The sequence below is a fragment of the Pseudomonas paraversuta genome (genome assembly GCF_904063065.1).
GTDB lineage: Bacteria > Pseudomonadota > Gammaproteobacteria > Pseudomonadales > Pseudomonadaceae > Aquipseudomonas > Aquipseudomonas paraversuta.
In genome coordinates this window covers 286,850-344,520 of the sequence record NZ_CAJFCL010000003.1, presented here as the reverse complement: position 1 = coordinate 344,520, position 57,671 = coordinate 286,850, and the positions used below count along the sequence as shown (strand labels likewise).

The 57,671-nt window shown below is 55.9% G+C and carries 48 protein-coding genes (2 of these 48 running past the window's edge); 10 read left to right on the top strand and 38 right to left on the bottom strand.

Going from position 1 to position 57,671, the window contains the following annotated elements:
• The 24 genes from JQ845_RS07605 to mtnA all read right to left on the bottom strand — a co-directional run.
• A protein-coding gene (locus tag JQ845_RS07605; RefSeq protein ID WP_010656174.1) for a sugar transferase crosses the window boundary here: on the bottom strand, window positions 1–303 show its 5' portion. Its footprint begins 291 nt before the window's first position; 303 of the gene's 594 nt are visible here — the first part of the coding sequence; the start codon lies at window positions 301–303; its stop codon lies off the left edge, out of view.
• Between the two features lie 51 nt (window positions 304–354).
• On the bottom strand, window positions 355–1,587 hold the full coding sequence (locus tag JQ845_RS07600; RefSeq protein WP_003447125.1) for a glycosyltransferase family 4 protein: 1,233 nt from the start codon (window positions 1,585–1,587) through the stop codon (window positions 355–357).
• Window positions 1,588–1,591: 4 nt separating this feature from the next.
• Window positions 1,592–2,722, bottom strand: a complete 1,131-nt coding sequence (gene wecB, locus JQ845_RS07595) for a non-hydrolyzing UDP-N-acetylglucosamine 2-epimerase (RefSeq protein ID WP_010656175.1) — start codon at window positions 2,720–2,722, stop codon at window positions 1,592–1,594.
• A 22-nt stretch (window positions 2,723–2,744) separates the two neighbouring features.
• A complete protein-coding gene (gene wbjC, locus JQ845_RS07590) occupies window positions 2,745–3,863 on the bottom strand; it encodes a UDP-2-acetamido-2,6-beta-L-arabino-hexul-4-ose reductase (RefSeq protein ID WP_010656176.1) in 1,119 nt (372 codons plus the stop codon).
• 2 nt (window positions 3,864–3,865) lie between these two features.
• A complete protein-coding gene (locus JQ845_RS07585) occupies window positions 3,866–4,900 on the bottom strand; it encodes a polysaccharide biosynthesis protein (RefSeq protein ID WP_003447122.1) in 1,035 nt (344 codons plus the stop codon).
• Window positions 4,901–4,948: 48 nt separating this feature from the next.
• A complete protein-coding gene (locus tag JQ845_RS07580; RefSeq protein ID WP_003447121.1) occupies window positions 4,949–6,085 on the bottom strand; it encodes a glycosyltransferase in 1,137 nt (378 codons plus the stop codon).
• A 13-nt stretch (window positions 6,086–6,098) separates the two neighbouring features.
• Window positions 6,099–6,803 (bottom strand): NAD-dependent epimerase/dehydratase family protein, encoded by a 705-nt coding sequence (locus JQ845_RS07575; protein ID WP_010656177.1) that lies wholly within the window; start codon window positions 6,801–6,803, stop codon window positions 6,099–6,101.
• A gap of 70 nt (window positions 6,804–6,873) precedes the next feature.
• Complete coding sequence (locus tag JQ845_RS07570; protein ID WP_003447119.1) at window positions 6,874–7,842, bottom strand: glycosyltransferase; 969 nt, start codon at window positions 7,840–7,842, stop codon at window positions 6,874–6,876.
• On the bottom strand, window positions 7,839–9,080 hold the full coding sequence (locus JQ845_RS07565) for a hypothetical protein (RefSeq protein WP_191985168.1): 1,242 nt from the start codon (window positions 9,078–9,080) through the stop codon (window positions 7,839–7,841). Before JQ845_RS07565 ends, JQ845_RS07570 begins: the two co-directional genes overlap by 4 nt.
• A 36-nt stretch (window positions 9,081–9,116) precedes the next feature.
• Window positions 9,117–10,619 (bottom strand): oligosaccharide flippase family protein, encoded by a 1,503-nt coding sequence (locus JQ845_RS07560; RefSeq protein WP_236010194.1) that lies wholly within the window; start codon window positions 10,617–10,619, stop codon window positions 9,117–9,119.
• A 66-nt stretch (window positions 10,620–10,685) separates the two neighbouring features.
• Window positions 10,686–11,411 (bottom strand): transposase, encoded by a 726-nt coding sequence (locus tag JQ845_RS07555; protein WP_160627122.1) that lies wholly within the window; start codon window positions 11,409–11,411, stop codon window positions 10,686–10,688.
• A gap of 334 nt (window positions 11,412–11,745) precedes the next feature.
• Entirely contained in the window at window positions 11,746–12,855 is a 1,110-nt protein-coding gene (locus JQ845_RS07550) for a DegT/DnrJ/EryC1/StrS family aminotransferase (protein WP_003447115.1), read from the bottom strand.
• A 388-nt stretch (window positions 12,856–13,243) separates the two neighbouring features.
• Window positions 13,244–14,521, bottom strand: a complete 1,278-nt coding sequence (locus JQ845_RS07545) for a Wzz/FepE/Etk N-terminal domain-containing protein (RefSeq protein ID WP_203008825.1) — start codon at window positions 14,519–14,521, stop codon at window positions 13,244–13,246.
• A 311-nt stretch (window positions 14,522–14,832) separates the two neighbouring features.
• Window positions 14,833–15,084: a LapA family protein gene (locus JQ845_RS07540; RefSeq protein ID WP_003447111.1), complete on the bottom strand. Its 252-nt coding sequence runs from the start codon at window positions 15,082–15,084 to the stop codon at window positions 14,833–14,835.
• A gap of 24 nt (window positions 15,085–15,108) precedes the next feature.
• The gene (gene ihfB / locus JQ845_RS07535) at window positions 15,109–15,405 is read right to left on the bottom strand and encodes an integration host factor subunit beta (RefSeq protein WP_003447108.1); all 297 of its coding nucleotides are present in this window, start codon (window positions 15,403–15,405) and stop codon (window positions 15,109–15,111) included.
• 24 nt (window positions 15,406–15,429) lie between these two features.
• Window positions 15,430–15,636: a hypothetical protein gene (locus JQ845_RS07530; RefSeq protein WP_161718393.1), complete on the bottom strand. Its 207-nt coding sequence runs from the start codon at window positions 15,634–15,636 to the stop codon at window positions 15,430–15,432.
• Between the two features lie 177 nt (window positions 15,637–15,813).
• Window positions 15,814–17,508 (bottom strand): 30S ribosomal protein S1, encoded by a 1,695-nt coding sequence (gene rpsA, locus JQ845_RS07525; RefSeq protein ID WP_003447106.1) that lies wholly within the window; start codon window positions 17,506–17,508, stop codon window positions 15,814–15,816.
• 122 nt (window positions 17,509–17,630) lie between these two features.
• Entirely contained in the window at window positions 17,631–18,314 is a 684-nt protein-coding gene (gene cmk / locus JQ845_RS07520) for a (d)CMP kinase (protein WP_003447104.1), read from the bottom strand.
• Window positions 18,314–20,545 (bottom strand): bifunctional prephenate dehydrogenase/3-phosphoshikimate 1-carboxyvinyltransferase, encoded by a 2,232-nt coding sequence (locus JQ845_RS07515; protein WP_127195906.1) that lies wholly within the window; start codon window positions 20,543–20,545, stop codon window positions 18,314–18,316. The genes cmk and JQ845_RS07515 overlap by 1 nt, the downstream gene beginning before the upstream one ends.
• Before the next feature lie 4 nt (window positions 20,546–20,549).
• Window positions 20,550–21,662 carry a histidinol-phosphate transaminase gene (gene hisC, locus JQ845_RS07510; protein ID WP_161718391.1) on the bottom strand — a complete coding sequence of 371 codons (1,113 nt, stop codon included), beginning with the start codon at window positions 21,660–21,662 and terminating at the stop codon, window positions 20,550–20,552.
• 11 nt (window positions 21,663–21,673) lie between these two features.
• Window positions 21,674–22,768: a prephenate dehydratase gene (pheA, locus tag JQ845_RS07505; protein WP_003447098.1), complete on the bottom strand. Its 1,095-nt coding sequence runs from the start codon at window positions 22,766–22,768 to the stop codon at window positions 21,674–21,676.
• Window positions 22,768–23,853, bottom strand: coding sequence for a 3-phosphoserine/phosphohydroxythreonine transaminase (serC, locus tag JQ845_RS07500; RefSeq protein ID WP_003447088.1), 1,086 nt, complete (start codon window positions 23,851–23,853; stop codon window positions 22,768–22,770). The genes pheA and serC overlap by 1 nt, the downstream gene beginning before the upstream one ends.
• 169 nt (window positions 23,854–24,022) lie before the next feature.
• Window positions 24,023–26,686 (bottom strand): DNA gyrase subunit A, encoded by a 2,664-nt coding sequence (gene gyrA / locus JQ845_RS07495; protein ID WP_003447086.1) that lies wholly within the window; start codon window positions 26,684–26,686, stop codon window positions 24,023–24,025.
• 402 nt (window positions 26,687–27,088) lie between these two features.
• Window positions 27,089–28,165: an S-methyl-5-thioribose-1-phosphate isomerase gene (gene mtnA, locus JQ845_RS07490; RefSeq protein ID WP_010656184.1), complete on the bottom strand. Its 1,077-nt coding sequence runs from the start codon at window positions 28,163–28,165 to the stop codon at window positions 27,089–27,091.
• A 108-nt stretch (window positions 28,166–28,273) separates the two neighbouring features.
• On the opposite strand from mtnA, the gene JQ845_RS07485 reads away from it, so the two are divergent.
• From JQ845_RS07485 to JQ845_RS07470, 4 genes are all read left to right on the top strand, one after another.
• Window positions 28,274–29,605: a TRZ/ATZ family hydrolase gene (locus tag JQ845_RS07485; RefSeq protein WP_203008824.1), complete on the top strand. Its 1,332-nt coding sequence runs from the start codon at window positions 28,274–28,276 to the stop codon at window positions 29,603–29,605.
• 64 nt (window positions 29,606–29,669) lie between these two features.
• Window positions 29,670–30,368, top strand: coding sequence for a bifunctional 2-polyprenyl-6-hydroxyphenol methylase/3-demethylubiquinol 3-O-methyltransferase UbiG (ubiG, locus tag JQ845_RS07480; protein ID WP_003447081.1), 699 nt, complete (start codon window positions 29,670–29,672; stop codon window positions 30,366–30,368).
• A gap of 3 nt (window positions 30,369–30,371) precedes the next feature.
• Window positions 30,372–31,043 carry an N-acetylmuramic acid 6-phosphate phosphatase MupP gene (mupP, locus tag JQ845_RS07475; protein WP_161718385.1) on the top strand — a complete coding sequence of 224 codons (672 nt, stop codon included), beginning with the start codon at window positions 30,372–30,374 and terminating at the stop codon, window positions 31,041–31,043.
• A gap of 42 nt (window positions 31,044–31,085) precedes the next feature.
• Window positions 31,086–31,826: a YciK family oxidoreductase gene (locus JQ845_RS07470; RefSeq protein ID WP_003447076.1), complete on the top strand. Its 741-nt coding sequence runs from the start codon at window positions 31,086–31,088 to the stop codon at window positions 31,824–31,826.
• A gap of 86 nt (window positions 31,827–31,912) precedes the next feature.
• Here the strand turns inward: JQ845_RS07470 and JQ845_RS07465 are convergent, their stop codons facing one another.
• The 7 genes from JQ845_RS07465 to JQ845_RS07435 all read right to left on the bottom strand — a co-directional run bounded on the left by JQ845_RS07465 (window position 31,913) and on the right by JQ845_RS07435 (window position 39,658).
• Complete coding sequence (locus JQ845_RS07465) at window positions 31,913–32,698, bottom strand: TenA family transcriptional regulator (protein ID WP_003447075.1); 786 nt, start codon at window positions 32,696–32,698, stop codon at window positions 31,913–31,915.
• Window positions 32,699–32,743: 45 nt separating this feature from the next.
• Window positions 32,744–35,203, bottom strand: a complete 2,460-nt coding sequence (locus JQ845_RS07460) for an EAL domain-containing protein (protein ID WP_003447073.1) — start codon at window positions 35,201–35,203, stop codon at window positions 32,744–32,746.
• 133 nt (window positions 35,204–35,336) lie between these two features.
• On the bottom strand, window positions 35,337–37,154 hold the full coding sequence (locus tag JQ845_RS07455; RefSeq protein WP_203008823.1) for an ABC transporter ATP-binding protein: 1,818 nt from the start codon (window positions 37,152–37,154) through the stop codon (window positions 35,337–35,339).
• Complete coding sequence (locus tag JQ845_RS07450) at window positions 37,147–37,782, bottom strand: DsbA family protein (RefSeq protein ID WP_003447069.1); 636 nt, start codon at window positions 37,780–37,782, stop codon at window positions 37,147–37,149. Before JQ845_RS07450 ends, JQ845_RS07455 begins: the two co-directional genes overlap by 8 nt.
• A gap of 1 nt (window position 37,783) precedes the next feature.
• Window positions 37,784–38,722, bottom strand: coding sequence for an oxygen-dependent tRNA uridine(34) hydroxylase TrhO (gene trhO / locus JQ845_RS07445; RefSeq protein WP_203008822.1), 939 nt, complete (start codon window positions 38,720–38,722; stop codon window positions 37,784–37,786).
• A gap of 112 nt (window positions 38,723–38,834) precedes the next feature.
• A complete protein-coding gene (locus JQ845_RS07440; protein ID WP_003447065.1) occupies window positions 38,835–39,131 on the bottom strand; it encodes a BolA family protein in 297 nt (98 codons plus the stop codon).
• Window positions 39,132–39,142: 11 nt separating this feature from the next.
• Complete coding sequence (locus tag JQ845_RS07435) at window positions 39,143–39,658, bottom strand: DUF2059 domain-containing protein (RefSeq protein WP_003447063.1); 516 nt, start codon at window positions 39,656–39,658, stop codon at window positions 39,143–39,145.
• 194 nt (window positions 39,659–39,852) lie between these two features.
• Here JQ845_RS07435 and JQ845_RS07430 point away from each other — a divergent pair, with 194 nt between their 5' ends.
• Entirely contained in the window at window positions 39,853–41,244 is a 1,392-nt protein-coding gene (locus JQ845_RS07430; protein ID WP_003447061.1) for a class II fumarate hydratase, read from the top strand.
• A gap of 96 nt (window positions 41,245–41,340) precedes the next feature.
• Here the strand turns inward: JQ845_RS07430 and pap are convergent, their stop codons facing one another.
• Complete coding sequence (gene pap / locus JQ845_RS07425; protein ID WP_003447059.1) at window positions 41,341–42,855, bottom strand: polyphosphate:AMP phosphotransferase; 1,515 nt, start codon at window positions 42,853–42,855, stop codon at window positions 41,341–41,343.
• Window positions 42,856–42,994: 139 nt separating this feature from the next.
• On the opposite strand from pap, the gene mnmC reads away from it, so the two are divergent.
• The 5 genes from mnmC (at window position 42,995) to JQ845_RS07400 (ending at window position 51,554) form a co-directional block, all read left to right on the top strand.
• Window positions 42,995–44,971 carry a bifunctional tRNA (5-methylaminomethyl-2-thiouridine)(34)-methyltransferase MnmC2/FAD-dependent 5-carboxymethylaminomethyl-2-thiouridine(34) oxidoreductase MnmC1 gene (gene mnmC / locus JQ845_RS07420; protein WP_203008821.1) on the top strand — a complete coding sequence of 659 codons (1,977 nt, stop codon included), beginning with the start codon at window positions 42,995–42,997 and terminating at the stop codon, window positions 44,969–44,971.
• A gap of 279 nt (window positions 44,972–45,250) precedes the next feature.
• On the top strand, window positions 45,251–46,033 hold the full coding sequence (locus JQ845_RS07415; protein ID WP_203008820.1) for a response regulator transcription factor: 783 nt from the start codon (window positions 45,251–45,253) through the stop codon (window positions 46,031–46,033).
• 738 nt (window positions 46,034–46,771) lie between these two features.
• Window positions 46,772–48,544 carry an N-acetylglutaminylglutamine amidotransferase gene (locus JQ845_RS07410; RefSeq protein WP_003447052.1) on the top strand — a complete coding sequence of 591 codons (1,773 nt, stop codon included), beginning with the start codon at window positions 46,772–46,774 and terminating at the stop codon, window positions 48,542–48,544.
• 3 nt (window positions 48,545–48,547) lie between these two features.
• Window positions 48,548–50,293 (top strand): N-acetylglutaminylglutamine synthetase, encoded by a 1,746-nt coding sequence (ngg, locus tag JQ845_RS07405; RefSeq protein WP_003447050.1) that lies wholly within the window; start codon window positions 48,548–48,550, stop codon window positions 50,291–50,293.
• A 73-nt stretch (window positions 50,294–50,366) separates the two neighbouring features.
• The gene (locus JQ845_RS07400) at window positions 50,367–51,554 is read left to right on the top strand and encodes an osmoprotectant NAGGN system M42 family peptidase (RefSeq protein ID WP_003447048.1); all 1,188 of its coding nucleotides are present in this window, start codon (window positions 50,367–50,369) and stop codon (window positions 51,552–51,554) included.
• Window positions 51,555–51,761: 207 nt separating this feature from the next.
• Here the strand turns inward: JQ845_RS07400 and cysG are convergent, their stop codons facing one another.
• The 6 genes in view from cysG to JQ845_RS07370 are tightly spaced (at most 51 nt apart) and all read right to left on the bottom strand, a layout consistent with a single transcriptional unit that may run on beyond the window.
• Entirely contained in the window at window positions 51,762–53,156 is a 1,395-nt protein-coding gene (gene cysG / locus JQ845_RS07395; RefSeq protein WP_003447046.1) for a siroheme synthase CysG, read from the bottom strand.
• A complete protein-coding gene (gene serS, locus JQ845_RS07390) occupies window positions 53,157–54,437 on the bottom strand; it encodes a serine--tRNA ligase (protein ID WP_003447044.1) in 1,281 nt (426 codons plus the stop codon).
• A gap of 16 nt (window positions 54,438–54,453) precedes the next feature.
• Window positions 54,454–54,828: a fluoride efflux transporter CrcB gene (crcB, locus tag JQ845_RS07385; protein ID WP_003447042.1), complete on the bottom strand. Its 375-nt coding sequence runs from the start codon at window positions 54,826–54,828 to the stop codon at window positions 54,454–54,456.
• Window positions 54,825–56,150, bottom strand: coding sequence for a replication-associated recombination protein A (locus JQ845_RS07380; protein WP_203008819.1), 1,326 nt, complete (start codon window positions 56,148–56,150; stop codon window positions 54,825–54,827). Before JQ845_RS07380 ends, crcB begins: the two co-directional genes overlap by 4 nt.
• Before the next feature lie 30 nt (window positions 56,151–56,180).
• Window positions 56,181–56,804 (bottom strand): outer membrane lipoprotein chaperone LolA, encoded by a 624-nt coding sequence (gene lolA / locus JQ845_RS07375; protein ID WP_203008818.1) that lies wholly within the window; start codon window positions 56,802–56,804, stop codon window positions 56,181–56,183.
• Between the two features lie 51 nt (window positions 56,805–56,855).
• Window positions 56,856–57,671, bottom strand: partial view of a DNA translocase FtsK gene (locus tag JQ845_RS07370; protein ID WP_177412945.1) — the end only. Its footprint extends 1,632 nt past the window's final position; the window shows 816 of its 2,448 coding nt (coding positions 1,633–2,448); its start codon lies beyond the right edge, outside the window — the gene reads right to left on this strand; its stop codon occupies window positions 56,856–56,858.

Genomic DNA, 57,671 nt, shown 5'->3' with positions numbered 1-57,671 from the left:
CTCGCCTTTTAAAACATTCCACAAGCCTGGAAGCTCATCCAGACTGCTGGAACGCAGGAACGAGCCAAATGCTGTCATGCGTTCAGAGTCAGGGAGTGGGTTGCCATGCGCGTCGCACGCGTCTTTCATGGTGCGGAACTTGATCATCTCAAAGGGTTTGCCATGTAACCCCGGACGTACCTGACGAAAAAGTACAGGTGTGCCCAGCTTCCGACGGACTTGCCAGGCGACAACAGCAATGACGGGCGAAAGCAATAACAGCCCGAAAAACGACGCAACTACATCAAATAACCGCTTAAGCATCTGGCAATCCCGCACTCTGTCCTGATATTGACACTTTAACTTCCAAGGCTGTCACTGACCACGCTTCCCGGCCAGTCGCTTGAAGATCACTGCAAAACTTTCGACACCCTTGCGCAAGGACAAATTGGCGCGATAGAAATCACGCCCGTTCTCGGACATCGCAGCGCGCTCGGCGGGTGTGGCGTTCATGAGTTTATCAACCGCATCAACCAATGAATCAGGATCTTGTGATTGTGCAATATGGCCACATCCGCTTTGGTTGACCAGGTCCGCCGCATCACCATCCACACCCATCAGCAACGGCTTGCCCACTGCCATGTACGCCTGCGTCTTGGAGGGAATGGTGATAGTAAACAATGGGTCTTTTTTAAGGTGGACCAGCAACGCATCCGCGCTGCTCAGGTAGTTGCCGACCTGCGCCATGGAAACCGCCGGCAGGAACACCACATTATTCAACCCCTCATCGCTCACCCTTTGCTCCAGGCGCTTGACTTCGACACCGCCACCCAGAAATACGAAAACCATGGCCTTGTCGCGCAACTGCAAAATTTTGGCCGCATCGAGCACCGAATCGAGTGCCTGGGCTTTCCCCATATTCCCGGCAAAAAGCACACGAAAGCGCGATGCGTCGGGAAAACCGTCCGGAACCTGGTGGGTGCTTGCCGTAATCTGATCTTCGGCGCACCAGTTATAAATAACCTCGATTTTCTTTTCGGGCACATCACGCTCGATCAGCAGACGCTTGAAGCCCGGCGACAGAACCACGACTTGATCAACATGGCGATAGACCCAATCACATACTTTTGAAACGACATTCAATGCCTTTTCGTTTGAAAACATCCCCGTTGCCCGCAACGTATCAGGCCACATGTCCTGAATGTCATAGACCACTGGCACACGGCGAAAAAACCTGATGAACACGGCGGCAATACCCACCGTCAACGGCGGATGATAGGCGTAGATCACATCCGGCCGTTTTGCACCAAACAAACCGTAGAATAAACTTGTGGCCGCAAAGCTTATATAGTTCGCGACCCTGCCCAAACCACTTTGACCATGACTTGGGTATAAAGGCAGCCGTGTAACCTTGACTCCATCAATTACTTCTTTCTGAATCAAGCGCATCTTGAAGCCAGGATAAATCTTGCCGCCTGGGTAGTTGGGAAATCCGGTAACCACCTCGACGTCAAATCCCTGCTTCACCAGCTCTCGTGCAAAAACCAATCCCTTGAATGTGGGTTCTGGATCGAACCACTGAGTCAAAAGCAAAACACGGACTGCCATTTAATTAATACCTTTTCCAGACTACACGCATCACATAATCACGATAGCTGTGAATGATTCGAACCACTTTAGCGGCAACGTTTGGCATGCTGTAATCTGCGACAAGACGCAACGTACGGTCAGTCCCGCGCTCCTGGCTGTCGAGCAACTGCAGGCCCTGCATTACACGCTCCACTTCCAGGCCAACCATCATCACCGCCGCCTCTTCCATACCCTCTGGACGCTCATGGGCTTCGCGCAGGTTCAGGGCCGGGAAGTTGAGAATCGACGATTCTTCATTGATGGTACCGCTGTCAGACAGTGCTGCCTTGGACTCCAGTTGCAGCTTGTTGTAATCCTTGAAGCCCAAGGGCTTGAGCAAACGCACATTTTCATGAAATGTGATGCCCAGCGCGTCAACGCGTTTTTGCGTGCGAGGGTGGGTTGAAACGATTACCGGGTACCCGAAATGTGCGGCGACCTCGTTCAACACATCCACCAGCTTCAGGAAGTTCTTATCGGAATCGATATTCTCTTCACGGTGTGCGCTGACCACAAAAAACTTGCCGGCTTCAAGACCCAGGCGCTCAAGTACATCAGACGCTTCAATACCCGGGCGATAGTATTGAAGTACTTCAAACATCGGGCTACCGGTCTTGATGACCATGTCTGGCGGCAAACCTTCACGCAACAGGTAATCACGCGCAATGGTGCTATACGTCAGGTTGATATCCGCGGTGTGGTCAACAATGCGGCGGTTGATCTCTTCCGGAACGCGCATATCAAAACAACGATTACCGGCTTCCATATGGAACGTAGGAATCTTGCGACGTTTGGCAGGAATAACAGCCATGCAGCTGTTAGTGTCCCCAAGCACCAAGAGTGCCTCAGGGCTCACTTCTGCCAGTACCCGATCGACTGCAATGATCACATTACCGATCGTTTCCGCACCGCTGGCACCTGCTGCATTGAGGAAGAAATCCGGTTTACGAATACCAAGATCATCAAAAAAAATCTGATTGAGTTCGTAGTCATAGTTCTGGCCCGTGTGGACCAGAATATGCTCACAATGCTCGTCCAAGGCCGCCATCACGCGCGACAGACGGATAATCTCCGGTCGAGTACCTACAACAGTTACAACTTTCATCTGCTTCATGTTCATTCTCCGCCTCTTCCCCTCAAGCCTGCGTACCGACCGCCAAGGCGTAAGTATCAGGATGCTCCCGGTCAAAAATTTCATTTGCCCAAAGCATGACTATCATTTCGCCTTCACCCACATTCGTGATGTCGTGCGTCCATCCAGGTACCGTTTCAACAATGACCGGTTTCACGCCATCGGTGAACAGCTCATAAAACTCGCCGGAAACGATATGCCTGAATCTGAAGCAGGCTTCACCACGGATGACCAGGAACTTTTCAGTCTTGGAATGGTGATAGTGCCCGCCCCGCGTGACACCCGGATGGGCGGTAAAAAATGAAAACTGCCCGGCATCAGGGGTTTTGAGCATTTCCACAAACTCACCACGAGGATCACCATATTTAGGCACCTCATAGGTAAAGCTTTCCGGAGGCAGGTAGCTGAGGTAGGTAGAGTACAGAGCACGAGTCAGGCCCGTTCCCACACGCTCGGTGATCAAAGTGCCACGACTGTCGCGGAAAGCTTGCAACTGCTGCGAAAGTTCTCCGACCGTAATCTGATACTGCGGCACCACTTCGTTGAATGGCGCCGGCACGACCAGCCCGTCCATCACCGAAATAAAGCTCCTGATTACATCATCGATATAGACAAGCGTAATACTTGCGCCGGGATCGTTGATCTGTACAGGCAGCCCACGGGCGATGTTATGGCAAAAAGTGGCGACCGCAGAGTTATAGTTCGGACGCGCCCATTTACCAAAGACATTAGGCAAACGGAACAGGTACACAGGCGAGCCGTGCTCGGCAGCGAGCTTGTTCAATGCCTCTTCGGCAGCACGCTTGCTTGAACCATAGGCATTATCCTGGGCTGCCTGGATCGACGAGGTATAGATCAGAGGGATCTTGCGGCCACTGGCGGCAATCGCCTCTGCCAACTCACGGGTCAGATCAGCATTCCCGGTTTTGAATTCTTCTGGATCCTGCGGACGGTTCACACCTGCCAGGTGAAATACAAAATCAACCTGTGCTACCAGTGGAGCCAGCTCCTGGGGGTCATTTTCCCGGGAAAAACGAAAAACCTCGACGTCCTGGCGTTCGCCTAAATGGACGGTCAAATTTTTACCGACGAACCCGTTCGCACCTGTGATAAGAACTTTCATGATCACTCCTCGGGCGTAGCATGCTCGCCGCGCTGGATGGCGCGCATGAAGTCAAGCTTCAACAGCAACTTCTGCATACCCTCAATATCCAGGCGCTGGGTATTGTGCGAGTTATAGTCTTCGGTGCGGGAGATCTTTTCTTCGCCCTCTTCAACAAACTTGCTGTAGTTGAGATCACGCAGGTCTGGCGGTACACGGAAGTAATCACCGCGATCTTCGGCGCAGGCCATTTCTTCGCGACTCAACAGCGCTTCGTACAACTTTTCGCCGTGACGAGTACCGATGATCTGCACCGGATGGTCTGGCTTGCCCAGAAGATCCGTCAATGCATGGGCGAGTGTCTCAACCGTCGCAGCGGGTGCTTTTTGCACGAACAGATCACCGTTGTTGCCATGCTCAAAGGCATAGAGAACCAGATCCACGGCGTCAGCAAGCGTCATCATGAAGCGTGTCATGTTCGGATCGGTAATCGACAGAGACTTACCGGCACGGATCTGCTCGATAAACAACGGAATAACCGAGCCACGGGACGCCATCACGTTACCGTAGCGTGTCCCGCAGATGACGGTTTTTTTCTCATCGACGTTCCGCGACTTGGCAACCATCACCTTTTCCATCATTGCCTTGGAAATACCCATGGCATTGATCGGGTAAACCGCTTTGTCGGTGCTAAGGCACACGACCCGGCTGACCTGGTTCTGGATAGCAGCTTCAAGAACGTTATCGGTGCCGATAACGTTGGTTTTGACAGCTTCCATCGGGTGAAACTCACAGGATGGAACCTGCTTGAGAGCGGCGGCATGATAAATGAAGTCAACACCACGCGTGGCGTTAAGGACACTTTGATAGTCTCTGACATCACCAATGTAAAACTTCAGCTTCGAACTTGCATAACGCTTGCGCATGTCGTCTTGCTTTTTCTCGTCCCGGCTGAAGATACGAATTTCGCCGATATCACCATCGAGAAAGCGCTTGAGAACAGCGTTCCCGAACGAGCCGGTCCCACCGGTAATCAAAAGGGTTTTATCTTTAAACATATACATCCCCCGAATTCGGTAAAAATATCAAAATAGGTATTAATGTTGTTAACGCTGCGCTGCAGCTTTGAGCACAAGATCAAGATACGCTTGGGCCCGCTGATTCGGCCCCGGGTAGCCTTGGACAAAGTCGTAAGCATCTGCAAGCGGTTTTTCGTGTGCTGCTGGCAAAGCTGAGTAATAGTCAGCGATTACGTCAGCCATGGCATCAACGTTCAGCGGATCAAAATAGTGTGCATGCTCATGGCAACAGTCCCTGATAAAGGGCAGATCAGAAGCAAAAAGCGGCCGTTTCATCATCATGGTTTCGATCGGCACAGCAGAAAAGCACTCCAGCAGGCTCGGAAAAATAACTCCGTCCATCGCGGTGTAGAAACTTGGACACTGAGTGAGAGTCAAGGGACCTACGTTGACGATATTCGCCCTGAAAAATGGCGTACATTGCTTCCACTCCTGCTCGGGGAACGTCACAAAAAAATCAACAGCAAGAGAATGGCGCTCGCGCAGTACCTGTTTCAACATCGGCAGGCAAGCCAGATTCTTGTGCGGGTAGTTGCGCGAGATGATACCAAGCTTGATAGACGTCGTATCGGGAATGGCCACCGGCTGCCAGCGCTCAGGCTGACTGAATACCGAGTCCACCGTACTATATACAACATCGATCGGCTTACCCTGAAAGAAGTACAACTTCTCAAGCCCCACTTTCACATGCTCAAGCTCTACGACAAACTGATCAGCTCGCGAAAAAAACAACTCCTGCAGCTTGAACTTTGCCTTTAGCTTTAGGCGCGGTATCAAGCCCATTCGCTCAGTCATCGAATTATTCGGATAAATAATAGACGGCTGAGCAAATCCAAATAAGTGATGGGTACGTTTAAACAAAAAATAGGACGGGCCGAACACAGTAAATACAACATCCTGGCCGATAAAGTGTTTATCGACGCCCTGCCACAGCGATTTAATTCCGTAGCAATCCAGCACTATCACACTCTTGAAAATCGAGGTATCGGTCCCCAATGAATTAAGATTTTTCAGGACCAGCGAAGAAATCAGCAACGATATGTCTGCGCGAACGTCCTCAAATCGGCTGAGACAATCAATAAATGACGATGCCACTGCAACCGCCCCCCCAACGTGCAAGTTGGAGCAATTGATCAGAATCTTGGGGGCACTTGGATTTGTCATAGAGGATATCCCATCAATCAGTTCCCTTTGAAAGCAGTGGTACGTAGCTGCGCAGCACTTGTGTCCAGTAGTTGTCACTCAAAACTGGGTCAGCCTTGCCAAATTGCTCGATGATGAAATCAACAGAAATATCATAGCTCTCACCCAGTTCAACCACATTTGAGCGCGCACTTACACCCAGAATGCTCGAGACCTCAGACAAAATATCTGCAATTGGAACAGCCGCAATCGACGCCAGGTTTTGAATAGTGTTACACCCTATCTTATTTTCAATAAGATAGTGAGAAAGCCTTACAACGTCCTTGATATCCAGGAGATTTCTTTTTGCATACTTCTGAACGGTAACCGTTTCACCATCAAGAACCGCATTCACCAAATAACTGATCAGCGTAAGATTTTTTACGACACCTACCACCTGCGGTAATCGGTAAATATAAAACGAATCCGCATGCTTCGAGACGTACTCTTCCATTTCCAGTTTATGACGCGTGTAGGGTGTCTGCTTTTTCTGATAAACGCTGCAGGTAGAGAAATAAACTACAGGCAACATTGGATTATCTTCAATCTGATTCCGCACAAGCTCAAACTCGCGGCGGAACTCGGACGCCCGTTGCTCCGCTGAATTGGAAACCCCAGAAGCAAGAATAAGGCAATCGGCAGAGAAACCAAGGCCAGAAAAGCTCTTCGCAAGAAGGCCACCACCTATCACTTTTTTCACATGCCACCCCACGAAGTTTGGCAATCTAAATATATGCCGTTACCGAACGCCACCTTCGACACCGCGTGCATCACTGCGTCACTCTGCTACGGTCTACGCCACCGCGTAGCCGTTTGGCTTTTCTCCATACGGCACGGTATACCCCAGCCCAAAGTAACCGGAAGAACTCCGCTGAACAATAGACATAGCCCAGAGCCGCCTTGAACTTTCTAGCCCTGCAAAAATACATGAACATATTAAAGGAGTAGCCGGACCTCAACACGTTTCTGGGCAGAGCACTTCCGTATCGATCACAAAAATAAGTCGATACTTTATAAGCGCTTCTCTCGAATCGGAGCTTGCCCTTTCCTTCTGAAAAATGCGAAGCACTCTGTTCGAGTACCCGGTAGGTGCCCAATACTTCTGGCAAATAGCCTATCCTGTAATGTCCGGCAATATGGAGCCACGCCACATAGTCATCCATTTTAGCCTGTAGCCTGCTAGCGTGAACCGCATAGCCCTGCACGGCTTCGCGTCGCAACATGACTGTACATGTTTTGTAGGGATTTGCTCTCAGCAGCGACTCCTTGACCCATCCTGCCGGCGGCACTACCCCACGGGAGCGGTCGTGGGCAAACAGGGTCACTCCCGATGCCTGGTAATAAACATTTGCATCACCGAACACTGCGCCCATGTCAGGGTTGGCCACCAGGTAATCATATTGAAGCTGCAACTTTTTCGGGTCCGTCCAAAAGTCATCACCCTCACAAAGAGCAACAAACTCCCCCGAGGAAAAGGCGATGGCGGTATCAAAAATTCGCGCCCCTTGGGAATAGACGTTTTTGGGCTGCCTTACATACTTTATTCTGCCCGGGTATTGTTCGCAGTACCGGTTGATCACATCAGGTGTACGGTCAGTCGAGGCATCGTCATGAATAACAATCTCATAACAAAAATTGGTCTCCTGACATAAAAACGACTCAATCGCCTGCGAAATGTATTGTTCTTGATTATAAACAACACATACAACGCTAACGACAGGCTTGGATGCCATACTCATTTCGCCACCTTAAATATCAACAAGGTCCTCGTCCCACCCGAAAGTTTGAAAAACAAGAATAAAAGCAGCATCGCAACAATATAAAAGAATGCTGAATATTGCCGATAGTAAAACACACCCCACGAAACAATCTGAAACATCAAAATAAACATAATGAGTTCAGACAATTTGAAAATGCCACTGACCTTGGCACGGTAAAGCAATGTCCGAACCAGCAAAAATATAAGCACAATCGCTACAACACAACCAATGCGGCCAAAATCGTGCAGGAAAGAGCCGATTACTGTCGTGAACACCCAGGGAGTGACGCCCTTGTCCAAATAAATGGCAAACCATGCCTCACGATCAAAGGGCTCATAAACCTCACCAAATAACGCTGCTTTCAGTACGCTGACCGGTGCAAAATCCATCTTGCCACCTAACGGTGGTGCATCGACCAGGTAGTGCTCACTGAAGTGAAAGACCTGCTGCCCCGCATAGTCGAGCAGCGCTCCCAGCACTTCGGAGGAACCCTCTCCACCAAAGCGTGACATCGTAATTTTAATAAATACCAACAGTGCCGGAACAGCCAGGCTTGCCGCACACACTACTAGCAGCAGTATGTTTCTCTTGGGCATAAACCCTCGAAAAAACAACAGAAAAAAACCCAGCGACATGGCCCAGTACACAAAACCGTCACGCCCGACATAAGACAATATATAAAATATATATACGGTACTGCAGAACAAGTGCACAAACGCTTTCAGCCTGCTCCCAGGATAGCCTTCAGAAAGATTCAAAAACGCAAATAACATATTCAGCAGGAACAGGTTCGCGATCAATGAACAAATTGTATTGATCACTCCGTATTGCTCAACATATGAAACGCCGCCAGCGGCGATCATATTACGGTTTGACTCAACGTCTCCAGCCAACGCGATAGCGGCGCTCATCGCAAAAAATAACAGAGCGAAAAGCGACAATGGAATCATTAACCACTCGATAATCTTCAGCGCCCTGAAATTATCAAGCGAAATACATTCAACCTCAGCATCCTTGAAGATTGTAAACCCCGACAAAAGAACAAAAACAAGTGCAGAAAAATAGAGCACCGCCTCCGTATCAAGATTAAAGCTCTTGGAATAATCGAAGGCCTCACTGAGAACAATAGAGCAAAAAAAAGATGCCAGATAGATGCTTAGTAAGTAACTCACCACACCAAAGTAAAATCTATTTTTTACTTGGTAGACCAGAAACATTATCAGCACTATAAAAAAAGGTAGAAAAACCATTGGTCAGCCCCTTACTTTCTTGAGCAAGGTCAGAGGAAAAACGTAATAGGAAAACACCATAATTGCGCACAAGACAGCGCCGCCTAAAAACAGGCTATAGAGAAGTCCGTTGAGCAATCCGCTAGTGTCAAATCCAACTTGACTCACCAACAAAGCCACTGCCACACCTGGCGCAACCACTTTCACAATGTCGCCCCACAACCAACCAACGTGCATTCCCGGCATCATTTTATAATGAACATAAGCAACCCAACCGAGCAAAAATAACAGGTTCATCAAAAGCCATACAAAACCAGCTCCTAAACCACCATACATATTCGCGGCAACGATAACACTAGGGATCAATACCACCACCATCCCGGCAGCTCCAATTAAATGGTATTTGAGGTTGCCGATGGCGTATTGAAGGTAATAGGGAAATGCACCTACCGCCATTAAACCGTTACCGACGGCATAGAGCTTCAGGATCGGTGCTATCTGTTTTGCGAGAACGGCGTCACCGGTCCATGCGGCCAATAAAGGCTCCGCACAGAAGACCAAGGTTATCGCAGCCGTACCCGCAAGAATACTCACTAACTGAGTAGCATTGCGGTAAACCAGCACCAGCTCATCGAGTTTCCCTTCGGTGTAAAGCCTGGCCATACGGGGCATGATCGCACCACTTATCGGACCACTCACAACCATAATGCCGCTAGCGACCAATACTGCCATTGTGAAATGCCCGTAATCGGACAAGGGTAGAATACTTGATAAGATTAATTTATCTGTCTGGGTTACAAGTATCCAAACAGATGATGTAAAGGCAATGGCAATGGAAAATTTCAATACCGGCTTTACAGGCCCAAGTGACCACCCGATCGCCTCCACGCTTTTATCCAACGGAGGTAGCAGCGTCAGCGTCTTAAGCCACATGCCTAACGTATCAAGCAGCGCGACCGCTAGCTGATAAGTGAAAAACACCAGAGGTGTGTAACCAAAATACCACATGACGGGCAACACAATTACGAAACGCAGTGTGGCTAAAACCACACTGTAGGCACTTAGCCAGACAATATGTTCTGCCCCAGTAATCACGCCTCTGTACAGCCCGCCGAGCCAGCGCATAGCGACACTTACAGCCATGATTTGCAGAGCTGTCTGCACCTCAAATTGAGACAGGGTCTGAACCTTCAACCAGCTATCCGCTATATGTGCTGACAACAACATCAGCACCCCACCACCGACAAGAGCGATACCAAAAAAGATACTGCTCAGCGCACGAAATAGCTGGCGGTATGCCAAAGAACTGATAGCACCAGCCTTGAACCGGGCAGTTTCGCGGCTGATGGTGGGCGTCAAGCCCATATCCAGCAGAGTAAACCAAGCCTGTAACATCGTGAAAAAGCCGACCAGCCCATACGCTTCCGCCCCCATATATTTTATATAGAGAGGCAGAATCGCGATGCCGACCAAGGTCACGTAAATCTGGCTAGCGTAACCCGCGAGAATGTTTAATTTTAAGCTCAACCCAGCAACCTTCCGCATAAGATAATATTATTCGTTGCAAACCTGAGCTGAGCGCTTAAGCGGTCATCAAAAAGTCAGCTTGTAATCTTTGCTAAATCCGAACTGGATACAATCAAGCGAGCTTTGTGGCTCTGTCCGTGTATGTTTTCGAATAGTCAGCCATGCATACGTTATCTTGCCCCAGCGTATCTTGACCCGATTTAGCTCTGGGAAATAATGAGGCAAGAAGTCATGGGACAGCCTTTTGAACTCAAGAAGCTGGAACCGCTCCGACACCGCTCTCGCCGCATGCGTTAAGGCGTTGTCCAGCACCACGACTGGAGACATGGATGTGCGCATTTTCAACTGACTCAACAAGCCAGCAAAAGCTAGCGATGCCATCGCTCCCCAAGCCCACAACAAGTAAAACCCACCAGAACTCAGTATTGCCGCCATGACGTTGAGACGGCCTGCTTTCTTTAGCAGAGGGTTGCGGGGCTTGCCGCGCCAAATCCAGACGCTGCGCACCGACGATGACAAAGAGAAGTCCGTTTCATCCATGTAAACCAATTCAATTTCTCCTTCTTGGGCCTTCCAAATCAGTTGCTCAAGCTCTTCACCGCTCCTGGCGAAAGCCTGTGGGTCACGGTTTTCAATGGCTGTAACGGCTACGTTTGCGGGCGATCTCGAGATGTTTAAGAGCGCTTTCTCGGGATTCAAGCGCACCGCAATGTCGATTTCTTCAACTAGGCGGTGATGCACCTCACTGGCGCTCAAAGGGCTTGTTTTCGCCCACTCATCAATGGTCGTCATATAGTCCGCCAGCTTGCCAGGAGCACCTTAGCGGTGCACATCAAACAGCCCCAAAAAACCTTTGCCGAACCATTATTGACAACGTTCATAGCCGGTTCAGGTTACCCCCCGGCCTTCGGCCACCACTTTTACCGAGCCCACGCGGGCATGTCGTCACAGGGTTTCAGCCAGACCCCAACCGCGCCAATTTTTTCCCTTTGTGAACGATCCCTCTCAGCTTGAGGATATCCTCCTCAGACAACTGTAAGGGCCCGTGCTTCACGTGAGACCAAATCATCAGAGCATCGACGCGAGATAACACAATAACCTAATTTATTGGTGAGCACTTAAGATTCTAGATGTCCTTGATTACCGAAATAATCTCCATCTGTTGTTCTTCCGTGATGCCAGCATAAATGGGCAGGCACAATACTTTCAGAGCCATCGCAGTTGCCACAGGGAGATTTTTAGGGCTGGCTGAGAGCATCCCGCGATACATCGGAAACTCACTTATCAGCGGGTAGAAATAACGGCGGGAAAAAAAGTTGTTATCTTTAAGCTTCTGATACAGCTCATCGCGAGTCAGGGGGTATTCCGGCCCTACAAGAATTGGGAAGTATGAGAAGTTTGCAGATTTTTGGCCTGACTCTTCAATTACTGTAATGCCACGAACGCCCTCAAGCTCACGCCGGTAACATTTATCGATGTCGCCACGCTCAGCAATAACAGTGTCTATGTACTTCAACTGAAGCAAGCCAAATGCGGCGTTCACCTCACTCATTTTGCCGTTGATTCCTGGAGCAACAACGGTCACCTCATCAACAAAACCAAAGTTTTTCAAATGATCGATACGTTGTTTTGTTTTTGCATCAGGGCAAACAATGGCGCCTCCCTCAAAAGTGTTGAACACCTTTGTGGCATGAAAGCTCAGCACACTTAAGTCTCCGTGACGCAGGATGCTCCCCCCCGCATCCTTAACACCAAATGCATGCGCGGCATCATAAATAACTTTGATGTTATAGGCATCTGCGATTTTCTGAATGGCGTCTACATTGCAGGGATGACCATAGCAGTGCACAGGCATGATCGCGGTGGTTTGCGGAGTGATTGCAGCCTCAATCTTGGCAGGATCCATATTCAATGTGGTTGGATCAATATCAACAAATACAGGCTTGATGCCATTCCACAACAGCGAGTGTGCCGTTGCCACAAAGGAATAAGGCGTTGTAATTACCTCTCCAGCCACACGCAAAGATTGCAGGGCCGTCAAAAGAGCAATGGTGCCATTATTAAACAACGCAATGTGCTCAACACCCAGGTACTCGCACAGCTGCCGCTCCAACTCTTGATGCATCGGCCCGCAGTTTGTCAGAATCTTGTTAGACCAGATTTCTTCAAGATAGGGAAGGAACTCTTCCAGAGGAGGAAGATAAGGCTGTGTGACGAATACCGGCTTTTGACTCATTTCGATTCCTCGACAAACAATAACGGATGCGTTCCGTGATGATTTTTACAGGGCTGATTTCACTACCGAAAGCACCAGTGTGGCCTTGCCTAGGGCAAGCCCCGCCAAAAGGGCATAAATACATTTGCAACGTAAAATTTAATCATCGCACAGGCTGACATTGATGTAAGCACCTGAACAAAACTAATCGCGCTTTAAGAGACCAAACGCAACACTTCTGAAGCCACTTTAAGTAGCCAGCGGCTTGCTTTCTCATGGCCACAAATATCGGTAAATACCCCATAAAACCGCCCTGATAATCATCTACCAAAAACTGCATTAGTGCTGATCGTTTTGCAGGACTTTCCCATTGCCTTATGTGTCCGCTAACGGAGCGAACCCTTCAGGGTCACCCCTGCTGACGCGTAGCCACAAAGTACCTGACCAAAACAATCAACACGCCAAGCATGCCACCCAGCAACAAACCCAACAGTATGAGCAAAGCCTTCCTGGGTTTGACTGGCTGCATTGGCTCCAGGGCTTTGCGATCGATTGAGACCAACTTCATGTTGCTGCTATCGAGGTTACTCAAATTCCCCAAACGCACAATTTCAGCGCGCAACGGCTCTACACCACTTAAGAACAGGTCTTCATTTTGACGCTGCTTAAGAGCTTCAACTTCACGGTTGCTTTGCAACAGTTGCAGCTCTCGGGCAATCTGGGCTACGCGCCCCTCGGTGAAATCGTCAGTTTTGCGCTGCTGCAGAACGGTCCGTTCTGCTTCAAGCGCTTCTGTACCCATAAAATACAAGGGGATTTGCTGATTGCTGATTTCGGTTCGCATACTACTGGATCCGCGAGTGCCAGCCGAATCACCCAACGCCGAGGGCGTGGTAGGCTTTTGAATATTCAAGGCCCTCGCGATGCCAATAGCCTCACTCAGTTGCGCCATACGATCAGTGCGCACAACCTTGAGTTGCTGACGCAACGCCTTGAGCTCATCCTGCAATTGCGCACGCTTTATGCTGTCGGCTTCGTTCAAGGCGGCGATGCGCGCCTCCTTGTCTATCTCATAGCTGGAGCGGGCTGCGTCCAGCTTGCCTTTTAGCTCGGTCAAACGGTTATTGACGATAACCTTGAGGTCAGCGGCAATTTGCTTACGCTCTGCATCAATGGCGTAATCGACAAAGCCATTGAGGATCTTTACCCCGTCCACTCCCCCGGGATATGTCAACTCCATGCTAATCGCAGCGTTCTGGGAATCCGCTTTTTTAGAATCAGGAAAAATCAGCTTTAGCGAGTTGCGATTGAAATCTTCGAAGCTTTGCTCAAGGGTGCGCCCCGAACGCTTGAATTGAGTGAATAGCTCTTGATTGCTCCGGAAAAAACCCAGTCGATTATCGTATGACTCCAGCGACGACCCTACTTTCAACAGAGCCTCATTGGGAGGCAGGGTGTATACACCCGATCGATTGAGTGCATCCAGCTCGTTGATGGCTGCCGGGCGCAGAACGCTACTCACCTGATATTCAGGCGTACTTAAATAGGCATAGCCCAAAGCAACCAGACCAAAGAGAGCAGCCGTAGCAAGAATGATTTTTTTCTGCTGCCAGACCATCAAAAACAAAGGGAGTAAATCCACTTCATTGGACGAAGGAGCATTCGGGATACGGGAGAGACTACTCACAACCAAGACCTGCCTTCTAAAAGAAACTGCGGGCTCGTTATGCAGCGATTTTCATACGCGCTTATATAACTTTCTAACATCAGGCCTTAGCTTCATGCACACCTGAAGAAGCATAAAAATAACTGTACATCGAGAATCTGAAGCATTTTGCCAGTATCTCGAAACTATACAAGCCTGACAAAGTGTAATAAATCTATGGGGCGCGACATGAATTTTGTAGTGTGCCATTTACATTTGAGCTCTCAACCTGCGCTGCAGCCCTCTCCCGGCCGCATTGTCTGCGCTAAGACACACTCAATATGTAAAAAGGCCTACGAATGGGCCAGCAGGCTGCGTTTTAGTTTCGCAGATTTTCGCTTATAGACCACAAACCCCAATACCGGGCCGAAGAGCATGCCAAGCAGTAAGGCACCGATAAAAAATAGCGATGCTGGCAACTCAGGCGAACGCCACCCCAAAAACATCAATGAGGTAGGCTGCTGGTTTTCGAGGATAAATATTACAGTCCCGAAAATAACAGCCAGGGCGAACACCCCCAACACTGCACGTTTAAAGTCACGCATCAGTAACTCCTAGGTCCTTAAGGATTAAATATCGTCTTCCTCATCCTCATTAACTCGATCCCGGAGCTCTTTGCCCGGCTTGAAATGAGGAACAAACTTGCCATCGAGGCTGACAGACTGGCCGGTCTTTGGGTTACGGCCTACACGCGGCGCGCGATAGTGCAGCGAGAAGCTGCCAAAGCCACGGATCTCAATTCGATCCCCGGTCGCCAGACACTGTGACATTTGTTCAAGCATAGTCTTGATAGCCAACTCTACATCCTTGGATGAAAGCAGCCCTTGATGGGTGACAATTCGTTCGATCAACTCCGACTTCGTCATATTTTTCCCTTCTTTTTCAAGCAGCTAGATCAGCGCTTCAAAGGTTTTAGCATGATCGAAAGGGTTTGAACAGCCCAGGGATTGACTTATCTTTAAAGGCATCAGATAGATGCCAAACAGCCAGCAGAGCAGAAAAACAGGCATGCGACCGCCACCTTGAACCCATAACCACTGCCGCAGGCTCTTTAGCCTCGCTTTGCCGATCGCTGACAGCTGCAGACGACGCTGCAAGCCTGCTGCTCAGGAATCCCACAATCATATACGTCTCGTATAGCGCTGCCCCATAAGGCCTGTATCAGGCCACCCCCCGGGGCCGGGGCTGTGCTGGCGAGCCAATCCTGGCCAGCTCAAATTTCAGGCACAAAAAAGGGCGACCTAAGTCGCCCTTTTTCTATGGTAAATCAGAACTTAGTTCTGTTTTTCCATTTGTGCACGAAGCAGGTCGCCAAGAGTGGTCGGACCAGCAGCAGGCTCAGAGGTAGCTGGCTTGTCGCGCAGGCTCTGAATTGCTTCCTTCTCGTCTTCAACGTCTTTCGACTTGATGGACAATTGGATTACGCGGCTTTTGCGATCAACGCTGATGATCTTGGCTTCTACTTCTTCGCCTTCTTTCAGAACGTTACGTGCATCTTCGATGCGGTCACGGCTGATTTCGGAGGCTTTCAGAGTTGCTTCGATATCCGGAGCCAAAGTGATGATGGCGCCTTTAGCGTCAACTTCTTTCACGATGCCCTTAACGATTGCGCCTTTGTCGTTCTCTTGTACGTACTCGGAGAACGGATCGCTTTCCAGCTGCTTGATACCCAGGGAGATGCGCTCACGCTCTGGATCAACAGACAGGATAACGGTGTCAAGCTCGTCGCCCTTCTTGAAACGACGTACGGCTTCTTCGCCAACTTCGTTCCAGGAGATGTCGGACAGGTGAACCAGGCCGTCGATGCCGCCGTCCAGACCAATGAAGATACCGAAATCGGTGATCGACTTGATGGTGCCGGAGATTTTATCGCCCTTGTTGAACTGGCCAGAGAAATCTTCCCATGGGTTAGATTTGCACTGCTTGATGCCCAGGGAGATACGACGACGCTCTTCGTCGATGTCCAGAACCATAACTTCCACTTCGTCGCCGACTTGTACGACTTTCGAAGGGTGGATGTTTTTGTTGGTCCAGTCCATTTCGGAAACGTGTACCAGACCTTCAACGCCTTCTTCCAGCTCAGCGAAGCAGCCGTAGTCGGTCAGGTTGGTAACACGAGCGGTAACGCGAGTGCCTTCTGGGTAACGGGCTTTGATAGCAACCCATGGATCTTCGCCCAGCTGCTTCAGGCCCAGGGAAACACGATTGCGTTCGCGATCGTACTTCAGAACCTTGACATCGATCTCGTCGCCAACGTTGACGATTTCGGAAGGATGCTTGATGCGCTTCCAGGCCATGTCAGTGATGTGCAACAGGCCGTCAACACCGCCCAGATCGACGAATGCGCCGTAATCCGTGAGGTTTTTAACGATACCTTTAACTTGCTGACCTTCCTGCAAGGATTCCAGCAGAGCTTCACGCTCGGCCGAGTTCTCTGCTTCAAGCACGCTACGACGCGAAACAACAACGTTGTTGCGCTTCTGGTCCAGCTTGATGACCTTGAATTCCAGCTCTTTGCCTTCCAGGTGCGTAGTATCGCGCACTGGACGAACGTCAACCAGAGAACCTGGCAGGAACGCACGGATGCCGTTAACGTCGACAGTGAAGCCGCCTTTAACCTTACCGTTGATAACGCCCTTGACAACTTCTTCTGCTGCGAAGGCTGCTTCCAGAACGATCCAGCATTCAGCGCGCTTGGCTTTTTCACGGGACAGCTTGGTTTCGCCAAAGCCGTCTTCGACCGCGTCCAGCGCAACGTGAACTTCATCACCGATGTTGATGTTCAGTTCGCCAGCGTCGTTGTGGAACTGTTCCAGCGGGATGAGGCCTTCAGACTTCAAACCAGCGTGAACGGTTACCCAACCAGCTTGGTAATCGATATCAACGATGATAGCGGTGATGATAGAGCCAGCCTGAAGATTCAGGGTTTTTAGGCTTTCTTCAAAGAGTTCTGCAAAGCTTTCGCTCATTTTAATTCCTGTTGATCAAGGGCGAAGGATACGCCCATCTGCCACATTCCAGACAATGTGGGTTACGTTCATATAAAAGAAGGCATGCAGGACTATTTCTGGTCTCCTGCACGCTTTCTTGGTCATCCAGTGATATCGCGCAGGGCGATTTCACTCATGATTCTTTCAAGCACCTGCTCGATCGACAACTCCGTGGAGTCCAGCTGTATTGCATCAGCCGCCGGTTTAAGCGGGGCTATTGCACGCTGCGTATCACGCTCATCGCGGGCACGAATCTCATCTAGCAGACCCGAGAGACTAACATCATCGCCCTTGGCCTTCAACTGCAAGTAACGGCGACGGGCACGTTCCTCCGCGCTAGCCGTCAGAAATATCTTCAACGGCGCGTCCGGAAACACCACAGTTCCCATGTCGCGACCATCGGCAACCAGACCGGGAAGTTCCTGAAATGCCCGCTGACGCTGCAGCAAAGCCTCACGAACAGCCGGCAAGGCGGCAATTCTGGAAGCCCCGGCAGCAACGGTCTCACTGCGAATCGCGTGAGTAACGTCATCACCTTCCAGAATAATGCGCGCATGCTTGCCGTCCGTCGCTCCGACGAACTGCACATCAAGATGCGCAGCAAGTTTCTCGAGCAAGGCTTCGTTATCCAGAGCAACGCCATGATTGCTCGCAGCGAATGCCAGCAAACGATACAGGGCACCGGAATCCAGCAGATTCCAGCCCAGGCTCTTGGCCAGCTTGCCAGCCACGGTGCCTTTGCCGGAACCGCTTGGGCCGTCGATAGTGATAACCGGCGGGACCATCACGACTGCACCTCTTGCGCTACGCGAATGCCTACCTGCTTGCACAAGGCTAGGAAGTTAGGGAACGAAGTCGCGACATTGGCACAGTCGTGAATACGGATGGGAGCCGTTGCCCGCAGAGAAGCGATGCTGAATGCCATCGCAATGCGGTGGTCACCGTGACCATGAACTTCCCCGCCACCAATGGAGCCACCATCGATAATGATGCCATCCGCAGTTGGCTCACACTTCACGCCCAGCGCCAGCAAGCCGTCAGCCATGACTTGAATCCGGTCAGACTCCTTGACCCGCAGTTCTTCAGCGCCGCGCAGGATCGTGCGACCTTCGGCCACTGCCGCCGCCACGAACAGTACCGGGAATTCATCAATCGCCAGCGGTACCAGCTCTTCAGGAATCTCGATACCTTTAAGCTTGGCTGCGCGCACACGCAAATCAGCTACAGGTTCGCCACCCACTTCGCGCTGGTTCTCGAGGGTGATATCCGCCCCCATCAAACGCAAGATGTCGATAACGCCGGTGCGGGTCGGGTTGATGCCGACATGCTCGAGCACCAGATCGGAATCTTCGGCAATCGAGGCGGCCACCAGGAAGAACGCCGAGGATGAAATATCGCCAGGTACTTCAATGTGGGTAGCCGTGAGCTTGTGGCCTGATTCAACAGAAGCCGTGGCACCCTCGACACTGACCGGGTAGCCGAAGCCACGCAGCATGCGCTCGGTATGATCACGGGTTGGCGCCGGCTCAGTGACCGAGGTCTTGCCTTCAGCATACAAACCCGCCAGCAGCAGGCAGGATTTGACCTGGGCACTGGCCATCGGCAGGGTGTAATCCATCCCTTTAAGCGCGTGACCGCCGCGAATAGTCATCGGCGGACGACCTTCTGCAGCAGTCTCAATCACCGCCCCCATTTCGCGCAGCGGATTAGCCACACGATTCATCGGGCGCTTGGTCAGCGAAGCATCGCCGGTCAAGGTCGTATCAAAGCTCTGCGCAGCCAGCAAACCCGACAACAGACGCATCGAGGTTCCGGAATTACCCAGGTAAATCGGGCCTGGCGGAGCTTTCAAGCCATGCAGCCCCACACCATGGATAGTCACGCGCCCATGATGCGGGCCTTCAATCACCACACCCATGTCACGGAATGCCTGCAAGGTTGCCAGAGCGTCTTCGCCCTCAAGGAAACCTTCGACTTCGGTTGTACCTTCAGCCAAAGAACCAAGCATGATTGAACGGTGAGAAATGGACTTGTCACCAGGTACGCGAATCTTGCCAGTTACCTTGCCACCTGGCTCAGCCAGGAAAATCAGATCATTTGAATTCATAGGGTCCACATATGCCCGGCGGGCCAGGATTTTACTGAAATGCTCGCGAGCAACCCGGGCGCGGGTAAAGACGCCCAGCAATTGATGCCCATCTCCCGCATCGACCGCATCGCGCAAGGCGTCGAGATCACTGCGAAATGTATCCAATGTACGTAACACCGCCTCGCGGTTCGCGAGAAAAATGTCATGCCACATTACCGGGTCGCTTCCTGCGATTCTTGTGAAATCGCGAAAACCTCCCGCTGCGTAACGAAAGATATCCAGATTCTCATTGCGCTTGGCAAGAGAGTCCACCAGCCCGAATGCCAACAGATGCGGTAAATGACTGGTTGCAGCCAGCACCTCGTCATGGCGTTCGACCTGCATATGCTCGACGTCCGCCCCCAGAGCGCGCCACATTGTGTCCACCAGGGCCAGCGCCCCGGAGTCGGTTTCGGCCACCGGGGTCAAAATAACCTTGTGCCGCTCAAACAGAACCGCATTGGAGGCTTCGACACCACTTTGCTCGGATCCGGCAATCGGGTGCCCGGGAACAAAGCGTGGCGGCATGCCGCCAAAGGCCTGGGTCGCAGCACGCACGACATTGCCCTTGGCACTCCCCACATCAGTCAGAACGGCCGACCCCAGATCCATGCCCGCCAGCAACCCGAGCACTTTCTCCATGGCCAGAATCGGCACTGCCAGCTGGATGACATCAGCACCACAGCAGGCGACTGCCAGATCAGCTTCGCAGCGATCAACCACACCCAGCTCTACAGCCAGGGCGCGCGACGCAGGGTCCAGATCGACTCCGACCACCTCAGCGCACAACCCGCTCTCGCGCATGCCTTTAGCAAAGGAGCCACCAATCAGGCCGAGCCCGACAACCACCAGCCGACCCACAACAGGCTTTACAGATTTCAAGGACATTACATCAACCACAAGCAAGAACCTTGGCCAGCGCCTCAAGCAGACGGGTATTTTCCGCCGGCAGACCAATAGTGATACGCAGGTGGTTCGGCATACCGTAATTGGCCACCGGACGCACGATCACACCTTCACGCAACAGCCCCTGATAAACCGGGGCAGCCACTTGACCGAGATCCACCGCAATGAAATTACCGCGGGATGGAATCCAGCCCAGACCCAGCTCACGAAAACCGTCCAGCAACTGCTGCATGCCCGCCTCGTTAAGACGGCGGCTTTCAGCCAGATAGTCAGCATCCTGCAGTGCAGCACAGGCCGCAGCCAGCGCCAGACTGTTGACATTGAAGGGCTGACGAACCCGATTCAGCACATCCGCCACAACCGTTGTCGACAGGCCATAACCAACCCGCAGGGCAGCCAGGCCATAAGCCTTGGAAAACGTACGAGAGACCAGCAGATTAGGATAGGCCGAGAGAAACTCCAGACCGTCCGGCAGCTCGCCGCCTTCCGCATATTCGATATAGGCCTCGTCCAGCACCACCAGAACCCGCTCGGGGACGTCCTGCAAAAACTCGTTCAGTGCATCGACACCAAACCAGGTCCCGGTAGGGTTATTCGGATTGGCGATGAAAACCACCCGGGTATCACTGTCAATCGCCTCAAGCATGGCAGGCAGGTCATGCCCCCAGTCCTTGGCCGGCACTACTCGCGCCTGCGCACCCACCGCCTGGGTCACAATCGGATACACCGCGAAGGCATGCTCGCTGAACACGGCATTCAGGCCCGGCGCCAGATAGGCCCGGGCCACCAGTTCCAGAATATCGTTGGAGCCGTTGCCCAGGGTCACCTGATCGAGTTGCACACCGCAACGCTCAGCCAGCAAGCTCTTGAGGGCAAAACCGTTACCATCCGGATAGCGGGTCAGCTCCGCCAGTTCATTGCGAATGGCTTCCAGCGCCTTCGGACCTGCCCCCATAGGATTTTCATTGCTCGCCAGCTTGACGATGGTGGCCGGATCAATCTCCAGCTCACGCGCCAGCTCATCCACAGGCTTGCCCGGGACGTAAGGCGAAAGTTGTTGTACGCCCGGCTGCGCCAGGGCGAGAAAATCACCGCTCATGTATGACCGCCTCAGAGAACCGCTTTCGGGTAGGAACCCAGCACTTTAAGCGCCACTGCTTCTTGACTGATTTGCTCCAGAACACTTTTGACCAAAGGGTCACGGTGATGGCCAGCAAAATCGATGAAGAATACATAGGTCCATTTACCGCTACGCGAAGGACGCGTCTCGATACGTGTCAGATCGATCCCGTTCTCATGGAACGGCACCAGCAATTCATGCAGGGCGCCCGGACGGTTGCTCATTGACACGATAATCGATGTTTTATCATCGCCGGTCGGCGGCACTTCCTGACTGCCGATCATCAAGAATCGCGTCGAGTTGTCAGGGCGATCCTCAATTTTTTCCGCCAGTCGGGTCAAACCATAGAGGCCGGCAGCCATATCGCCGGCTATCGCTGCCGAATTCCACTCACCCTTGACCCGCTTGGCCGCCTCGGCATTGCTCGACACAGCAACCCGCTCGACGTTCGGATAATGCGCATCCAGCCACTTACGGCACTGGGCCAGCGACTGGGCATGGGAGTAAATACGGCTGATGCTGTCGGTCTTGGTGTTTTCACCGACCAGCAGGTGATGGTGGATCCGCAGCTCAACTTCGCCACAGATAACCATGTCGTGCTCGAGAAAACTGTCCAGCGTGTGGTTCACAGCACCTTCAGTGGAGTTCTCCACCGGCACCACGCCAAAGTTGACGGCGCCTGCCGCCACTTCACGAAACACCTCGTCGATCGCCGCCATCGGCTTGCTGATGACCGCGTGCCCGAAGTGCTTCATTGCTGCGGCCTGGGTGAAGGTGCCTTCCGGCCCGAGGTAAGCCACTTTCAGTGGCTGCTCCAGCGCCAGGCACGAAGACATGATTTCGCGAAACAGACGCGCCATCTCTTCGTTACCCAACGGACCTTTGTTGCGCTCCATTACCCGCTTGAGCACCTGAGCCTCACGCTCGGGCCGATAAAATACCGGCACTTCGCCTTCAGCCAGGCTTGCCATTTTTACCCGCGCCACTTCCTGGGCGCAGCGGGCACGCTCGCTGATCAGCTCCAGAACCTTTTCGTCCAGGCTGTCGATGCGCACGCGCAGCGCCTTAAGCTCTTGCTCGGACATTAGCCGTGTTCCTTCTCAAACTCTGCCATGTAAGCCACCAGCGCGTTAACCGCAGTAATGTCCACAGCGTTATAAATCGAAGCCCGCATGCCACCCACCGAGCGATGCCCTTTGAGGTTCAACAACCCGCGCGCTTCAGCACCCACCAGGAACGGCTTGTCGAGACGATCGTCAGCCAGACGGAACGGCACGTTCATCCACGAGCGGTCGGTCTTGTTGATCGGGTTGCTGTACAGGCCGCTGGCGTCAATGAAGTCATACAGAGTGCGTTTTTTGACTTCGTTAAGCTTGCCGATGGCCTCTACACCACCCTGCTCTTTGAGCCACTCGAACACCAGGCCGGACAGATACCAGGCCAGCGTCGGAGGCGTGTTGTACATCGAGCCGTTGTCTGCCGCGACCTTGTAGTCGAGCATCGTCGGGCAGATCGAGCGCGCCCGGCCCAGCAGGTCTTCACGAATGATGTTGACCACAATACCGCTCGGACCGATGTTTTTCTGGGCGCCGGCGTAGATCATGCCGAAGCGGGAAATATCGACCGGACGCGACAAAATGTCAGAAGACATGTCGGCAACCAGCGGCACATCGCCCGTTTGCGGAATCCAGTCGAATTCCAGGCCGCCAATGGTTTCATTGGGCGCGTAATGAACGTAGGCCGCGTCTTTCGACAGGTTCCATTCATTCTGACCGGGAATCGCGAAGTAATCGTAAGGCTTGGCGCTGGCAGCCACATTGATGTGGCCAAAGCGCGAACCTTCCTCAATGGCTTTTTGCGACCAGATACCGGTATCGATGTAATCCGCCTTGCCATTTTCCGGCAGCAGATTCAGCGGGATCTGGGCAAATTGCTGGCTTGCGCCACCCTGCAGAAACAGGACTTTGTAGTTCGAGGGAATAGACAGCAGGTCACGCAGATCCTGCTCAGCCTTGGTCGCAATAGACACGAACTCATCGCTGCGATGGCTCATTTCCATGACCGAGAGGCCCTTGCCATGCCAGTCGAGCAACTCGGACTGGGCACGCAACAGGACAGCTTCAGGCAGCGCAGCAGGACCTGCGCAGAAGTTATAGGCTCGTTTGCTCACATCCACTCTCACTCTGATTTGGTGGGTCACGCAATAAATCAATTATCGACACATTGTTCAATGTGAGGGCTTGCAGGCGACTGCGGTGCAACAGTCACTCATCGCGAGCAATATCGCCTCCACACATACAACAAGGGGGCGAATCTTCATCCGCCCCCTGTGTACCCGCTTATTCCTGCGGCTCTTCTTCGTCAGCGCCAGCCTCTAGCGGCTGCTCGTCGTCGACGCCATCGTGGATGACCTCGTCATCGAGCTCAACACCACCATCGACCTCACCTTCAAGCTCTTCACCTTCGACTTCCGACGGCTCCTGAACCCGCTCCAGCCCGACCAGCGTTTCATCGCTGGCCAGCTTGATCAAGGTGACGCCCTGGGTATTGCGACCCAAGCTCGACACTTCATCGACACGGGTACGCACCAGGGTGCCCTGATCGGAGATCAGCATGATCTCTTCGCCATCAAGCACCTGAACGGCACCGACCAGACGGCCGTTACGGTCGTTGCTGACCATGGCGATAACGCCCTGACCGCCACGCTTGTACTCAGGGAACTCGCTGATCGCAGTCCGCTTGCCATAACCACGCGCCGAAGCGGTGAGGATCTGGCTGCCTTCTTCAGGAATCAGCATCGAAATCAGCTTCTGACCTTCTGGCAGACGCATGCCGCGAACACCGCGGGCCGTACGACCCATGGCACGCACGTCGGACTCTTTAAAGCGAGTCACCTTGCCGCCATCGGAGAACAGCATGACTTCGCGCTCACCATCGGTAATCGCGGCACTGATCAGTACGTCACCTTCGTCCAGCTCCAGCGCAATCAAGCCCACGCTGCGTTGACGGCTGAAGGATTCGAGCGGGGTCTTCTTCACGGTACCGTTAGCGGTTGCCATAAAGATGAAGTGCCCCTCGGTGTAATCCTCCACCGGCAGCATGGTGGTGATGTATTCACCCTCACCCAACGGCAGCAGGTTAACCAGCGGACGACCACGCGCAGCACGGGATGCTTCAGGGATTTCGTAGGTTTTGAGCCAGTACACCTTGCCTTTGCTGGAGAACAGCAAGAGCGTGGTGTGACTGTTGGCAACCAGCAGGTGAGCGATGTAGTCCTCATCCTTGACGCCAGTAGCCGATTTACCTTTACCGCCGCGACGCTGAGCCTGGTACGCAGCCAATGGCTGGGTCTTGGCGTAGCCACCGTGGGAAATGGTCACCACACGCTCTTCTTCCGGGATCATGTCACCGAGGGTCAGGTCGAGACGGTGATCCAGAATTTCGGTACGACGAACGTCACCGTATTCCGCACGAATGACTTCCAGCTCCTCGCGGATCACTTCCATCAGGCGCACGGCGCTATTGAGGATGCGGATCAGCTCACCGATCTGGTTGAGGATTTCCTGGTACTCGGCCAGCAGCTTCTCGTGCTCAAGACCGGTCAGACGGTGCAAGCGCAGCTCAAGAATGGCTTGCGCCTGTTCTGGCGACAGGAAGTACTTGCCTTCACGCAGGCCGTATTGCGGATCCAGGTTGTCAGGGCGGCACGAATCCGCACCGGCACGCTCGACCATCGCCACTACCGCACTGGACTCCCAAGGCGTGCTGATCAGCGCTTCCTTGGCTTCAGACGGAGTTGGCGAAGCCTTGATCAATGCAATGACCGGGTCGATGTTGGACAGGGCAACCGCCTGACCTTCAAGGATGTGGCCACGCTCACGGGCTTTGCGCAGTTCGAAAACAGTACGACGGGTAACCACTTCACGACGGTGACGAACGAAGGCTTCCAGCAGATCCTTGAGGTTGAGGATCCGCGGGCGACCGTCGATCAGCGCAACGATGTTGATACCGAACACCGCTTGCAACTGGGTCTGGGCATACAGGTTATTGAGAATAACCTCCGGCACTTCACCACGACGCAGTTCGATTACAACACGCATACCGTCTTTGTCGGACTCGTCACGCAGTTCGGTGATGCCTTCGAGCTTCTTCTCTTTAACCAGCTCGGCGATCTTCTCGATCAAGCGCGCCTTGTTCAACTGGTACGGGAGCTCGGTGATCACGATCTGCTGACGGCCACCGACCTTGTCGATGTCTTCAATCATCGAGCGGGCACGCATGTAAATGCGGCCACGACCGGTGCGATAGGCTTCGATGATGCCAGCGCGACCGTTGATGATTGCTGCGGTCGGGAAGTCCGGGCCCGGAATGAACTGCATCAGTTCATCGATGCTCAGTTCCGGGTTGTCGATCAGCGCCAGGCAACCGTCGATCACTTCACCGAGGTTGTGCGGCGGGATATTGGTGGCCATGCCCACAGCGATACCGCTGGAGCCGTTGACCAACAAGTTGGGAATACGGGTCGGCATGACGGCCGGGATCATTTCCGTGCCGTCGTAGTTCGGCACCCAGTCCACGGTCTCTTTGTGCAGGTCAGCCAGCAGTTCGTGGGCCAACTTGGTCATGCGCACTTCGGTGTATCGCATGGCCGCAGCGTTGTCGCCGTCGACCGAACCGAAGTTGCCCTGACCGTCTACCAGCAGGTAGCGCAGAGAGAATGGCTGAGCCATTCGAACGATGGTGTCGTAAACCGCGGTATCACCATGCGGGTGATACTTACCGATTACGTCACCGACCACACGGGCAGATTTCTTGTACGGTTTGTTCCAGTCGTTGTTCAGTTCGCTCATCGCAAACAACACACGCCGGTGCACGGGCTTCAAGCCATCGCGTGCATCAGGCAGTGCCCGCCCGACAATTACGCTCATCGCGTAGTCGAGATAGGACTGTTTCAGCTCGTCTTCGATATTGACCGGGAGGATTTCTTTGGCCAGTTCGCCCATGAGAAGCCTGATTCCTTTTTCGGGTGAAACTTCGCCACATCCATTCGGGACGAACGAAGCTCGCCGCTGCTGACCAAGTGCCATGCAGCGACTTACGACAAATCAACGAGTTATGCCACGGATTTGCGCAGTAAGGGCAACCCTTGCGGACTACCCTGGAAACCGCCGAATGTTATCACAAACGCCGCTACGCACCTATCCCCCAGATGCGCATGGAGCGTAGTAATTGGACAGGTTGTGGGCCTGAGCGTGCCCAGAGAGGCTCTGGAAGCGATTCAAGGGGTAAGCGGAGCAGATTCTGCAGCTGCAAACGCAGGCTGCAATCAGGTACACAGGACCTTCAACAACAGCGCGGCCTTGCAACCCGGCGCAACCTTCGCCAACCCCAGCAGGTGCAATTTATCAATGCAATCGCTTGCGACACATCAGTTGCGCCATTTTTGCCGCATCCGGACGCTCGACGATGCCCTTCTCGGTAACAATCACATCAATCAGATCGGCCGGTGTCACATCAAATACCGGATTGAATGTCTGCACAGGCGCACCGACACAGTGGCCGCCCACCTCCAGCAACTCACTGGCGTCACGCTCCTCGATAGGGATGTCGTCACCACTGGCCAGCTCCATATCGATGGTTGAACTTGGCGCCACCACCATAAAGCGCACACCGTGATGCATGGCATTTACCGCCAGCTGGTAGGTGCCAATCTTGTTTGCCACATCGCCATTGGCCGTGATCCGGTCAGCGCCGACTATCACCCAGGTCACGCCCTTGGTTTTCATGATGTGTGCCGCAGCCGAGTCAGCATTGAGCACCACCGGGATGCCCTCATTCGCCAACTCCCAGGCAGTCAGTCGCGAGCCCTGCAACCAGGGCCGGGTTTCGTCGGCGTAGACCTGCTCGATCATGCCTTCCAGCCAGGCAGCCCGAATCACGCCCAGCGCGGTACCAAAACCGCCCGTGGCCAGGGCACCGGTGTTGCAATGGGTCAGTACGGTCTGAGCGTTGCCCTGATGACGGCGAATCACATCGACGCCCAACTGCGCCATGGTCAGATTGGCCTCGCGATCACTTTCATGAATCGCCACAGCCTCGGCCTCAAGTATGTGCAGAACATCGGCCCTGGCTTTGGCACGGTTCAAACGATCACGCATGCGATTGAGTGCCCAGGACAAATTCACTGCGGTGGGCCGGGCGTCCGCCAGCAGCGCAAAGTCCTCTTCCAGCGCCCCGACCCAATCGCCACCCGCAGCCTTGCGTACACGCGCCGCAAGCACTACGCCATACGCAGCTGCGATGCCGATCGCCGGTGCACCACGCACCACCATGGCGCGAATAGCCTGGGCCACTGCTTCGGCACTGGTATGGGCCAGCCAGCTCTCATCAAAAGGCAAACTGCGCTGATCCAGCAGGTACAGGGCCTCACCCCGCCAATCGATGGCCTTTACCTTTTCTGCCGCCAACAGTCGATCGCGCATGCCTACCCCTATCACACAGATACAAAGCCGCCGATTATAGCGAGCCCACCTTTAAGACGCTCGGGTATACTTCGCCTCCTTTTAATATCGCACTGGAAGCCGTTTTCGATGCCCACCCTGCCCCTGTCCCTCGACCTGTTGCTGCTGCCCACCTGGCTGGTGCCCGTAGAGCCAGCCGGGGTGGTACTCAAGGACCATGGGGTGGGCATCGCGGACGGGCGCATCGTGTTCATCGGCCCGCGCCTCGAAGCCTTGAAACATACCGCCCGCGAAACCCGTGAGCTGCCTGACATGTTGCTCACCCCCGGTCTGGTCAATGCCCACGGCCACGCGGCCATGACCCTGTTCCGCGGCATGGCCGATGACCTGCCATTGATGACGTGGCTGGAACAGCATATCTGGCCCGCCGAGGCCAAATGGGTGGATGAAGACTTCGTGCGCGACGGCACCGATCTGGCCATTGCCGAGCAACTCAAGGGCGGCATCAGCTGTTTCAGCGATATGTACTTTTATCCCCGGACCGCCTGCGAGCGCGTGCATAACAGTGGCATTCGTGCCCAAATCGCCATTCCGGTTCTCGACTTTCCGATTCCCGGCGCAAGCTCGGCCGATGAAGCATTGCGCCAGGCCGTCGAGCTGTTTGGCGACCTGAAGCACCATCCGCGGATCAAAATCGCCTTCGGACCGCACGCCCCCTATACCGTGGGCGACGAGAACCTGGAAAAAGTCCGGGTAATGGCCGATGAACTGGATGCTGCAATCCAGATGCACGTCCACGAAACCGCTTTCGAAGTGCAACAGGCCGTCGAGCAACATGCCGAACGCCCGATAGCCCGCCTGGCCCGACTGGGCTTGCTGGGGCCACGCTTTCAGGCCGTGCACATGACCCAGATCAGCGATACCGACCTGGCAATGCTGGTAGAAAGCAACGCCAGCGTGATTCATTGCCCCGAATCCAACCTCAAACTGGCCAGCGGCTTCTGCCCGGTCGAGCGTTTGTGGCTGGCAGGGGTCAATGTCGCGGTTGGCACCGACGGTGCTGCCAGCAATAATGATCTGGACCTGCTGGGCGAAACCCGCACCGCCGCACTGCTGGCCAAAGCCGTGGCAGGCTCGGCCACCGCACTGGACGCCCATCGCGCCTTGCGCATGGCAACGCTCAACGGAGCCCGGGCACTGGGCCTGGATAATGACATCGGTTCGATCGAGTCTGGCAAAGCTGCCGACCTGGTAGCTTTCGATCTGAGCGGGCTGGCCCAGCAACCGGTTTACGACCCTGTCTCGCAACTGATCTACGCCACTGGCCGCGACTGTGCAAAACACCTGTGGGTCGGGGGCAAACACTTGCTCGATGATGGCAAACTGACCCGAATGGACGAGCAACAGCTCTGCGCAACCGCCAAGGCCTGGGGCCAGCGCATCAGCAGCCAACCCCATTGATTCAAGACCTTCAGGCCTGTGCCTGAAGTAATACCAGGATTTTTCAGCTTTAGAGGATTTACCCATGAGCAACGTCGACCACGCCGAGATCGCTAAATTCGAAGCGCTTGCCCATCGCTGGTGGGATCGTGAAAGCGAGTTCAAACCCCTGCACGACATCAACCCGCTGCGCCTGAACTGGATTGACGAACGCGTGCAGCTGGCCGGGAAAAAAGTGCTCGACGTCGGCTGCGGCGGCGGCATTCTCAGTGAGTCCATGGCCCAGCGCGGCGCAACCGTAACCGGCATAGACATGGGCGAAGCCCCGCTGGCAGTGGCACAACTGCATCAGCTTGAATCGGGCGTGAATGTTGAATACCGCCAGATCACGGCTGAAGAACTGGCCAACGAAATGCCCGGGCAGTTCGACGTCGTTACCTGCCTTGAAATGCTCGAGCACGTGCCGGACCCGGCATCCGTAATCCGCGCCTGCTACCGCATGGTCAAGCCGGGTGGCCAAGTGTTCTTCTCCACCATCAACCGCAACCCGAAAGCCTATCTGTTCGCAATTATCGGCGCTGAATACATCATGAAGCTGATCCCGCGCGGGACCCACGACTTCAAGAAATTCATCCGCCCTTCCGAACTGGGTGCCTGGAGCCGCCAGGCCGGCCTGAGCGTCAAGGACATCACCGGCCTGACCTACAACCCGCTGACCAAGCACTACAAGCTGGGCGCCGATGTCGACGTCAACTACATGATCCAGACCCTTCGCGAGGAGTGACCCATGCGTTTAAGAGCAGTTCTTTTTGACATGGACGGCACCCTGCTCGATACCGCGCCGGACTTTATCGCCATCTGCCAGGCCATGCGCGCCGATCGCGGGCTAGCGCCCATTGACGACAAGCTGATTCGCGACGAGATCTCCGGCGGGGCTCGGGCCATGGTCGCAGTGACCTTCAGCATGGACCCTGAAGCACCGGGGTTCGAGGAACTGCGCCTTGAATTCCTCGAGCGCTATCAACAGGACTGTGCGGTACACACCAAGCTGTTCGATGGCATGGAGCAACTGCTGGCCGACATTGAACAGGCCCACCTGGTCTGGGGCGTCGTGACCAACAAGCCCGTGCGCTTTGCCCAACCAATCATGGAGCGGCTGGGCCTGGCGGAACGCTCTGCGGTACTGATCTGCCCGGACCACGTGAGCCGCAGCAAACCCGACCCCGAGCCAATGATTCTCGCCTGCAAGATGCTCAACCTTGACCCGGGCAGCGTTCTGTTTGTCGGCGATGACCTTCGCGACATCGAATCCGGCCGCGATGCCGGTACCAAGACCGCCGCCGTACGCTTTGGCTACATTCACCCCGACGACAACCCCGACCACTGGGGCGCCGACGTAGTGGTCGACCACCCGAGCGAATTGCGCAAAGTACTGGATAACGCGATGTGCAGTTGCTGACAGCGGGCGCAGAACGATCTTTGATTTCTGTTGAGGTTTTTTATGTTTGATTATTCCGCTCGCCCCGACCTGCTTCAGGGCCGGGTGATTCTGGTGACCGGTGCCGGCCGCGGCATCGGCGCTGCAGCAGCCAAAACCTATGCCGCGCACGGGGCTACCGTGCTGCTGCTGGGTAAAACCGAGTCCAATCTGAGCCAGGTGTACGACGAAATAGAAGCTGCTGGCCACCCGCAACCCGCAGTCATTCCTTTCAATCTCGAAACCGCCCAGCCCCATCAATACGATGAGCTGGCCGCCATGATCGAAAACGAGTTCGGCCACCTTGACGGCCTGCTGCACAACGCCTCGATCATTGGACCGCGCACGCCCCTGGAACAACTCTCGGGCGAAAACTTCATGCGGGTTATGCAGGTAAACGTAAACGCCATGTTTATGCTCACCAGCACCCTGCTGCCACTGCTCAAATTGTCCCAGGACGCATCGGTTATTTTCACCTCCAGCAGCGTAGGCCGCAAAGGCCGCGCCTATTGGGGGGCTTATGGGGTTTCGAAATTTGCCACCGAAGGCTTGATGCAAACCCTGGCCGACGAAGTCGATGGCGTGGCAGCCGTACGCTCCAACAGCATCAACCCGGGCGCGACCCGCACCAGCATGCGGGCCCTGGCATACCCGGGTGAGAACCCGCTGAACAACCCGGAACCACAAGCCATCATGCCGGTTTACCTGTACCTGATGGGGCCGGACAGCACCGGCGTAAACGGCCAGGCATTCGACGCGCAATAACGAATCGGCCAACAAAAAAACCGCAACTGGCGAATGAATGCCAGCTGCGGTTTTTTTATAGACCCGGGCAAGTCAATCCCCCGGGATCAGCCCTCAACCAATTCCGGACGCTTGCGCACCACCGGCTTTTTTTCATACTGCAGACAGCTTTGCAAAAACAGATACTTGTAGTCATAGCTCTTGCAAACGGCTTTACGCAGCTCGGTTTGCAACGCTTCACTGGGATTCATCCCCGCCAGGGTGCAAATAATCTCCAGCGCTTCCCAAGGGTGCTCATCATCGTACTGAGCGTGCATCTTCAGCCATTTCATGGCGCGCTTGCGCCCTTCTGCCGGCAGCGACTCCTCGTAAACGTTTTGCGAACACACCACTGCAGCCCACTCGCCCACGGCGCCTTCAATGGCATAGTTGGTCGCGGCCATGGATACCGCCAGCGAATCCGCAGTGCAGGTATGCCAGCACCAGTCGTTCAGCGCCTGAAACTCGAACGGTATGTCCTGGGCATTCATGTCAGCAAGGCTGACGCCATGGGCATTGGCCCAGTTGACCCAGTAATCGGCGTGGTTCAGTTCGACCCGAATGTTGCGAATCAGCCAACGGCGGGCCATGTCTTCCCCGGGATGACGCCCATAACGGGTTTTCCCCAGGTTATGCCCCATGTACAACGAAAACTGTTCTACCACCGGCCATCCGCCAATGAGGTACAACCGCATGATTGTCGGGCTCAGCGTGTTATCACGCATGCGTGCATATACCTCATGCTCGACGACACGGCGCTTGCTCTCGCTACAGTCGCGGATCAGCTTTTGCGCCCACTTGGGATAGCTGGTCGCTTCCATAAGAGGCCCGGTACGTACAAATGCATCCATCACAATCAAGTTCCTTCTCAGAGGTGATTTACAAAATCGGACACCTCATCAACGCAAAGTGCCCGGCAACTTCAAAGCCAGGGCTTTGGGGCGTACAGGTCGAGTCCACAAGCTGTCACAGGTAAACAATTGTGGGCGCTCAACTATATATCCCTGAGCATAGTCGACCCCGATCTCAATCAATGCCTGTTCAATCTGCGGACTTTCAACAAACTCGGCAATTGTCCGCTTACCCATAACGTGCCCTATATGATTGATCACCTCAACCATTGCCCGATTAATGGGGTCATCCAGCATATCCCTGACGAAACTGCCGTCTATTTTCAAATAGTCCACAGGCAAATGTTTCAAGTAGGCAAACGAAGACATCCCGGCGCAAAAGTCATCCAGGGAAAAGTGACAGCCCAGCCCTTTAAGTTCATTTATGAAGCGGATGGCACTGCCCAAGTTGGCAATTGCACTGGTTTCGGTAATTTCAAAACAGATCAGCTCGGGTGCCACGCCATAACATTCAAATTGCTCGAGCAAAAAAGCCAGGAACTCGTCATCGCCTATGGTCGACCCCGAGAGGTTAATGGCACACATCGCCATTGAATGTTCTGCCCGCGGCGCCGAGCACCGAGAAATAATCTTGAATACGTTTTCCACAACCCAACGGTCAATCGAAGCCATCAGACCATAACGCTCGGCAGCCGGAATAAAACTGTCAGGCAAGATCAGGCCGCCACTGCCATCGCTCAGGCGCAACAGGATTTCAATGTGCCCGCCGCCTTCCGGGGCCCGCCCCAATGGAGCGATCTCTTGCGCATAAAGGCAAAACAGGTTTTCTTCCAGCGCCACGTGCAAGCGCTGTACCCATGCCATTTCACCAAAGCGCAGTGACAACTCTGAATCATCCGCATGGTAGACCTGAACCCGGTTACGCCCCTTTTCCTTGGCCATGTAGCAAGCCATGTCCGCCGCACGCATTGAGGCTTCCAGGGTCACCGGGGCTTGCTGGATATGCACCAGACCGATACTGATGGTGTTCAGGAACGGGCGTCCCTTCCACGCGAAGTGCAGCCTTTGTACGGTCTGGCGCAAACCCTCGGCAATTTTTTCAGCGGCATCGGCCGGGCAATTTTCCAGCAGGATACCGAACTCATCTCCCCCAAGACGCGCCAGCGTATCGCCCTCACGCAAACCCGAATGCAGCAATGCACAAATATGCCGCAACAACTCGTCACCCGCAGCGTGGCCACAGGTGTCGTTGACCAGCTTGAACTGGTCCAGATCAAGAAACATCAATGCGTGCCGGCCTTGCTGTCGCGCCAGATTCTGCAACACCAGCTCCAGCCGATATTCAAACTCGCGACGATTGGCCAGGCCGGTGAGTGCATCGTGGGTCGCCTGCCAGGACAAGTTGGCAATGTATTGGCGCTCACGGGTCATGTCATGCAGCACCAGCACCGCACCGCTCACCTTGCCGGCATGCAGGATTGGCGCCCCCACCAGTGCCACGGAAACCGTACTGCCGTCCGTGCGCTGAATCAGTTTTGAATGTTCACTGGTATTACCCAACTGGCCGCCGAGAATGCGGTCTATCAGTTTGAAACCATCATCAAGGACATTTTCGTCGAGCAACTTGAACAATGCGGCCAAGGGTACGCCTTGCGCCTGCCCGGACTTCCAGAGCGTCAACTGTTCCGCGGCCGGATTCATATAAGTGATGGAACCGCTTACATCCGTACTTATTACCCCGTCACCAATAGATTCAAGGGTGATTTGCGCCCGCTCTTTTTCAACCTGCAGGGCTTCGGCAAATTCCCGGCTCTGGCTCAACACTTTGTGGGTGCGCAGTAAAGCCAAAAGAATCAGCCCTAGCGCCGTCGCGAAATTGATGATGACCAACAATTTCAGAATAAATCGCGAGCCCTCACCCAGTGCGTCACTAAAGGCTTTGGCCGGCGGGGCGACACTTTCATTGATCCGCGAGATAGCGGACTGCCAGCCTGCTACGTCAGCGGCGCTGGCTTGATTGGCATTGAGACTGCGGTGAATTTCCTGCGCCAGATCATCCAGTTTTATCAGGTATTGATCACCCACACTCCACTTCTCAATGGCTGTGCGCATATAGCTGAAATCATGGAAATAACGATAAAACCAGATAATGCTCGAGACATCCTCAGGGCTATTACCCCCTTGCAGAATGCCCTCGCGCGCCTCGGCAAGGTCTGGAGGTGACTGATCCAGTGCCATGCGCAGCCGGTGTCCGCCCTGGGGCACCTTGATCGCTTGCAGGTACTTCTCGAAAACCGCCGGATCGCGGTTGTCGGCATACAGATGGAGGTAGTAAATGGCGTCTTTCTGTCCTTTGGACCACAGACTTTCGCCTGCGACATAGCCTCGCACCGCTGAGAGCATATAAAGACTGAGACAACCCAATAGCGCTTGAAACAGCACGACCGCAATAAAGGGCCAGACGATTCCCAAAAGGCGTGGGGTACCGAGGGGACGCTTGTGCTTCATGAGTTCCCTTTATCACAGGCTGGCAGAAGAAAACCGGAGAAAATCCCTCAAGCAAGTTGAGCCTAGGCTAGTTTATGACCCGTATGAGGATCACTGGCGCCAGCCACACTTGAAAAGTCCGGAGCCCTCGCCGTCAGCTCTGCTGCAATTGCCCGTACAGCCTGGCGTAGAGCCCTCCCTCTGCAAGTAGCTGCTGGTGATCGCCATCTTGCGCAATACGTCCGCCATCAAACACAAGCACGCGGTCTGCCTGTTTTACCGCAGATAAACGGTGGGCAATGATTAAAGTCGTGCGCCCACTCAAAAATTTTTCCAAAGCGTGATGCAGGTTGTATTCGGTGGCGGCATCCAGTGCGCTGGTAGCCTCATCGAGGATCACTACCCTGGGTTCGGCCAGCACCATTCGCGCAATCGCCAGACGTTGACGCTGACCTCCGGACAACCGCACCCCGGAGCGCCCGACTATGCTGTCCAGTCCCTGGGGCAGCTGGCGTACGATGCCGTCCATCTGGGCGATTTCCAGAGCACGCCAGCACGCCTCATCCGTACGCTCGCGGCCCATGGTCAGGTTGGCCCGCACGCTGTCGTTGAACAGCGCCGGGTGCTGCAGCACCACGGCCACATGTTCACGGATGGTTTCCAGGCCGATCTCGGCCTGACTCGCACCGGCGAAATGGATACTGCCCGACTGCGGCGTGTAGAGCCCCAGCAGCAATTGCACCAAAGTGCTTTTACCGCCGCCGCTGGTGCCCACAATGGCCACCTTCTCACCCGCGGCGATGGTCAGGTTCAATCGGTCGAGAATCTTCTCGTCGCCGTAGCTGAAGCTCAGGTCGCGCACTTCGATATCAACGGTCTGACGCCCTGAAAACGGATCGACGCCACCGCGGTACTGCGGCTCGTCGCGCCGCGCCAGCAACTGGTTGATCCGGGTCATGGCACCGCTTGCGGCGTAGAAAGCGTACTGCAAGTTGAGCAGCTGCTCGACAGGCCCGATCATGAACCACAGGTAGCTGAACACCGCGAGCATCTGGCCGATGGACAGATCCGAAAACAGCACCGTCAGCATTGCCGCAGCACGGAAAATATCGATGCCGAACTGGAACAACAGGCCACTGGCCCGGTTCGAGGCATCACTTTTCCATTGGGATGACGTCGCAAAATCGCGCACTTCCCGGGCCCGATTCCCCAAGCGACCGAGGAAATAACCCTGACGATTGCCGGCACGGACTTCCTGAATGGCATCCAGGGTTTCAGTGAGCGCCTGGGTAAAACGCGCAGTACTGTCGTTCTCCAGCTTTTTGAGGTGTTTGACGCGCTTGCCCAACTGCACGGTGGCGTAAATCACCAACGGGTTGAACAGCAAAATCAAGAGCGCCAGCTGCCAGTGCATCCACAACAAAATCGCTGACGTGCCGACCAGGGTCAGCATCGCAATCAGAAACCGGCTCAAGGTTTCGCCGACGAACTTGTCGAGGGTGTCCAGGTCGGTGACCAGATGCGTGGTCACCGTACCGCTGCCCAGACTTTCATACTCGGCCAGCGAGATGCGCTTCAGACGCTCGATCAGGCGCAACCGGATGCGAAACACTATGTCTTTGGACAGACGGGAAAACAGCCGGGCCTGCAGCACGTTAAACAACAAGGCGCCACAGCGCAGCAGCAGCGTCACGAAAAGCATCAGGCCTATGTAACCCGGCGCACTTTGCCAGGCGGCTGGCAGCCAGTGGTTCATGACTTTGAGCGCTGCATCACCGTTGCCCAGCAGCACTTCATCAACCAGCAACGGCAACAACAATGGAATCGGCACGCTGCACAGCGTGGTCAGAACTGCCACGCCATTGGCGAGCCACAGGGCTTTTTTATGGCGCAGGGCCAGACCACGGATTTCCTTCCAGCTCAGGCGATCTGTGGTCTCGGGCGCCGGCGTTGCCGGGCCGGAATCAAGCACGCTTGGCGCGTTCAAGCCAACGGCCCAGCAGGTCGGAGACAGGCTCCAGAGCCTGATAACCATTGGTCAGCAATGCCAGCTGACCGTCACGTTCAGCAAGCAGGGTGGGGAATCCGGCGATCCCCAGATCCTGGACCCAGGTAAAGTCGGCAGCGGTGGCTGTGTGCTGCTCGGCGCTGTCGAACGCGGCAGCGAACTCGATACGCGGCAACCCCGCCGTCTGCGCCAGTTCAGCCAGCACACTGGCCTGGGTCACATCACGACCTTGCACATAAAAAGCCTGCTGAATCAGTTTCAGCAACCGCCACGCGCAATCGGGCGCCAGACTGCGCGCCGCCACAATGGCCCGGCATGCGGGCTCACAGTCGTAGACAAAACCATCGGGCAAGGCACCTTCGATCGTGAACGGCTGCCCGGTGGCATCGGTCACCGCCTGCCAGTGCTCAAGGATATAGCGTCGAGTTGCAGGCTCCAGGGCAGCGCCGCTGCCGGTGCGCAAGCCTCCGACCACCAGGTGCAAATCCACCCCCGCAGCCTGCGCCTGCTCAACCAGAGCCTCAACGATGGGGGCAAAACCCCAGCACCACGAACACATCGGGTCCATCACATAGAGCAGGCGCGCGGACATATCAGGCCTCGGCCGGTTTACGGTAGTTGTGGCCAATCGGATGCGGCTGATTGCGGGCCTTGGCCAGGTCAATCTGTTTTTGCCGGTCAATGGCGCTGCGGCGGGTTTTTTCGCTCAGTTTGTCCCAGCAATGCGGGCAGCTGATACCCGGCTGATAATGCTCGGATTCACGGTCAGCGATGCTGATCGGCGTGCGGCAGGCATGACACTGATCGTATTCACCTTCACTCAGGTCGTGACGCACGGTGACCCGGTTATCAAACACGAAGCAGTCGCCCTGCCACTTGGTTTCTTCCAGCGGCACCTCTTCGAGGTACTTCAAAATCCCGCCCTTGAGGTGATAAACCTCGTCGAAGCCCTGGCTGAGCATGTAGCTCGAAGCCTTTTCACAACGAATGCCGCCGGTGCAGAACATCGCGACTTTCTTGTGTTTGGCCGGGTCGAAATTGGCTTTGATGTAGTCAGGAAATTCGCGAAAACTGGTGGTTTTCGGGTCGATCGCGCCTTCAAATGTACCAATCGATACTTCGTAATCATTCCGGGTGTCGATCAGCAACACCTCCGGATCGCTGATCAGCGCGTTCCAGTTCTCGGGGTCGACATAGGTTCCGACTTTTTTGTTCGGGTCTACGCCTTCAACACCGAGGGTGACGATTTCTTTCTTGAGCTTGACCTTGGTCCGGTAGAACGGCTGGTCATCGCAGTAGGATTCTTTGTGGTCAATATCCACCATGCGCGGATCGGACCTGAGCCAGGCCATCAGCCCGTCAATGCCTTCACGACTACCGGAAACAGTACCGTTGATACCTTCTTCGGCAATCAGCAAAGTGCCCTTGACCTCGTTGTCGACCATGGCCTTGAGCAAAGGCTCACGCAGCTCGACGTAATCTTCCAGGGTGACGAATTTGTACAGTGCAGCTACCACAATCGGCGCAGTCATCGCATATATCTCCAGGTGGCTACCCTCGTAAAGGGTGAACCGGATGCAAAAAAAACGCGCCGACTGAGCGGCGCGTTGCGGATTCTAGCAAAAAGCAGGCTTAACAAGCCACTTAGTGCCCACCGCCGGCACAGGTCGGCGAGGCCGGGGCTGTACCGATTTTCGCCCATTCATCAGGCGTATAGGTATGCAAAGCCAGCGCATGGAACTCGCCCATCAGGTCACCCAGGGTGGCGTAGACCTTTTGGTGACGCTTGACACTGTTGAGCCCGGAAAACTGCTCGCTGACCACCACCGCCTTGAAGTGGGTCTGCAACCCACGACTGTGCATATGGCTTTCATCCAGCACGTTCAGGTGCTCGGGCTGCAAGGCGCCCAGCGCCGCTTCGATACGATGTTGCATGCTCATTCAGGCTCCGCTTACTTCTTCTTGGCCGGGGCCGCTTTTGGCTCCAGCTGGACAGTCATGTCTTCCAGCAGTTTGTTGACCACAGGCACCGCGCTTTCCAGCTTGGCCTGAGTCATTTGTGCCGATTGCTGAGTCAGCTGCGGCATTTTTTCCAGTACTTTCTTGCCCAGGGGCGATTGATAGAAAGCAACCAGATCCTTGAGTTCGGATTCGCTGAAGTTGGTGGTGTAAAGCTTGACCATGTCAGGCTTCAGTTTGTCCCAGCCAATAGCCTGGTCCAGAGCGGTGTTGGCTTTGGCCTGGTAGGTTTCCAGCAGGGCTTTCTTGGAAGCCGGTGCCTTGGTCTGCTCAAAACGTTGGGCGAACATTTGCTGCACTTGCATGTACACCGGGGTACCCAGCTTGTCGGCATGTGCCAGCTTGAGGAATGTTTCAGCAGTGGCAGCGTGACTGGCGGTATCGGCGAAAACCTGGCCACTGGCGCAAACCAGAGCTACCGCAGTACAGATGGCGCGAAGACGGGTCATCGAGTTTCCTTTTCTAGCAAGCGAGGACGAACCCCAAGGGCGCCCATTCTGCGCCTAAAAAACTCCGGCACTCAACCCCGGGCCTGATCAGAGGTATTCAACAATCAGATCAAAGCCTCTAAAACCAAAGTTTGAACCTATGGGGCAATTCACCGCCTAAGCTCACTGATCAACCCCTATGGAGAGAGAACCCGATGAGCCGTATCGAAACCGACAGCCTGGGTGAAGTGAACGTTCCGGATGAGGCCTACTGGGGTGCTCAGACCCAGCGCTCGCTGATCAACTTTGCCATCGGCAACGAGAGAATGCCGCTGGCCGTGCTGCATGCATTGGTGTTGATCAAGAAGGCAGCGGCGCGGGTAAATGATCGCAATGGCGACTTGCCTGCCGACATCGCCCGCCTGATCGAGCAGGCCGCCGACGAAGTGCTGGACGGCGAATACGACGATCAATTCCCACTGGTGGTGTGGCAAACCGGCAGCGGCACGCAAAGCAACATGAACGCCAACGAAGTGATTGCCGGCCGGGCCAACGAACTGGCGGGCACAGGCCGGGGCGGCAAGTCTCCGGTTCACCCGAACGACCATGTCAATCGTTCACAAAGTTCGAACGACTGCTTCCCGACCGCGATGCATATTGCCGTGGCCAAAGCAGTCCACGAGCATCTGTTACCGGCCATCAATGAGTTGTCCGGCGGCCTGGCCGAATTGTCGGCACGGCATATGAAACTGGTGAAAACCGGCCGCACCCACATGATGGATGCCACCCCGATCACGTTCGGCCAGGAAGTATCGGCCTACATCGCGCAACTCGATTACGCCCAGGGCGCCATTCTCGCTGCATTGCCAGCCGTGTACGAACTGGCCCAGGGCGGTACGGCTGTGGGCACCGGCCTCAACGCGCCCCACGGCTTTGGTGAAGCCATTGCCGCAGAACTGGCCGCCTTGTCCGGCTTGCCGTTTGTAACTGCGCCCAATAAATTTGCCGCGCTGGCCGGGCATGAGCCTCTGACCAACCTGTCCGGCGCACTTAAAACCCTGGCCGTGACCTTGATGAAACTGGCCAACGACTTCCGCTTGCTGGGCTCGGGGCCGCGGGCAGGCATAGCCGAAATCAAACTGCCGGCCAATGAACCTGGCAGCTCGATCATGCCGGGCAAGGTCAATCCGACCCAGTGCGAGGCACTGTCGATGCTGGCATGCCAGGTCATGGGCAATGATGTGACCATCGGCTTTGCCGCCAGCCAGGGCCACCTGCAATTGAACGTGTACAAGCCGGTGATCATTCACAACCTGCTGCAATCCATCCAGTTACTGGCGGACGGCTGCAGCAACTTCCAGAAACATTGCGTCACCGGCCTTGAAGCCGATGCCGGCAAAATGGCTGAACACCTGGAGCGCGGCCTGATGCTGGTGACAGCCCTGAACCCGCATATCGGTTATGACAAGTCTGCCGAAATTGCGAAAAAGGCCTACGCAGAAAACCTGACCCTGCGCGAAGCCGCCCTGGATCTGGGCTACCTTACCGATGCCGAGTTCGATCAATGGGTACGGCCGGAAAACATGCTGGGTTCCGGCAAGCACTGAGCCGGCGGGGCTCGCCCTGCCCTGTAGTTGATTGACGAGGGTGCATTGCTTGCTCAATGCACCCGGCGCCGAAAACCATCACGGGCAAGCCCGCGCCTATTTTTTATGCTTCTTGTTGCGCTTGTCCTGCTTGTCAAAAGCGGCTTCAAGCGCATCATTGATGGTGCGCAGCACCTTGACCCGCGCCCAGCGCTTGTCGTTGGCCTCCACCAGGGTCCAGGGCGCAATCTCGGTGCTGGTACGATCGACCATGTCACACACGGCATTGCGATACAGGTCCCATTTTTCGCGGTTGCGCCAATCCTCTTCGGTAATTTTGAAGCGCTTGAACGGGATCTCTTCGCGGGCCTCAAAACGTTCCAGCTGGGTTTGTTTATCGATGGCCAGCCAGAACTTGACCACGATCACCCCGGCAGCATGCAGTTGCTCTTCAAAATCGTTGATTTCGCCGTAAGCACGCATCCAGTCCGCCTGGGTACAAAAGCCTTCAACCCGCTCCACCAGTACCCGCCCATACCATGAACGGTCAAAAACCGTGAACTTGCTGCGCGCCGGAATCTGGCGCCAGAACCGCCAGAGGTAAGGTTGCGCCCGCTCGTCCTCGGAGGGGGCTGCAATCGGCACGATATTGTACTGGCGCGGGTCCAGTGCCGCCGCCACCCGCCGGATCGAGCCGCCCTTGCCCGCCGCATCATTGCCCTCAAACACCGTAATCAATGCATGGCGGCGCATGCGCTTGTCGCGCATCAACCCCGACAGACGTGCCTGCTCGGTAATCAACTGCTCCTGGTAATCGTCTTTATCAAGCCGGCGGGTCAGGTCCAGGCAGTCCAGCAGGCTCAGCCCGTCAATGAGCTCGGGCAGCGGGGGAATATTGCTGGTCCGCACTCTGGACTTTGGCGCATTGAGTACCGCTTGCATGCCCTCCAGCAGGATTTTGCCGACGGTCAGACTGCGGTAATTGGGATCGACGCCCTCTACGATGTTCCACGGTGCATAGTCACGGCTGGTACGGCGAATGACCCGCTCGCCATAGCGCACGAACTTGTCATAGGTTTGCGACTGCTGCCAGTCCAGCGGACTGATGCGCCAGCTGTGCAGCGGGTCGTCCTTGAGGGCACTCAAGCGGGCTTTCATCTGCTTCTTGGACAGGTGAAACCAGAACTTGAAGATCAATGCGCCTTCATCGGCGAGCATTTTCTCCAGGCGCTCGGCGCCATTGATTGCCTGGTCGAGGACTGCATTCTTGAACACGCCATGGACCCTGCCCTGGAGCATCTGGCTGTACCAGTTGCCAAAGAACACCCCCATGCGCCCCTTGGCCGGCAATTGTCGCCAGTAACGCCATGCCGGCGGGTGTGCCAGCTCTTCGTCGCTCTGACGGTCAAAGGTCCGCACCTCGATCAGTCGCGGGTCCATCCACTCGTTCAGCAGTTTGACCGTCTCGCCCTTGCCTGCACCTTCAATGCCATTGATCAATACGATGACTGCGCAGTTTTTCAGCTGCTGCAATTCGTACTGGGCCTCCAGCAAGGCCTCACGCAAGGCGGGAACTTCCTGATCGTAGGTTTCTTTATCGATAAAGTGACCGATTTCAGCGGATTCGAACATGGAAAGCTCCCTGGACAAGTGTCACAAGACTAGCGGATTGCTCATGCCTGCGCCGGAACAAACCGCATAACCTTGTCATGGGTCAGTGCCGCTGTTGCTGATCAGCTAGAATGGCCGCCTTGCCGTTGCCGAGCCGCACATGACTACTGAAATGCCCAATGCCCAGATTGACTGGGATGACCAAGGCCGCCCCCATTCACGGGTGTTTGATGACGTGTATTTTTCGGACAAATCCGGTCTCGAAGAAACCCGCTATGTCTTTATTGAACAGAACGCCCTGCAGCAGCGTTTCTCTGCCCTGCCCGCCAATGAGCAACTGGTTATCGGCGAAACCGGCTTCGGCACGGGCCTGAATTTTCTGTGTGCCTGGCAGTTGTTTGATCAGGTCGCACACCCTGATGCACGCCTGCACTTTATTAGCGTCGAAAAATACCCCCTGACCCGTGAGGATTTGCAGCGAGCCCTCGCCCTGTGGCCAGAGCTCGCCACCTACAGCGAACAATTGCTGGCCGCCTATTATGCGATTCACCCCGGGTTCCAGACCCTGACCCTGGCCAATGGCCGGGTCACCCTCACGCTGCTGATTGGCGATGTGCTGGAACAACTGCCGCAACTGGATGCGCGCATTGATGCATGGTTTCTCGACGGCTTTGCGCCGGCAAAAAATCCGCAGATGTGGACCCCGGAGCTGTTCGCGCAACTGGCTCGCCTGGCAGCACCAGACTCGACCATCAGTACCTTCACCAGCACCGGCTGGGTCCGCCGGGCGTTGAACGAAGCTGGATTCAAGATGCGTCGAACACCCGGCATCGGCCATAAATGGGAGATCCTGCGGGGAACCTTCGCCGGTTTGCCTGAGCATCCGTTGGCGAGCAGCGGCATCAAACCCTGGTACGCCCGCCCGCCCCGGGTCGGCGGTGAACGTAAAGCGCTGGTGATTGGCGGTGGTCTGTCGGGGTGCGCCACTGCCAACAGCCTGGCCCGCCGTGGATGGCAGGTGTGCTTGCTGGAGCGCCACGAGCGACTGGCCAAAGAGGCATCTGGCAATCCGCAGGGGGTGCTCTATCTCAAGCTTTCAGCCCACGGAACGACGCTGTCACAAATGATTGTCAGTGGTTTCGGTTACACCCGTCGCTTGCTGGAAAACCTGCAGCGCGGACGCGACTGGGATGACTGTGGCGTGCTGCAACTGGGCTTCAGTGCCAAGGAAGCCGAGCGTCAGGCGCAACTGGCTGCAGCCTTCCCCCCGGCACTGGTGCATTTGCTCGGCCAGCCCCAGGCACAGGCACTGGCCGGGATTGAACTGGCCCACGGCGGTCTGTTCTACCCCGAAGGTGGCTGGGTCCACCCTCCCGCGCTGTGCCGGTTCCAGGCCCTGCACCCCAATGTCCAGGTGCTGACCCACCATGACGTATTGCAACTGCACAGAGTCGAGGGCCAGTGGCAGGCCTGCCAGGATGACAAGGTGCTGGCCTGCGCACCGGTGGTGGTGCTGGCCGGTGCAGCAGAGGTCAAGCGTTTCCCCGCCAGCAGCGCACTGCCGCTCAAACGGATACGCGGGCAAATCACCCAACTCGCCCAAACCCCTGCCAGCAGCGTGCTCAAGACCGTGGTCTGCGCCGAGGGTTATGTGGCCCCTGGCCGGCTCGGCGAACATACCCTGGGGGCCAGTTTCGATTTCCATAACGAAGATTTGACCACTACCCCCGAGGGCCATCAGGGCAATCTGGATCTGCTGGAAGAAATTTCACCCGATCTGGCAACGCGGCTGGGCGAGCAACTGGACCCCCAATCGCTGCAAGGCTGGGCCGCCTTTCGCTGCACCAGCCCGGACTACTTGCCGATCGTGGGCCCACTGGTTGAACCGCAGGCATTTGCCCTGGCATATGGCGCATTAAGCAAAGACGCCCGTCAGGTTCCGGATACCCCCTGCCCCTGGCTGGAGGGCCTGTATGTGAATAGCGGCCACGGTTCCCGGGGCCTGATCACAGCACCCTTGTCCGGGGAAATGCTTGCCGCCTGGATCAACCACGAACCCATGCCCGTGCCCCGCAGTATCGCCGAGGCCTGCCACCCGGCCCGCTTCGCGGTGCGGGCATTGGTCAAAAGGCTGTAGCCGGCGGCAATCCGGCAGCGACCCGAATGCTGCTGCCAGGTTTTTTCTTGCGCCGCATACCTAGCTGATCAGCCCGGCCTGAACGTCTGCCAGCCCTGACAAGGCTGGCGCGACGATTTGCCTGCCCAGTGCACAAAAATCGGGTCTGAAATTTTCATTGTTGAGAACTGGCCTGCAACTTCTGGAACATCTGGGCTCTGATCAGCCAGATTCCGTCTGACCAACTGCTCTACAATCCATGTCCGGCAAAACTTTAACTCGCCAAACATGGAGTAGCGTGTGTCTTATTTTTCGCCTCAAAAAAAAATACTTGTAGTCGACGACGACCTCTTCATTGTTGATGAGCTCTGCGAGTTTCTGGAAGGCAGTGGCTACACCTGTGTGCCCTGTCATTCCAGTCGCCAGGCCATTCAACTGTTCCACGACGACCCCTCGATCAGCCTGGTGCTGTGCGATTTACTGATGCCCGAATACGATGGTGTCGAGCTGGTCCAGGCCTTGAGGCTGGTGGCAGGCAAGACCCGCGCCTTTGAGGCAATCATGCTGACCGGCCATGGCGACAAACAAGACGTAATCCGGGCCTTGCGTGAAGGCTTCTCTGATTACTACCAGAAGCCGGTGGATCTTCACGAGCTGCTGGCAGGCCTCAAGCGTCGGGAGAAAGCCCTTGACGATCGGCAAGCAGGTAACCAGGACCTTGGGCACCTGAGTGAGAAGCTGTATAGCCTGATCGATTCGATCAACGACCTGTCCAAGGATATCGGCAAGGCGCAGCAGGCCAGTGCCGCTACAAACCTGATTGCAGACAGGGCTAACTTCTGCGCCGAGGTAGCACCGAACGTCTTCGATCAACTGTCACCGCGCCAGCTGGAAGTTGCAAAACTGGTCAGTACGGGCCAGACAAACTTTCAGATTGCCTGTGAAATGGGTATTACAGAAAACACTGTAAAACTCTATGTATCACAAGTGTTGCGCCTGACTGATATGAGTAACCGGACACAATTGGCGCTGGCCCTTACCCCGGGCAACTCCAGATCCAACCCGCGAGCGCCAGCCTACTGAGCCATGCCAGAGCGAGATAGCGCCCCCCTCTAAAAGATAAATCCGGCATTTTTTTTGCCCGAACGCCTGTGTTGCCATCAGCATTTCATAGTCGCCCCCTGCCGCTTGAAATGTCCGGTTCGCGCAATGCCTGCCCGGGGTTTTTACTCCAGTGACACTTCATTTGCCTGTGAACAGCCCTGGCTTCAGTGCCCGGCGATCCACGATCAGGTTTCAGTAAAGCCGCCCGGCCTGTCTGTCAGCGCCCATCATCAAACCCTTGATACGGCTTGCCGCCGAACCAATGCAACAGGCGCACCCATGCCTGCTTTTGGTGTTTTGTTGCTGCGCCGCAGCGAAACATATCCATGCATTTCGGCCTTTAGCCCAAGCCCGGCAAAGGACAAAACCAGCACCGCCGGTAAAGTTTTATTGAACGATCACGGCATGCAGGCACTCGAAAAACCCAGACTACTTACGGCGGCGCGCTCTGACTGCGCTTTTGCGCCGGAAGGATCGGGAGACAGGTCAGAGCGCTATGTCCGATCCGAAACAGGGCCTGAACGCTACTGGTTATCAGCATTTTGCAATGCCAGGGCATAGCGTTCCGATACTGCTTGCAACCGATGCCAGGTGGATCACCTCTCCCGATCAACTGAGAGGAGTTGAGACGCCTGACATGCTGCGAAAGCGTAGAAAAATCCTGCTTGAACAGCAGCAGTAGCGCGACAGGCCCGGCTTTGAAAGGGTTAAAGCAACATGTGCGGATTAGCTGGAGAGTTACGTTTTGATCATCAACCTGCCGACCTGGCAGCCATCGAACGCATCACCCATCACCTGGCACCCCGTGGGCCCGACGCCTGGGGTTTTCACAGTCAGGGACCGATAGCCCTCGGCCACCGCAGGCTGAAAATCATGGACCTGTCAGACGGCTCGGCGCAGCCGATGGTCGACAGCCAACTGGGTTTGTCCCTGGCGTTCAACGGCGCCATTTATAATTTCCCCGAACTGCGGGCCGAGCTCGAAAGCCTCGGCTACGGGTTTTACTCCGACGGTGACACCGAAGTGCTGCTCAAGGGCTATCACGCCTGGGGCGAAGCGTTACTGCCCAAGCTCAATGGCATGTTTGCCTTTGCCATCTGGGAGCGTGACAGCCAGTCGCTGTTCATAGCCCGCGACCGCCTGGGCGTAAAGCCGCTGTACTTGTCGCGGACCGGCGAACGCCTGCGCTTTGCCTCGACTCTGCCGGCACTGCTCAAGGGCGGTGATATCAGCCCGATGCTCGACCCGGTCGCACTCAATCACTACCTGAATTTCCATGCCGTGGTGCCTGCACCGCGTACCCTGATTGCCGGTATCGAAAAACTGCCGCCGGCCACTTGGATGCGGATCAAGGCCAATGGGCAGACCGAGCAAAAAACCTGGTGGACCCTGCCCTACGGGCCCCACGCCGATGAGCAAAATCTGACCCTGGAAGACTGGCGCGACCGCGTTCTGGACAGCACCCGCGAGGCCGTAGCCATTCGCCAGCGCGCTGCCGTGGATGTTGGCGTGCTGCTCTCGGGCGGCGTCGACTCCAGCTTGCTGGTGGGCTTGCTGCGGGATGTTGGGGTACAGGACCTGTCGACTTTTTCCATCGGCTTTGAGGACGCAGGCGGCGAACGCGGGGACGAATTCCAGTATTCGGACTTGATCGCCAGGCATTACGGCACTCGCCATCACCAACTGCGCATTGGCGAACATGAAATCATCGAGCAACTGCCGGCGGCCTTCCGCGCCATGAGCGAGCCGATGGTCAGCCACGACTGCATCGCCTTTTATTTGCTGTCTCGCGAAGTGGCCAAACATTGCAAGGTGGTGCAGAGCGGTCAGGGTGCTGACGAGCTGTTCGCCGGTTATCACTGGTACCCGCAAGTCGACGGCGCCAGCGATCCATACGCCGCTTACCGTGAAGCCTTCTTCGACCGCAGTTATGACGAATACAAAGCCACAGTGCAGCCCCGCTGGCTGACGGCCAATGACGCGGCCGGCGATTATGTACGCGAGCATTTCGCCCAACCGGGGGCGAATGCCGGAGTGGACAAGGCCTTGCGCCTGGACAGCACGGTGATGCTGGTGGATGACCCGGTCAAACGGGTCGACAACATGACCATGGCCTGGGGCCTTGAAGCCCGCACGCCATTTCTCGACTACCGGCTGGCCGAACTTTCGGCGCGAATTCCCGCACGCTTCAAGCTGCCCGATGGCGGCAAGCAGGTGCTCAAGGAAGCCGCACGACTGGTTATCCCCAGTGAAGTGATCGACCGCAAAAAAGGTTACTTTCCGGTGCCCGGTCTCAAGCATCTGCAAGGCAATACCCTTGATTGGGTGCGCGACCTGCTGCTGGACCCGAGCCAGGATCGAGGGCTGTTTCAACCCGCCATGCTCGATCAGCTACTGACCAACCCGCAAGGTCAACTGACACCCCTCAATGGTTCCAAGCTGTGGCAACTGGCTGCTTTGAACCTGTGGTTGAGCGAACAAGGAATCTAATCAATGAAACCCCTCGCTACGGCCTACAGCCAGCGTTTGTTACGCGGCCAGGCGCCGTCTTATGAACGCCTGCAGGCCCGTTTTGCCGAAGATGGCAGTGAACCGGGCGCAGAGCCCATGGCCATCCATTGCGGCTGGGGGCGACTGCTGATCGGGCATACCTTTCCTGATCCTGCCAGCCTGGCCAACGAGTTGCTGAACGAGCAAACCGGCGAGCGAGATATCGCGCTCTACGTTGCAGCGCCCCAGCAAGTGTTGGCGCAATCACCGCAGCAGCTGTTTCTCGACCCCTCAGACACCTTGCGCCTGTGGTTTACCGACTACCGCCCGGCCACAAGGGTGTTCCGCGGGTTCCGCATCCGCCGGGTGCAAAGTGAGGCTGACTGGAATGCGGTCAACACGCTGTATCAGGCGCGCAATATGCTGCCCATCGACCCGCAGCTGCTGACCGCACGCCACCAGGGCGGGCCGGTGTACTGGATCGCCGAAGATGAAGCCACGGGCACGGTGATTGGCAGTGTGATGGGCTTGAACCACCACACGGCGTTTCATGACCCTGAAAACGGCAGCAGCCTGTGGTGCCTGGCAGTCGATCCACAGTGCTCTCGTCCCGGAGTGGGTGAAGTGCTGGTGCGCCATTTGATCGAGCACTTCATGAGCCGGGGCCTGAGCTATCTCGACTTGTCCGTGCTGCACGACAACGCCCAGGCCAAGAGCCTCTACAGCAAGCTGGGCTTTCGCAACCTGTCGACCTTCACCATCAAACGCAAAAACGGCATCAACCAACCGCTGTTTCTGGGGCCGGGGCCCGAAGCCGGCCTCAACCCTTACGCGCGGATCCTGGTTGAAGAGGCCTACAAACGCGGGATCGATGTCCAGATCGATGACGCTGGCGCCGGGCTTTTCACCCTCAGCCACGGCGGCCGACGGATTCGTTGCCGCGAATCACTCAGTGATTTGACCAGCGCTATCAGCATGAGCCTGTGTCAGGACAAATGCCTGACCCACAAGGTATTGAGCCAAACGGGACTGAACGTGCCGAGCCAGCAACTGGCGAGCGATGCCGATGACAATCTGGCGTTTCTCGAGCAGCACTCGCGGGTGGTGGTCAAACCTGTGGATGGCGAACAGGGCAATGGGGTGGCGGTGGATCTGGAAACCATCGAACAGGTGCAGCAGGCCATTGAAACGGCCCGCGGGTTTGATAGCCGGGTCTTGCTCGAAAGCTTCCACGAAGGCCTCGATCTGCGCATTGTGGTGATCGGCTTTGAAGTGGTCGCCGCCGCCATCCGCCGACCTGCTCAGGTTATTGGTGACGGCCTGCACCGCGTTGACCAGTTGATCGAAGCGCAAAGCCGACGGCGCCAGGCCGCAACCCAGGGTGAAAGCCGTATCCCGCTGGATGGCGAAACCCTGCGCGCAGTACAGGCGGCGGGCTTCGAGTACGACAGTATTGTGCCAACTGGCCAGATAGTGAACGTGCGCCGAACGGCCAACCTGCACACCGGTGGCTGCCTTGAAGACGTGACCGACATTCTGCACCCGGTGCTGGCCGACGCTGCAGTCCGTGCAGCACGGGCGCTGGATATTCCGGTGGTCGGGCTGGACTTGATGGTGGTGGCTGCCGATCAGCCCGAGTACGTGTTTATCGAAGCCAACGAACGGGCCGGTCTTGCCAATCACGAGCCACAACCCACCGCCGAACGCTTCATCGATTTGTTGTTCCCGCACAGTCAGCCGGCACCCTGAAGTACCGTCGCTGAACGTCACCCGGAACCCGCCGCATCGCAGCGATGCGGCGGGCCTCACCTCAGGAGTCATTATGAATCGCACCATCCCTGAACCCGATCTCGACTACCTGCAACGGGTACTCCTGGAAATGCTCGCCATTCCCAGCCCCACCGGTTTTACCGACACCATCGTGCGCTATGTGGCCGAACGCCTGGATGAGCTGGGCATTCCTTTTGAACTGACCCGTCGCGGCACGTTGCGCGCGACCCTCAAAGGTCAGAAAAACAGCCCGGATCGCGCCGTTTCGGCGCATCTGGACACCATCGGCGCCAGCGTACGGGCGATCAAGGACAACGGACGGTTGATCCTGGCGCCTGTGGGTTGCTGGTCCAGCCGCTTTGCCGAGGGCAGCCGTGTCAGTCTGTTTACCGACAACGGAGTGATTCGCGGCAGTGTCCTGCCTCTGATGGCTTCAGGGCATGCATTCAACACCGGGGTGGATGAACTGCCGATCAGTTGGGACCACATTGAGTTACGCCTGGATGCCTACTGCGCGACTCGCGCAGATTGCGACTCACTGGGGGTGAATATTGGCGACTATGTCGCGTTTGACCCGCTGCCGGAATTCACCGAAAGCGGCCATATCAGTGCCCGGCATCTGGACGACAAGGCGGGTGTAGCGGCCTTGCTCGCGGCCTTGAAGGCCATTGTCGACAGCGGTGTACAACCGTTGATTGACTGCCATCCACTGTTCACCATCACCGAAGAAACCGGTAGCGGTGCGGCTGCGGCTTTGCCATGGGATGTTAGCGAATTCGTCGGGATTGATATTGCCCCGGTGGCACCGGGTCAGCATTCCAGCGAACACGCCGTGAGTGTGGCGATGCAGGATTCGGGGGGGCCGTACGACTATCACTTGTCGCGGCACTTGCTGGGCCTGGCCGCCGAAAACGAGCTGCCGGTACGCCGCGATATGTTCCGTTACTACTTCAGCGATGCGCATTCGGCGGTGACCGCCGGGCATGACATCCGTTGCGCCTTGCTGGCATTCGGTTGTGACGCGACCCACGGTTATGAGCGAACCCATATCGACAGCCTGGCGGCGTTGAGCCGATTGCTCGGTGCTTACATCCTGAGCCCGCCGGTATTTGCCAGTGACGCGCAGCCTGCCCAGGGTTCACTGGATCGCTTCAGCCACCAGATCGAGCATGACGCGCAAATGGAAAGCGATACCCGGGTGCCGTCGGTAGAGAGTCTGGTGGGAGATAACCGCAGCTGAATAAACGCAGATCCCCTGCAGGAGCGAGCTGTATGTGACAGCGCTGGACAGCTCGCTCCTACAGTTTTCAAACCATGCCAGCTTCTGATGCACATACACAAAGCGGTGGAGATAACCGGCGCCAAACGCAAGTCACCGTAGGAGCGAGCTTGCTCGCGAGCTGTTCGTTAACACGCGCAAAAGCTCGCTCCTACAGGAAATTGGCGTTTATACCTGAGACTGTGCGCCTTCGAACCATGCAAGCTTCTTACGCAGCAATACCACTTCGCCCACAATCACCAGGGTAGGTGCATGGACTTCGTGATCGGCCACCAGCTTGGGCAAGTCACTGAGCGTGCCGGTAAACACCCGCTGATTGGCCGTGGTGCCTTGCTGGATCAGCGCAGCCGGAGTGTCTGGGGAACGGCCATGGGCGATCAGCTGTTCGCAGATGATCGGCAAACCGACCAGCCCCATGTAGAACACCAGTGTTTGCGCCGGAGCGACCAGGTCACTCCAGGGCAAATTGCTGGTGCCGTCCTTCAGGTGCCCCGTCACAAAACGCACGGACTGCGCGTAGTCGCGATGGGTCAGGGGGATGCCGGCATAGGCTGAACAACCGCTGGCTGCCGTGATACCCGGTACCACCTGGAACGCAATGCCATGGGCCGCCAGCTCTTCGATCTCTTCACCACCACGACCAAAGATGAACGGATCGCCACCCTTGAGCCGGACCACACGCTTGCCCTGTCTGGCCAGATCCACCAATTGGCGGTTGATCTGGTCTTGCGGCACGGCGTGATCGGCGCGGCGCTTGCCGACATAAATACGCTCGGCATCGCGACGGCACAGTTCAAGAATCGCCGGAGCTACCAATCGGTCGTAGAGCACCACATCTGCTTGCTGCATCAGACGCAACGCGCGAAAGGTCAGCAGGTCCGGATCGCCCGGGCCGGCACCCACCAGGTAAACCTCACCGGTAGTGATGGCCGCTTCGCCATTGATCTTGGCCAGCAGCAAACGCTCTGCTTCAGCGCCCTGCCCGGCCAGTTGCCGGTCAGCAATCGGGCCCTGGAAAACGTCTTCCCAGAACCCGCGACGCTGCTGCACATCAGGAAACAAGCCTTTGACCTGGGTGCGAAAACGCGCTGCAAGGCCGGCCAGTTGACCGTAGGTCGAGGGAATCCAGGTTTCAATCTTGGCGCGAATCAAGCGCGCCAGCACCGGCGCGTCGCCACCACTGGAAACGGCAATCACCAGCGGGGAGCGGTCGACAATGGCGGGGAAGATCACGCTGCACAAGGCAGGTGCATCCACCACATTGACCGGCACACAGCGGCGGTGGGCATCAGCGGAAACTTGCGCATTGAGCGGCTCATCGTCGGTTGCGGCAATGATCAGGACACACCCTTCAAGGTCCGCCTCAACATAGCCACGCAACACCTGTTCGCCGCCGCTGCTGTTAATCAATTCGCACAACTGGGGCTCGATGGCGGGTGCGACAACCCGCAGTAGCGCACCGGCATCGGCCAGCAGCCGGGATTTGCGCAGGGCAATCTCCCCGCCGCCGACCACCAGTACACGGCTGCCACGCAGGTTATGAAACAGCGGCAGAAACTCCATTTAGCCGATGACCTCGATGCCGCCCATGTAGGGCTTGAGCACTTCTGGCACACGGATCGAGCCGTCTGCCTGCTGGTAGTTTTCCAGCACCGCTACCAGGGTGCGGCCTACAGCCAGACCCGAACCGTTGAGGGTGTGGACCAGTTCCGGCTTGCCGGTTTCCGGATTACGGAAACGCGCTTGCATACGGCGGGCCTGGAAATCGCCACAGTTGGAGCACGACGAAATTTCGCGGTACTTGTCCTGGCTCGGGATCCACACTTCCAGATCGTAGGTTTTAATTGCGCTGAAGCCCATGTCGCCGGTGCACAGCGCCAGCGTGCGGTATGGCAGTTCCAGCAGTTGCAGCACTTTTTCAGCGTTGCCAACCAGACCTTCCAGCGCGTCCATCGAGGTGGAAGGCTCAACGATCTGGACCATTTCAACCTTGTCGAACTGGTGCTGACGGATCATGCCGCGGGTATCACGACCCGAAGCCCCGGCCTCGCTGCGGAAGCACGGGGTGTGCGCCACAAACTTGATCGGCAGGGATTTGTGCTCGACGATTTCGCCGGCAACGATGTTGGTCAAGGTCACTTCAGCGGTCGGGATCAGATAAAAATCGGCTTCGCCTTCGCGGCTGATCTTGAACAGCTCTTCTTCGAACTTGGGCAGCTGGCCAGTGCCTTGCAGCGCCGGGGCCTGGACCAGATAAGGCGTGTAAGCCTCTTCGTAGCCGTGCTCGCCGGTGTGCAGGTTGATCATGAACTGCGCCAGTGCGCGGTGCAGGCGAGCGATAGGCCCGCGCAGCAAGGCAAAGCGGGCACCGGACAATTTGGCGGCGGTTTCGAAATCCAGCCAGCCGTACTGCTCGCCAAGGGCGACGTGGTCCTTGATTTCAAAATCGAAGGCAGTCGGCGTTCCCCAGCGGCGGATTTCGACATTGTCGTCTTCATCGGCACCGACCGGCACGGAGGCGTCCGGCAGGTTCGGCAGGCTCAGCAGGATCGAGTCCAGCTCGGTCTGGATGGCGTCCAGCTCGACCTTGCCACTGGCCAGATCGCTGCCCATGGTTTCAACACTGGCCATCAGTGGCGCGATATCTTCACCGCGAGCCTTGGCCTGGCCAATGCTTTTGGAAATGGCATTGCGCTCGGCCTGAAGCTTCTCGGTCAGGGTCTGGACTTCTTTACGCTTGGCTTCCAGCGCGTCGATGCGCGCCACGTCCAGCTTGTAGCCACGGGATGCCAGGCGATCCGCTACGTCCTGCAGGTTGGTACGTAACAGTTTGGAATCGAGCATGTCGGTTTCTCGTTTATCAAAGTTTGGTCAAGGACAGGCCAGCCCAGGTGGCGAGCAGCCCACCGAACACGCTGAGGGCCGCATAGCCCAGTGCCAGTGGCACTTGCCCGCTTTCAAGCAGGCGCACCGTGTCCAGTGAAAAGGATGAAAATGTGGTCAAACCGCCCAGAAAACCCACCATCAGTCCGGCTCGGACTTCAATCGGCACTTCAGGGCGTATCAAAAAAAGTCCGTACAGGACGCCAATCAGCAGGCAGCCCACGATATTAACGGCCAATGTCGCGGTATAGAAGTGCCTGGGCCAATTGGCATTAATCCAGTTACCCGTGGCGAAACGCAACAAGGTTCCCGCAATGCCGCCCACAGAGACGGCAACAATCAGTGGAATCAAGGTTTTCTCCGCCGTATCGGGCTCGCCTGATCAAGCGCTGCCAGGTGCCTGAGCTTTTCGCCGATTTTAAGCTCCAGCCCGCGGGGTACCGGCTGATAAAGCTGCAATGGCTCCAGCTCGTCCGGAAAGTAATCTTCGCCGGCGGCATAGGCGTCCGGCTCGTCATGGGCGTAACGGTACTCGTCGCCATAGCCCAGTTGTTTCATCAACTTGGTCGGCGCGTTGCGCAAATGCAGCGGCACTTCACGGGAACCGTCTTCGGCAACGGCACGCCGTGCGGCCTTGAAGGCCATGTACACCGCGTTGCTCTTGGGCGCACAGGCCAGATAAGTGATGGCCTGGGCCACTGCCAGTTCGCCTTCCGGACTCCCCAGACGTTCTTGCACGTCCCAGGCCGCCAGACACAGGCTCAAGGCCCGCGGGTCGGCATTACCGATATCTTCACTGGCCATGCGCACCACGCGTCGGGCGATGTACAGCGGATCGCAGCCGCCATCGATCATTCGCGCAAACCAGTACAGCGAGGCATCCGGGTTGGAGCCGCGTACCGATTTATGCAATGCCGAGATCTGGTCGTAAAACGCCTCGCCGCCCTTGTCGAAACGGCGCTGAGTGTCGCCCAGCAGGCTGTGCAGCAAATCGATGCCGATTTCGCTGTTGTCTTCAGCCAGGTCCGAAGCGTTTTCAAGCAGGTTGAGCAAGCGTCGGCCATCGCCATCGGCGGCCCGCAGCAATGTCTGGAAGCCTTCATCACTGAGGGTCAGACCACGCTTGCCCAGGCCCTTGTCTTCAGTCAATGCGCGCTGCACCAGCTTGAGCATGGCCGCTTCATCGAGACTTTTGAGTACGTATACCCGCGCCCGCGACAGCAGTGCGTTGTTCAATTCAAAGGAGGGGTTTTCTGTGGTGGCGCCAATGAAGATCAAGGTGCCATCTTCGACATAAGGTAAAAACGCATCCTGCTGCGACTTGTTGAAGCGATGTACTTCGTCGACAAACAGGATGGTCCGCCGCCCGTACTGGCCGGCTTGCTGCCTGGCGATCTCAACCGCCTGGCGAATTTCCTTTAACCCCGCCAGTACTGCCGAAACCGTTTCAAAATGCGCATCGGACACTTCCGCCAGCAAGCGCGCCAGGGTGGTTTTACCCACCCCCGGCGGCCCCCAGAAAATCATCGAATGCAGTGCCCCCTGCTCCAGCGCTTCGCGCAGGGGCTTGCCGCGCGCCAGCAGGTGTTCCTGACCGACGTACTCATCCAGATTGGCTGCACGCAGGCGGGCAGCCAGGGGTTGAGCGATGGGAGCACTACGAAACAAATCCATGGGCAGCGTTTGAAACCTCTTGGTCCGGGATTACTCCTGGATGACATCAGCCCCTTTCGGGATATCGAACTTGAATTTGGAGGCCGGGATCGGTTCGTTGGCCTTGACCCCGTTGAACAGGATGTCGGTACGCTGACCCACGCTGTCGACCAGGCGCATGTTGTTGATCACGCCCTTGCGGAAGGACAGGCTCAGCGAGTCGAACAACGTGTCTTTGGTCTTCGGCTTGAGCACGAAGTCGATGACTTCTCCGGCTTGCCTGGAGGAAATATCAAAGCTTTCGCTGATTTTCGACACATCGCCCGAGAGCAGCAAGGCCGGGGTCTGGGTCAGACGCTGATCAAGCTTCTTGATCGTCACCTGCTCCAGGTCCGGGTCCCACAGGGTCACTTTCTGACCATCGGAAATCATGGCCTGTTCTTGAGGCGCATCGGTATGCCAGTAGAACAGGCCCGGGCGTTGCAGCGCCATTTCACCTGCGGTCTCCTGCAACTGCGTGCCGCTGCCATCGAGGGTCATCTGCGAAAAACGGGCGGTCAGGGTTTTCGACTTTTCCAGAAGGTTGGTCAAACTCTGAACATCAGGCTGGGCAGCACTGGCCGAAAATGCAGTAAAGGCCAATACCGGCAGCAAAAGCATGCTGACAAAACGCATGGAAATCCTCATTGATTAGTTGAACGCTGCTCGCGAATGCCCGCAGGCAAATCAGTCGCGCATTGGGGCCGGCGCCAGCACTTCACGCGAGCCATTGGTATTCATTGACGTGACAACCCCGGCCATTTCCATGGACTCGATCATGCGAGCGGCCCGGTTATATCCAATTTTCAGCTTGCGCTGCACTGCAGAGATCGAGGCACGACGGCTTTCGAGTACAAACTGAACCGCCTCGTCATACAAGGCATCGGTTTCAGCGTCGTCACTGCCCTCACTGCTGCCGCCATCAAAGCCGCTACCCGGCTCTTCAACGCCGGCCAGGATGTCGTCGTTGTAATCAGGGCTGCCACGCAGCTTCCAGGCTTCAACCACACGGTGCACTTCTTCGTCCGAGACGAACGCGCCGTGTACACGAATCGGCAGGCTGGTGCCGGGCGGCATGTAGAGCATGTCGCCATGGCCCAGCAGTTGTTCGGCACCACCCTGGTCGATAATGGTGCGCGAGTCGATCTTGCTCGACACCTGGAACGCCATACGGGTCGGAATGTTGGCCTTGATCAGACCGGTGATCACATCCACCGACGGACGCTGGGTGGCGAGGATCAGGTGAATACCCGCAGCCCGCGCTTTCTGGGCGATACGGGCAATCAGTTCTTCGACCTTCTTACCGACGATCATCATCATGTCGGCAAATTCGTCGACCACCACCACGATGGTGGGCAACTTGACCAGCAGCGGCGCTTCGTCATGGATGCTTTCGCGCTTGTACAGCGGATCGGTCAGCGGCTCGCCGGCAGCCTCGGCATCCTTGATCTTCTGGTTGAAGCCCGCGAGGTTTCGCACCCCCATCTTGGCCATCAACTTGTA

Bases quoted from the DNA above. Each gene is read 5' to 3' on its own strand.
- JQ845_RS07600 (WP_003447125.1), bottom strand. From the start codon at position 1,587: ATGGCAGTCCGTGTTTTGCTTTTGACTCAGTGGTTCGATCCAGAACCC.
- wecB (WP_010656175.1), bottom strand. From the start codon at position 2,722: ATGAAGCAGATGAAAGTTGTAACTGTTGTAGGTACTCGACCGGAGATT.
- wbjC (WP_010656176.1), bottom strand. From the start codon at position 3,863: ATGAAAGTTCTTATCACAGGTGCGAACGGGTTCGTCGGTAAAAATTTG.
- JQ845_RS07585 (WP_003447122.1), bottom strand. From the start codon at position 4,900: ATGTTTAAAGATAAAACCCTTTTGATTACCGGTGGGACCGGCTCGTTC.
- JQ845_RS07580 (WP_003447121.1), bottom strand. From the start codon at position 6,085: ATGACAAATCCAAGTGCCCCCAAGATTCTGATCAATTGCTCCAACTTG.
- JQ845_RS07570 (WP_003447119.1), bottom strand. From the start codon at position 7,842: ATGAGTATGGCATCCAAGCCTGTCGTTAGCGTTGTATGTGTTGTTTAT.
- JQ845_RS07565 (WP_191985168.1), bottom strand. From the start codon at position 9,080: ATGTTTCTGGTCTACCAAGTAAAAAATAGATTTTACTTTGGTGTGGTG.
- JQ845_RS07555 (WP_160627122.1), bottom strand. From the start codon at position 11,411: ATGACGACCATTGATGAGTGGGCGAAAACAAGCCCTTTGAGCGCCAGT.
- JQ845_RS07550 (WP_003447115.1), bottom strand. From the start codon at position 12,855: ATGAGTCAAAAGCCGGTATTCGTCACACAGCCTTATCTTCCTCCTCTG.
- JQ845_RS07540 (WP_003447111.1), bottom strand. From the start codon at position 15,084: ATGCGTGACTTTAAACGTGCAGTGTTGGGGGTGTTCGCCCTGGCTGTT.
- ihfB (WP_003447108.1), bottom strand. From the start codon at position 15,405: ATGACGAAGTCGGAGTTGATCGAACGAATTGTCACCCATCAAGGGCTG.
- rpsA (WP_003447106.1), bottom strand. From the start codon at position 17,508: ATGAGCGAAAGCTTTGCAGAACTCTTTGAAGAAAGCCTAAAAACCCTG.
- cmk (WP_003447104.1), bottom strand. From the start codon at position 18,314: ATGGTCCCGCCGGTTATCACTATCGACGGCCCAAGCGGTTCCGGCAAA.
- JQ845_RS07515 (WP_127195906.1), bottom strand. From the start codon at position 20,545: ATGTCCTTGAAATCTGTAAAGCCTGTTGTGGGTCGGCTGGTGGTTGTC.
- hisC (WP_161718391.1), bottom strand. From the start codon at position 21,662: ATGAGCGGTGATTTTCTCGCCCTGGCGCAGCCGGGCGTACAACAACTT.
- pheA (WP_003447098.1), bottom strand. From the start codon at position 22,768: ATGTCCGAGCAAGAGCTTAAGGCGCTGCGCGTGCGCATCGACAGCCTG.
- gyrA (WP_003447086.1), bottom strand. From the start codon at position 26,686: ATGGGCGAACTGGCCAAAGAAATCCTCCCGGTCAATATCGAAGACGAG.
- mtnA (WP_010656184.1), bottom strand. From the start codon at position 28,165: ATGCGCGATCGACTGTTGGCGGCAGAAAAGGTAAAGGCCATCGATTGG.
- JQ845_RS07485 (WP_203008824.1), top strand. From the start codon at position 28,274: ATGCCCACCCTGCCCCTGTCCCTCGACCTGTTGCTGCTGCCCACCTGG.
- ubiG (WP_003447081.1), top strand. From the start codon at position 29,670: ATGAGCAACGTCGACCACGCCGAGATCGCTAAATTCGAAGCGCTTGCC.
- mupP (WP_161718385.1), top strand. From the start codon at position 30,372: ATGCGTTTAAGAGCAGTTCTTTTTGACATGGACGGCACCCTGCTCGAT.
- JQ845_RS07470 (WP_003447076.1), top strand. From the start codon at position 31,086: ATGTTTGATTATTCCGCTCGCCCCGACCTGCTTCAGGGCCGGGTGATT.
- JQ845_RS07460 (WP_003447073.1), bottom strand. From the start codon at position 35,203: ATGAAGCACAAGCGTCCCCTCGGTACCCCACGCCTTTTGGGAATCGTC.
- JQ845_RS07450 (WP_003447069.1), bottom strand. From the start codon at position 37,782: ATGTCCGCGCGCCTGCTCTATGTGATGGACCCGATGTGTTCGTGGTGC.
- trhO (WP_203008822.1), bottom strand. From the start codon at position 38,722: ATGACTGCGCCGATTGTGGTAGCTGCACTGTACAAATTCGTCACCCTG.
- JQ845_RS07440 (WP_003447065.1), bottom strand. From the start codon at position 39,131: ATGAGCATGCAACATCGTATCGAAGCGGCGCTGGGCGCCTTGCAGCCC.
- JQ845_RS07435 (WP_003447063.1), bottom strand. From the start codon at position 39,658: ATGACCCGTCTTCGCGCCATCTGTACTGCGGTAGCTCTGGTTTGCGCC.
- JQ845_RS07430 (WP_003447061.1), top strand. From the start codon at position 39,853: ATGAGCCGTATCGAAACCGACAGCCTGGGTGAAGTGAACGTTCCGGAT.
- pap (WP_003447059.1), bottom strand. From the start codon at position 42,855: ATGTTCGAATCCGCTGAAATCGGTCACTTTATCGATAAAGAAACCTAC.
- mnmC (WP_203008821.1), top strand. From the start codon at position 42,995: ATGACTACTGAAATGCCCAATGCCCAGATTGACTGGGATGACCAAGGC.
- JQ845_RS07410 (WP_003447052.1), top strand. From the start codon at position 46,772: ATGTGCGGATTAGCTGGAGAGTTACGTTTTGATCATCAACCTGCCGAC.
- ngg (WP_003447050.1), top strand. From the start codon at position 48,548: ATGAAACCCCTCGCTACGGCCTACAGCCAGCGTTTGTTACGCGGCCAG.
- JQ845_RS07400 (WP_003447048.1), top strand. From the start codon at position 50,367: ATGAATCGCACCATCCCTGAACCCGATCTCGACTACCTGCAACGGGTA.
- cysG (WP_003447046.1), bottom strand. From the start codon at position 53,156: ATGGAGTTTCTGCCGCTGTTTCATAACCTGCGTGGCAGCCGTGTACTG.
- serS (WP_003447044.1), bottom strand. From the start codon at position 54,437: ATGCTCGATTCCAAACTGTTACGTACCAACCTGCAGGACGTAGCGGAT.
- JQ845_RS07380 (WP_203008819.1), bottom strand. From the start codon at position 56,150: ATGGATTTGTTTCGTAGTGCTCCCATCGCTCAACCCCTGGCTGCCCGC.
- lolA (WP_203008818.1), bottom strand. From the start codon at position 56,804: ATGCGTTTTGTCAGCATGCTTTTGCTGCCGGTATTGGCCTTTACTGCA.